This window comes from Flavobacterium cupriresistens, from assembly GCF_020911925.1.
Classification (GTDB): Bacteria; Bacteroidota; Bacteroidia; order Flavobacteriales; family Flavobacteriaceae; genus Flavobacterium; species Flavobacterium cupriresistens.
The window spans coordinates 863,918-921,588 of the sequence record NZ_CP087134.1 but is presented as its reverse complement, the minus strand read 5'-3'; the positions used below and the strand labels follow the sequence as shown (position 1 = coordinate 921,588).

Annotated in this window: 52 protein-coding genes (2 of these 52 running past the window's edge); 25 read left to right on the top strand and 27 right to left on the bottom strand. The window is 35.6% G+C overall.

Annotation, left to right across the window (positions count from 1 at the left end; translation table 11 throughout):
* The 4 genes from LNP23_RS04170 to LNP23_RS04155 all read left to right on the top strand — a co-directional run.
* Positions 1-348, top strand: the 3' end of a protein-coding gene (locus LNP23_RS04170) for a M4 family metallopeptidase (protein ID WP_230003941.1). It extends 2,415 nt beyond the left edge of the window; only the last 348 of its 2,763 coding nucleotides appear in the window; the start codon falls outside the window, past its left edge; its stop codon occupies positions 346-348.
* Between the two features lie 1,309 nt (positions 349-1,657).
* On the top strand, positions 1,658-4,426 hold the full coding sequence (locus tag LNP23_RS04165; RefSeq protein WP_230003939.1) for a M4 family metallopeptidase: 2,769 nt from the start codon (positions 1,658-1,660) through the stop codon (positions 4,424-4,426).
* An 86-nt stretch (positions 4,427-4,512) separates the two neighbouring features.
* Positions 4,513-5,595, top strand: a complete 1,083-nt coding sequence (gene dinB / locus LNP23_RS04160; protein WP_230003937.1) for a DNA polymerase IV — start codon at positions 4,513-4,515, stop codon at positions 5,593-5,595.
* Between the two features lie 96 nt (positions 5,596-5,691).
* Positions 5,692-6,201, top strand: coding sequence for a PAS domain-containing protein (locus LNP23_RS04155; protein WP_230003936.1), 510 nt, complete (start codon positions 5,692-5,694; stop codon positions 6,199-6,201).
* A 179-nt stretch (positions 6,202-6,380) separates the two neighbouring features.
* Here LNP23_RS04155 and LNP23_RS04150 read toward each other — a convergent pair whose 3' ends face one another.
* The 10 genes from LNP23_RS04150 to LNP23_RS04105 form a co-directional block, all read right to left on the bottom strand.
* Positions 6,381-7,985, bottom strand: a complete 1,605-nt coding sequence (locus LNP23_RS04150) for a fumarate hydratase (protein ID WP_230003934.1) — start codon at positions 7,983-7,985, stop codon at positions 6,381-6,383.
* A 70-nt stretch (positions 7,986-8,055) separates the two neighbouring features.
* Positions 8,056-8,790: a hypothetical protein gene (locus LNP23_RS04145; RefSeq protein WP_230003932.1), complete on the bottom strand. Its 735-nt coding sequence runs from the start codon at positions 8,788-8,790 to the stop codon at positions 8,056-8,058.
* A 4-nt stretch (positions 8,791-8,794) separates the two neighbouring features.
* Positions 8,795-9,256, bottom strand: coding sequence for an IS200/IS605 family transposase (tnpA, locus tag LNP23_RS04140; RefSeq protein WP_230003930.1), 462 nt, complete (start codon positions 9,254-9,256; stop codon positions 8,795-8,797).
* 752 nt (positions 9,257-10,008) lie between these two features.
* Entirely contained in the window at positions 10,009-11,448 is a 1,440-nt protein-coding gene (locus LNP23_RS04135) for a nucleoside recognition domain-containing protein (protein ID WP_047776957.1), read from the bottom strand.
* A gap of 111 nt (positions 11,449-11,559) precedes the next feature.
* Positions 11,560-12,633: a winged helix DNA-binding domain-containing protein gene (locus tag LNP23_RS04130; RefSeq protein WP_230003928.1), complete on the bottom strand. Its 1,074-nt coding sequence runs from the start codon at positions 12,631-12,633 to the stop codon at positions 11,560-11,562.
* 555 nt (positions 12,634-13,188) lie between these two features.
* The gene (locus tag LNP23_RS04125) at positions 13,189-13,902 is read right to left on the bottom strand and encodes a 3'-5' exonuclease (protein WP_047776965.1); all 714 of its coding nucleotides are present in this window, start codon (positions 13,900-13,902) and stop codon (positions 13,189-13,191) included.
* Positions 13,903-13,990: 88 nt separating this feature from the next.
* The gene (locus tag LNP23_RS04120; RefSeq protein WP_230003926.1) at positions 13,991-14,464 is read right to left on the bottom strand and encodes a methylated-DNA--[protein]-cysteine S-methyltransferase; all 474 of its coding nucleotides are present in this window, start codon (positions 14,462-14,464) and stop codon (positions 13,991-13,993) included.
* A 633-nt stretch (positions 14,465-15,097) separates the two neighbouring features.
* The gene (locus tag LNP23_RS04115) at positions 15,098-15,913 is read right to left on the bottom strand and encodes an SDR family oxidoreductase (protein WP_230003925.1); all 816 of its coding nucleotides are present in this window, start codon (positions 15,911-15,913) and stop codon (positions 15,098-15,100) included.
* 17 nt (positions 15,914-15,930) lie between these two features.
* The gene (locus LNP23_RS04110; RefSeq protein ID WP_230003923.1) at positions 15,931-16,380 is read right to left on the bottom strand and encodes a GNAT family N-acetyltransferase; all 450 of its coding nucleotides are present in this window, start codon (positions 16,378-16,380) and stop codon (positions 15,931-15,933) included.
* Positions 16,365-17,267 (bottom strand): LysR family transcriptional regulator, encoded by a 903-nt coding sequence (locus LNP23_RS04105; RefSeq protein WP_230003921.1) that lies wholly within the window; start codon positions 17,265-17,267, stop codon positions 16,365-16,367. The genes LNP23_RS04110 and LNP23_RS04105 overlap by 16 nt, the downstream gene beginning before the upstream one ends.
* A 146-nt stretch (positions 17,268-17,413) precedes the next feature.
* Here LNP23_RS04105 and LNP23_RS04100 point away from each other — a divergent pair, with 146 nt between their 5' ends.
* Positions 17,414-17,809, top strand: coding sequence for a rhodanese-like domain-containing protein (locus tag LNP23_RS04100; protein WP_230003919.1), 396 nt, complete (start codon positions 17,414-17,416; stop codon positions 17,807-17,809).
* A gap of 57 nt (positions 17,810-17,866) precedes the next feature.
* On the opposite strand, the gene LNP23_RS04095 is transcribed toward LNP23_RS04100, so the two are convergent.
* Genes LNP23_RS04095 through LNP23_RS04080 form a run of 4 tightly spaced genes read right to left on the bottom strand, consistent with a single transcriptional unit; the run spans position 17,867 to position 22,579 of the window.
* Positions 17,867-18,286 carry an SRPBCC family protein gene (locus tag LNP23_RS04095; protein WP_230003917.1) on the bottom strand — a complete coding sequence of 140 codons (420 nt, stop codon included), beginning with the start codon at positions 18,284-18,286 and terminating at the stop codon, positions 17,867-17,869.
* Positions 18,287-18,298: 12 nt separating this feature from the next.
* Positions 18,299-20,695 carry a M28 family peptidase gene (locus tag LNP23_RS04090; protein WP_230003915.1) on the bottom strand — a complete coding sequence of 799 codons (2,397 nt, stop codon included), beginning with the start codon at positions 20,693-20,695 and terminating at the stop codon, positions 18,299-18,301.
* Positions 20,696-20,705: 10 nt separating this feature from the next.
* Positions 20,706-21,053: a hypothetical protein gene (locus LNP23_RS04085; RefSeq protein WP_047776981.1), complete on the bottom strand. Its 348-nt coding sequence runs from the start codon at positions 21,051-21,053 to the stop codon at positions 20,706-20,708.
* Entirely contained in the window at positions 21,050-22,579 is a 1,530-nt protein-coding gene (locus LNP23_RS04080) for a carbon-nitrogen hydrolase family protein (protein ID WP_230003913.1), read from the bottom strand. The genes LNP23_RS04085 and LNP23_RS04080 overlap by 4 nt, the downstream gene beginning before the upstream one ends.
* A gap of 174 nt (positions 22,580-22,753) precedes the next feature.
* Here LNP23_RS04080 and LNP23_RS04075 point away from each other — a divergent pair, with 174 nt between their 5' ends.
* Positions 22,754-23,077, top strand: coding sequence for a single-stranded DNA-binding protein (locus LNP23_RS04075; protein WP_047776984.1), 324 nt, complete (start codon positions 22,754-22,756; stop codon positions 23,075-23,077).
* A 57-nt stretch (positions 23,078-23,134) separates the two neighbouring features.
* Here the strand turns inward: LNP23_RS04075 and LNP23_RS04070 are convergent, their stop codons facing one another.
* From LNP23_RS04070 to metG, 10 genes are all read right to left on the bottom strand, one after another.
* Positions 23,135-23,827 (bottom strand): DUF2461 domain-containing protein, encoded by a 693-nt coding sequence (locus tag LNP23_RS04070; RefSeq protein WP_047776986.1) that lies wholly within the window; start codon positions 23,825-23,827, stop codon positions 23,135-23,137.
* Positions 23,828-24,462: 635 nt separating this feature from the next.
* On the bottom strand, positions 24,463-24,981 hold the full coding sequence (locus tag LNP23_RS04065; protein ID WP_047776987.1) for a ferritin: 519 nt from the start codon (positions 24,979-24,981) through the stop codon (positions 24,463-24,465).
* Positions 24,982-25,160: 179 nt separating this feature from the next.
* Entirely contained in the window at positions 25,161-26,513 is a 1,353-nt protein-coding gene (locus tag LNP23_RS04060; protein ID WP_230003911.1) for a hypothetical protein, read from the bottom strand.
* 45 nt (positions 26,514-26,558) lie between these two features.
* Positions 26,559-27,188 carry a chloramphenicol acetyltransferase gene (locus LNP23_RS04055; protein ID WP_230003909.1) on the bottom strand — a complete coding sequence of 210 codons (630 nt, stop codon included), beginning with the start codon at positions 27,186-27,188 and terminating at the stop codon, positions 26,559-26,561.
* Positions 27,188-27,895 carry an HAD family hydrolase gene (locus LNP23_RS04050; protein ID WP_047776990.1) on the bottom strand — a complete coding sequence of 236 codons (708 nt, stop codon included), beginning with the start codon at positions 27,893-27,895 and terminating at the stop codon, positions 27,188-27,190. Before LNP23_RS04050 ends, LNP23_RS04055 begins: the two co-directional genes overlap by 1 nt.
* 610 nt (positions 27,896-28,505) lie before the next feature.
* The gene (locus LNP23_RS04045) at positions 28,506-29,390 is read right to left on the bottom strand and encodes a DMT family transporter (protein WP_230003908.1); all 885 of its coding nucleotides are present in this window, start codon (positions 29,388-29,390) and stop codon (positions 28,506-28,508) included.
* 32 nt (positions 29,391-29,422) lie between these two features.
* Complete coding sequence (locus tag LNP23_RS04040) at positions 29,423-30,898, bottom strand: hypothetical protein (RefSeq protein WP_230003906.1); 1,476 nt, start codon at positions 30,896-30,898, stop codon at positions 29,423-29,425.
* Positions 30,899-31,065: 167 nt separating this feature from the next.
* The gene (locus tag LNP23_RS04035) at positions 31,066-32,520 is read right to left on the bottom strand and encodes a hypothetical protein (protein ID WP_230003904.1); all 1,455 of its coding nucleotides are present in this window, start codon (positions 32,518-32,520) and stop codon (positions 31,066-31,068) included.
* 973 nt (positions 32,521-33,493) lie between these two features.
* Positions 33,494-33,769 (bottom strand): hypothetical protein, encoded by a 276-nt coding sequence (locus LNP23_RS04030; protein ID WP_230003903.1) that lies wholly within the window; start codon positions 33,767-33,769, stop codon positions 33,494-33,496.
* Between the two features lie 237 nt (positions 33,770-34,006).
* The gene (metG, locus tag LNP23_RS04025) at positions 34,007-36,061 is read right to left on the bottom strand and encodes a methionine--tRNA ligase (protein ID WP_230003901.1); all 2,055 of its coding nucleotides are present in this window, start codon (positions 36,059-36,061) and stop codon (positions 34,007-34,009) included.
* A 471-nt stretch (positions 36,062-36,532) separates the two neighbouring features.
* Here metG and LNP23_RS04020 point away from each other — a divergent pair, with 471 nt between their 5' ends.
* The 3 genes from LNP23_RS04020 to LNP23_RS04010 all read left to right on the top strand — a co-directional run bounded on the left by LNP23_RS04020 (position 36,533) and on the right by LNP23_RS04010 (position 39,196).
* Positions 36,533-36,733: a hypothetical protein gene (locus LNP23_RS04020; protein WP_230005174.1), complete on the top strand. Its 201-nt coding sequence runs from the start codon at positions 36,533-36,535 to the stop codon at positions 36,731-36,733.
* Between the two features lie 140 nt (positions 36,734-36,873).
* Positions 36,874-37,101: a CDGSH iron-sulfur domain-containing protein gene (locus LNP23_RS04015; RefSeq protein ID WP_047777006.1), complete on the top strand. Its 228-nt coding sequence runs from the start codon at positions 36,874-36,876 to the stop codon at positions 37,099-37,101.
* Positions 37,102-37,639: 538 nt separating this feature from the next.
* Positions 37,640-39,196, top strand: coding sequence for a patatin-like phospholipase family protein (locus tag LNP23_RS04010; protein WP_230003899.1), 1,557 nt, complete (start codon positions 37,640-37,642; stop codon positions 39,194-39,196).
* A gap of 50 nt (positions 39,197-39,246) precedes the next feature.
* On the opposite strand, the gene LNP23_RS04005 is transcribed toward LNP23_RS04010, so the two are convergent.
* Positions 39,247-40,149 carry a PhzF family phenazine biosynthesis protein gene (locus LNP23_RS04005; RefSeq protein ID WP_230003897.1) on the bottom strand — a complete coding sequence of 301 codons (903 nt, stop codon included), beginning with the start codon at positions 40,147-40,149 and terminating at the stop codon, positions 39,247-39,249.
* Between the two features lie 404 nt (positions 40,150-40,553).
* Here LNP23_RS04005 and LNP23_RS04000 point away from each other — a divergent pair, with 404 nt between their 5' ends.
* From LNP23_RS04000 to LNP23_RS03960, 9 genes are all read left to right on the top strand, one after another.
* Positions 40,554-41,051 carry a hypothetical protein gene (locus LNP23_RS04000; protein ID WP_230003895.1) on the top strand — a complete coding sequence of 166 codons (498 nt, stop codon included), beginning with the start codon at positions 40,554-40,556 and terminating at the stop codon, positions 41,049-41,051.
* Positions 41,052-41,177: 126 nt separating this feature from the next.
* Positions 41,178-41,717 (top strand): DMP19 family protein, encoded by a 540-nt coding sequence (locus LNP23_RS03995; protein WP_047777012.1) that lies wholly within the window; start codon positions 41,178-41,180, stop codon positions 41,715-41,717.
* Positions 41,718-42,375: 658 nt separating this feature from the next.
* A complete protein-coding gene (gene serS / locus LNP23_RS03990) occupies positions 42,376-43,647 on the top strand; it encodes a serine--tRNA ligase (protein WP_230003893.1) in 1,272 nt (423 codons plus the stop codon).
* 90 nt (positions 43,648-43,737) lie between these two features.
* A complete protein-coding gene (locus LNP23_RS03985) occupies positions 43,738-45,519 on the top strand; it encodes a tetratricopeptide repeat protein (RefSeq protein WP_230003891.1) in 1,782 nt (593 codons plus the stop codon).
* Positions 45,520-45,586: 67 nt separating this feature from the next.
* Positions 45,587-45,898, top strand: a complete 312-nt coding sequence (locus tag LNP23_RS03980) for a DUF4286 family protein (protein WP_230003889.1) — start codon at positions 45,587-45,589, stop codon at positions 45,896-45,898.
* Between the two features lie 377 nt (positions 45,899-46,275).
* The gene (rsmA, locus tag LNP23_RS03975) at positions 46,276-47,061 is read left to right on the top strand and encodes a 16S rRNA (adenine(1518)-N(6)/adenine(1519)-N(6))-dimethyltransferase RsmA (protein ID WP_047777019.1); all 786 of its coding nucleotides are present in this window, start codon (positions 46,276-46,278) and stop codon (positions 47,059-47,061) included.
* The gene (gene mgtE / locus LNP23_RS03970) at positions 47,045-48,394 is read left to right on the top strand and encodes a magnesium transporter (RefSeq protein ID WP_047777021.1); all 1,350 of its coding nucleotides are present in this window, start codon (positions 47,045-47,047) and stop codon (positions 48,392-48,394) included. Before rsmA ends, mgtE begins: the two co-directional genes overlap by 17 nt.
* A gap of 115 nt (positions 48,395-48,509) precedes the next feature.
* Positions 48,510-49,286 (top strand): pyrroline-5-carboxylate reductase, encoded by a 777-nt coding sequence (gene proC, locus LNP23_RS03965; protein ID WP_047777022.1) that lies wholly within the window; start codon positions 48,510-48,512, stop codon positions 49,284-49,286.
* A gap of 224 nt (positions 49,287-49,510) precedes the next feature.
* Positions 49,511-50,686 carry a WD40 repeat domain-containing protein gene (locus tag LNP23_RS03960; protein WP_230003887.1) on the top strand — a complete coding sequence of 392 codons (1,176 nt, stop codon included), beginning with the start codon at positions 49,511-49,513 and terminating at the stop codon, positions 50,684-50,686.
* 68 nt (positions 50,687-50,754) lie between these two features.
* On the opposite strand, the gene nhaA is transcribed toward LNP23_RS03960, so the two are convergent.
* The gene (gene nhaA, locus LNP23_RS03955; RefSeq protein WP_230003886.1) at positions 50,755-51,918 is read right to left on the bottom strand and encodes a Na+/H+ antiporter NhaA; all 1,164 of its coding nucleotides are present in this window, start codon (positions 51,916-51,918) and stop codon (positions 50,755-50,757) included.
* A gap of 197 nt (positions 51,919-52,115) precedes the next feature.
* Between nhaA and LNP23_RS03950 the strand changes: the two genes are divergently transcribed.
* The 6 genes from LNP23_RS03950 to LNP23_RS03925 all read left to right on the top strand — a co-directional run bounded on the left by LNP23_RS03950 (position 52,116) and on the right by LNP23_RS03925 (position 55,449).
* Positions 52,116-53,066, top strand: coding sequence for a 2-hydroxyacid dehydrogenase (locus LNP23_RS03950; RefSeq protein WP_230003884.1), 951 nt, complete (start codon positions 52,116-52,118; stop codon positions 53,064-53,066).
* A gap of 190 nt (positions 53,067-53,256) precedes the next feature.
* Complete coding sequence (locus LNP23_RS03945) at positions 53,257-53,640, top strand: DUF805 domain-containing protein (protein WP_230003882.1); 384 nt, start codon at positions 53,257-53,259, stop codon at positions 53,638-53,640.
* Between the two features lie 22 nt (positions 53,641-53,662).
* Entirely contained in the window at positions 53,663-53,941 is a 279-nt protein-coding gene (locus LNP23_RS03940; protein WP_047777029.1) for a TM2 domain-containing protein, read from the top strand.
* Between the two features lie 144 nt (positions 53,942-54,085).
* Positions 54,086-54,511, top strand: coding sequence for a DUF805 domain-containing protein (locus LNP23_RS03935; protein WP_230003880.1), 426 nt, complete (start codon positions 54,086-54,088; stop codon positions 54,509-54,511).
* Positions 54,512-54,534: 23 nt separating this feature from the next.
* A complete protein-coding gene (locus tag LNP23_RS03930; RefSeq protein WP_047777032.1) occupies positions 54,535-54,810 on the top strand; it encodes a TM2 domain-containing protein in 276 nt (91 codons plus the stop codon).
* A gap of 231 nt (positions 54,811-55,041) precedes the next feature.
* Positions 55,042-55,449 carry a DUF805 domain-containing protein gene (locus LNP23_RS03925; protein WP_230003878.1) on the top strand — a complete coding sequence of 136 codons (408 nt, stop codon included), beginning with the start codon at positions 55,042-55,044 and terminating at the stop codon, positions 55,447-55,449.
* A 69-nt stretch (positions 55,450-55,518) separates the two neighbouring features.
* Here LNP23_RS03925 and LNP23_RS03920 read toward each other — a convergent pair whose 3' ends face one another.
* Positions 55,519-57,321, bottom strand: a complete 1,803-nt coding sequence (locus LNP23_RS03920) for a GNAT family N-acyltransferase (protein ID WP_047777035.1) — start codon at positions 57,319-57,321, stop codon at positions 55,519-55,521.
* Between the two features lie 119 nt (positions 57,322-57,440).
* On the opposite strand from LNP23_RS03920, the gene LNP23_RS03915 reads away from it, so the two are divergent.
* On the top strand, positions 57,441-57,671 hold the 5' portion of the coding sequence (locus tag LNP23_RS03915) for an exodeoxyribonuclease III (protein ID WP_047777036.1). Its footprint extends 531 nt past the window's final position; only the first 231 of its 762 coding nucleotides appear in the window; its start codon is at positions 57,441-57,443; its stop codon lies off the right edge, out of view.

Here is a 57,671-nt window from a genome sequence, read left to right as displayed (position 1 = left end):
AATGGTATTCCAACTGCTTGTGAATCTTTTTCTAATGGACAAGTGGAAGATTATTCCGTAAACATTACAGATTCAGGATCTTTTTTTATTAATGAATTGGTTGGAGAAGTAAATGCACCAGGCTCCGAATTTGATTTATATCCGAATCCTACTGATAAGGAACTAAATGTTTCTTCAATAGCGAAAAGCGGAGTTACTTTTAAAATTACAAATGCTTTAGGGCAACAGATTGGCTCAGGTCAATTGTCTAATAATCCTATTGATGTAAGTAAATTAAATGCCGGGATCTATACTATCGAATTCAACAGCGGTCAAAAAAGAGTTACTAAAAAATTCATCAAGAAATAAGTTCTGTTTTTTTAAGTGGATTTAAACCCATCTGGTAATGAATTGCCCTCAAGAAGTTAAACGCTATTTTGGGGGCATTTTTTATGAAAAAAAACCGATTGAATCTATTTAATTATTTGTAAAACCTTTGGAATTCATGAAGATTGGAAGCGTTATGTTAGATTGCCTCCTGCTTTATATCAATACCATTAAGATAAGCATTGTCAAAAAAAGTCTCACGCAGATTTTAGCAGATTGAAATAGAAAAAATCCGTAGAATCTGCAGAATCTGCGTGAAAAAATACCATTAAGATAAGCATTGTCAAAAAAAGTCTCACGCAGATTTTAGCAGATTGAAATAAAAAAAATCAGCAGCATCCGCAGAATCTGTGTGAAAGAACATAATTAAGTTAAGCATTTTCAAAAAAAGTCTCACGCAGATTTTAGCAGATTGAAATAAAAAAAATCCGCAGCATCCGCAGAATCTGTGTGAAAGGACATGATTAAGTTAAGCATTGTCAAAAAAAAGTCTCACGCAGATTTTAGCAGATTGAAAAAAATCCGCTGAATCTGTAGAATCTGCGTGAAAGAATATCATTTAAGTTAAGCATTGTCAAAAAAAGTCTCACGCAGGTTTTAGCGGAACGAAAGAAAAAAATCCGCTGAATCTGCAAAATCTGCGTGAAAGAATATCATTTAAGTTAGGTATTGTCAAAAAAGTCTCACGCAGATTTTAGCAGATTAAAATAAAAAAAATCCGCAGCATCCGCGAAATCCGCGTGAAAGAATACCTTAACTTAAATGATATTGTGCCAAAGCAGGAGTCTATTCATAATAATACTTTTACAAATCGTTTAATTTCTAGAGATTGGAGGACAAGCAACTTCAATTAAGTATTATAAACCTCCTCCCAAAATAACAAGATCAACTGGTCTAAGTCAGATTAGTTTCAGCACAAAGTTTTAGGATTTGTTTTACAAAATAAGAAGTCGGGGTCAAATCCCGGCTTTTTCATTTCAAAAAATCATTCGAAAAAGGTTTCTTTTGGCATTCTTACATTGAAACAGCTAAAAAAGCATGCTATTTTTTATAAATTGTTAGTTTTCAATTGAATATGTCATTATTCTGTAAGGTGTTGTTAATACTGGGATTCTTTGTTAATTTTAGGTGTTTTTACTTAGGAAAATGTTGCATTTTATCGATAAAAGGTAAAATTTGGCGTTTAATTAACAAAATTTATATATTTTTATCAAATAAATAAAGTATTTACTTACATGTTTTATTTATGAATATTTAACCAAATTTAACTAACCAAAATTAAAATTTGCTTATGAAAAGTATTTTACCCAAAATTGTGGCAACAACCGTTGTTGCGTTTTCATTTTCATTCTCTGCAGTAGCTCAGGAGACAGACAAAAGAATCAGTCAGAAAAGTTTATCTGAAAACGGAGAGCCTAGCTTAATTACTTTCAACGAGAAATCAACCTATAAAGGTTCTGATTATGAGAAAGTGTTTAAAGAGCAATTGGCATTAAAAGACAACCAGTCTTTTGCAAAAGTTAAAAGCGAATCGGATCGCGAAGGTTTCACACATGAAAAATTTCAGTTGTACGAACAAGGAATTAAAGTAGAATTTGCGAATTATACTTTACACTCTAAAAATGGAAAACTGGAGTCTATGAATGGTGAGTTTTACAAAATTGTAAATGCGAAAATTAAACCATCACTTTCTGCACAAGAGGCTTTTAATAGAGCAGTTGCGCATACCGGAGCAAAAAAGTATTTATGGGATTCTCCACAAGATGCTGCTGCAATGGATTATAAAAAACCAAAAGGAGAGTTGGTTTTCTTGCCGGATATGGAAAATCAGGGCGTAGAAAGAATTACAGACAAAGTTCGTCTGGCTTATAAATTCGACATCTATGCTACAAACCCGCTAAGTCGTGGTGATTTGTATATCGATGCTGTAACAGGACAGGCTTTGTTTTATAATGCTACCATAAAACACCTTGGTGAGAATAGCCACGGAAAATCAAAAGCTGCTGTTAAAGACAATAGTTCAAATTCAAAAATGGCGATTGTTTCTGCTAATGCAGCAACACGTTATAGCGGAACACAGACTATTGAGACAACCTTAAGCGGATCTTCTTACATCTTGCTTGACGGAACACGCGGAGGTGGAATTCAAACTTACAACTCTTCAAGAACGGCAACGTATCCTACAACCAATTTTACTGATGCGGACAATAATTGGACAGCTGCCGAATACAATAATACAAACAAAGACAATGGAGCATTGGATGCGCATTGGGGAGCAGAAATGACTTATGATTACTGGTCTACTGTTCACGGAAGAAATAGTTTTGATAATGCCGGAGCAAAAATTAAAAGTTATGTGCATTATAACTTAATTGCAGCGGGTTATCCGGACAATAATAATGCATTCTGGAACGGAAGTGTTATGACCTATGGTGATGGTTCCGGAACAGGAGGATTTGATATTTTGACTGCCATGGATGTTGCAGGTCACGAAATTGGTCATGCCGTTTGTACTTACACAGCTAATTTGGCTTACCAAAAAGAATCCGGAGCGATGAACGAAGGGTTTTCTGATATCTGGGGAGCTTGTATCGAGTATCGTGCAGCACCAACAAAAGGGACTTGGTTGGTTGGAGAAGATATCGAAAGAAGATCAGGACATGCGGCTTTACGTTCTATGAGTGATCCAAATTCAGAAGGACAACCGGACACTTATGGAGGAACCTATTGGAAAAACGTAAATTGTACGCCAACAAACAGTAATGATTATTGTGGTGTTCATACCAATTCAGGAGTATTAAACCACTGGTTTTATATTCTTTCTGTAGGTAAATCAGGAACAAATGATATCGGAAGTGTTTATAACGTTACCGGAATAACAATTGATAAGGCGGCAAAAATTGCGTACCGTTTAGAAAGTGTTTATTTAACAGCCAATTCTACTTTTGCAAATGCAAGAACTTCCGGAATTCAATCGGCTATTGATTTATACGGAGCAGGTTCTGCAGAGGTTATTGCAACAACAAATGCGTTTTATGCAGTTGGGGTTGGAGCAGCTTATGTAGGATCCGGTGATACAACGCCTCCTTCAGCACCAGCTTCTTTGGCAGCTTCAGGAACAACAGGAACTACAACAAATTTAACCTGGACAGCTTCTACAGATAATGTTGCCGTTACAGGATACGATGTTTATCAAGGCACTACGCTAAAAGGAACTGCTACTACAACAAATTATACCGTAACCGGACTTACAGCGCTAACAGCTTATACCTTTTCTGTAAAAGCTAAAGATGCTGCAGGAAATGTTTCTGCGGCCAGTAATACGGTAAATGTTACTACATTGGCTGCCGGTGTAACGTATTGTGCTTCTAAAGGAAATAGTACTGCAGACGAAAAAATTGGTAAAGTAGTATTTGGAACCATTAATAATACTTCTACAGGAACAGCAGGTTATGAAAACTTTACTGCGATTTCTTCTAACGCAGCTCAGGGAACTGCTTATACAATCACAATCACACCATCATGGACTGCTACGGTTTATACCGAAGGTTATGCAGTGTTTATTGATTACAATCAGGATGGTGATTTCTCTGATGCAGGAGAAACGGTATGGACAAAAGCGACTTCTAAAACAACTCCGGTTACAGGAACAATTACAATTCCTGCAACGGCAACTTTAGGAACAACAAGACTGAGAGTTTCTATGAAATACAACGGAATTCCAACTTCTTGTGAGGCTTTTTCTTATGGACAAGTAGAAGATTATTCGGTAAACATTACAGCTTCAGGACCTGTTGCTATTACTGAATTGGTTGCAGATGCAAGTGCCGTAAGTTCTGAATTTGCTATCTATCCAAATCCTGCTGATAAGGAACTAAATGTTTCTTCTTTAGGGAAAACCGGATCTACTTTTAAAATTATAAATACTTTAGGACAACAAGTTGGCTCAGGTCAATTATCCGATAATCCGATTGATGTAAGTAAATTAAATGCCGGCATCTATGTTATCGAATTGAACAGCGGTCAAAAAAGAGTTACTAAAAAATTCATCAAGAAATAATTTCTGTTTTTTAAGGTGATTAAAAGCTTCGCAATTGCGAAGCTTTTTTTGTGTTTGAAAGCGATAAAACTGCTTAAATTTGTAGCATGTCTGAAACGCCAGTATATCGAAAAATTATCCATATTGATATGGATGCTTTTTATGCATCGGTAGAGCAAATGGATAACCCTGCTTTGCGCGGGAAACCCGTTGCTGTTGGCGGATCAGAGAATAGAGGAGTAGTCTCGGCGGCAAGTTATGAAGCCCGAAAGTTTGGTGTTCGAAGTGCCATAAGTGGTGTTCTGGCCAAAAAATATTGTCCCGATATTATTTTTGTCCGACCCCGTTTTGACCGTTACAAAGAGATTTCGAATAAAATTCATGAGATTTTTCATGAATATACCGATTTGGTTGAACCGCTTTCGCTTGATGAAGCCTATCTTGATGTAACCCAAAATAAAAAAGGAAATCCAAGTGCCGGTTTACTGGCTCAGGAAATCCGATTAAGAATTTTTAATGAAGTGGGTATTACAGCTTCTGCAGGGATTTCAGTCAATAAGTTTGTGGCTAAAATTGCCAGCGATTATAATAAACCAAATGGACAGAAAACCGTAAATCCCGATGAGATTCTCGCTTTTTTGGAAGTATTACCGATTCGTAAGTTTTATGGAGTTGGAAAAGTAACTACAGAAAAAATGTATCAATTGGGTATTTTTACCGGAATGGAGCTTAAGAGTAAATCATTGGAGTTTTTGGAAAAACATTTCGGAAAATCCGGTGCCTTCTATTACAAAGTCGTTCGTGGCATTCACAATAGTGAAGTAAAACCACATCGTGTGACAAAATCGGTAGCGGCTGAACACACTTTTGATGTGAATTTATCTTCGGAAATTTTTATGTTGGAACAGCTTGACCGAATTGCGACTTCCTTAGAAAGACGCTTAAAGAAATACAATATTTCGGGTAAAACGGTGACGCTCAAAATCAAATACAGTGATTTTACCCAACAGACCAGAAGCAAAACACTACCTTATTTTATTGCCGATAAAAGCCTGATTTTAGAAACGGTCGAAGAGTTATTGTATCAGGAAAAGATGAAGGATTCCGTTAGACTACTCGGAATTTCTTTGAATAATCTCAATACAGAAGAGAAGAAAGCAGTTGTAGTTCAATTGAAATTCGCATTTTGATTGTTTAAAGTAATATTAAATAACCAGCATGTTTGTTTTGTGATGAATTTTCTCGTTATCTTTATAAAGAAATAGTTTGTTCTTAAATTATTTACAATGAAAAAAGCCAAGTTAGAAGAAATTTCCAATCATACTTCAGTCCCTATTTTAGCATGGGATTTTCACTATGAGTATTTAAATGAGCTGAAGGTCGCTTTTGCTGATTTGAAGAAAGTAAAAGAAATCTCCGTTCAATTTGGGTGGAATGAAGAAAAGCTGAACATAACGGAGCGTATAAAGGAAGAAGTAGTTCTGATAACCGATCCGAATCTAAAAATCATCTTCGCATCAAGTGGAATAAAAAGAATGACAGGATACACAGAAAGTGAGGTTCTCGGCAATACGCCAAAGATGTTTCAGGGGGCAGCAACTTCTAAAACAGATTTGAAAGAAATAAAAAAAGCAATCGAATTGCAAATCCCGTTTGAGAAAACCATCAAAAACTATAAAAAAGATGGCAGAACCTATAAATGTAAAATATCGGCCTCTCCCGTTTTCAACCTAAAAGGAAAACTATCGCATTTTATAGCTTTTGAGAAAGAAGATGTAATGCCTAATCGGACTTAACTTTTCTTTCCATAAAAGTGTCGTCCATTAACGTCTAGCTTTTTTAGCAGTTCCTTTAGAATTATTTTACAGTTTTAAAGAATGAATTTAAAAAACAAAAGGCACAGTTTTAAGCTGTGCCTTTTAATGTATTTGTAGGATAAAAACGCTTGAGAACCTTGCGGTTAAGCAGTTAGGTATTATAGATTTTCAAAGAAATCATTTCCCTTATCATCTGTAATAATAAAAGCAGGGAAATCTTTAACTGTAATTTTACGAACCGCTTCCATTCCTAATTCTTCAAAATCCACAACTTCTACTTTAAGAATATTATCCTGTGCCAAAATTGCTGCAGGACCACCGATAGAACCTAAATAGAATCCACCATATTTGTTACAAGCTGTTGTAACTTGTTTAGATCGGTTTCCTTTTGCCAGCATAATCATGCTTCCGCCATGTTTTTGAAATTCATCTACATAAACATCCATACGACCCGCTGTAGTTGGTCCAAAACTTCCTGAAGCCATTCCTTCCGGAGTTTTTGCAGGACCGGCATAATAAACCGGATGGTTTTTGAAATATTCCGGCATTGGTTTTCCGGCTTCCAATAACTCCATAATTTTAGCATGTGCGATGTCACGGGCAACAATTACAGTTCCGTTCAGTTTTAAACGGGTTTTAATTGGGTACTGAGTCAGTTTTGCTAAAATATCGGCCATAGGCATATCCAGATCAATTTCAACCGGAGCTTCTAAATGTGGAGCTGTTTCCGGTAAAAATTGCTTTGGATTTACTTCTAATTGCTCAACGTAGATTCCGTCTTTAGTAATTTTTCCTTTGATATTTCTGTCAGCAGAACAAGAAACACCTAATCCAACCGGACAAGAAGCGGCGTGACGTGGCAAACGAATTACACGAACATCGTGTGTGAAATATTTACCTCCAAACTGAGCGCCAATTGCACTTTCCTGGCAAATTTTCTGTACACGTTCTTCCCATTCTAAATCACGGAAAGCCTGACCGGCCATGTTTCCGGAAGTCGGTAAGTGATCGTAGTACCCTGCAGATGCCTTTTTAACGGCACCTAAGTTCGCTTCTGCCGAAGTTCCACCTATTACCAAAGCTAAATGGTACGGAGGACAAGCCGAAGTTCCTAAATCCTTTATTTTTTCACGGATGAATTCATCCATTGCTTTATCATTTAAAAGCGATTTTGTTTTTTGGTACAAAAAGGTTTTGTTGGCAGATCCGCCTCCTTTTGCCATAAACAAAAACTCGTAAGAAGCGCCTTTTTTAGAATAGATATCAATTTGTGCCGGAAGATTTGATCCTGAGTTCTTTTCTTCAAACATCGAAATCGGAACAATCTGAGAATAACGCAAGTTGCGTTTTTGGTAAGTGTTGAAAATTCCTCTACTCAACCATTCTGCATCATCCACTCCGGTGAAAATACTTTCTCCTTTTTTGGCCATTACAATTGCTGTTCCTGTATCCTGACAGCTAGGCAACTGGCCTTCGGCTGCAACAGAAGCATTTTGTAATAAGTTGTAAGCCACAAAACGATCATTGTCTGTAGCCTCGGGATCATCTAAGATGTTGCGAAGTTTTTGTAAGTGCGTCGTTCTTAGCATAAACGAAACATCTGTTAAGGCTTCTTCAGCTAATAATTCTAATCCTTTTGGATCAACAGTCAGGATTTCACGTTCCCCAAATTGTTCCACTTTTACAAAATCGGAAGTGATTTTGCGGTATTGCGTCTCATCCTTCAAAATAGGATAAGGGTCTTGGTATATAAAATCAATCATTGCTTTGTTTTTTTACAAAGTTAGAAATTATTTACCTTAGAAAGATTTTGAATAAGGGCTCTGAAAGAGTTTATTGTTGTTTGTGGAATTCGTCAAAAGACCTCTTTTTTTCAAAGTAAGGCTTGTCTTCAACAGAAAGCATTTTTTTGGTCCAGAGCTTATTTTTTAACTGAAAAACGATTGAATCATAATGTTTTTCATAGCCCATTTCCTCGTTTTCATCATCCGGTTCAAATGCAACTCTTTTGCAATAAAAGAAATCGGGGTTTGATTTCCCACTCGGATTTGTGAGTTCGACCGAACTTCCCCAACCGCTATCAGACATTGTTATCCATTCGTGTACAAGTTCTAAGTTATTGTTGTTTAGCTGGTAAAGATAGTTGTCATGGGCATATCCACAGGCTGGATATCCATAGCTAATTTGTATAAAAGAACTGTTTTTGGTATCAGAAGCAGACAATCCGTAAGAGGCACTCCATTCAGATCCTTCCGTAGTCCCTTTAATCGTTAATTTTGAAGAGGCTGTTTTGATTTTGTTTCGATAAAAATCAAGTTGATAGTTTCCTGTTATAACACTGTCCTTGTCTATTTTTTGGTTTAAAAGGTGTGCCAGAATATAACTGTTTTTTGTTGTTCCCGCAGTTTCATAAAATGAAATAGTATCTGTTTTTAGGAATTTTTCTTTTGCAATTGTGACTTCTTCAGTTTTGTTTTCCTGATTAGCAACAGATGGGATATCTGCTATGTTTTTTTCTTTTTGACAGCTTATAAAAAAAGCTAATATAAATAAGTATTGAATTTTCATGGTCTTACTTTAGTCCTTCAAAGATATATTTTTCGTCGTATTGAATTTTAAATTTATTCAAATATGCTAAGTATTCTTTATTGAAAGTTTGTTTTTTATGATGTTCTTTTTGATTTTGGACATATTTGTAAACAGAATCAATTTGGGATTGACTATAGGAAAATGCACCATATCCTTTTTGCCATTCAAATCTTGACTTTGTCAGTTTATGATCATTGATATATTTTGAAGATTTTGCTTTTACAACTTTCATCAGTTCAGAAATAGAAGTAGTTGGGTTTAATCCAAAGAAGCAGTGAATGTGATCTTCAACACCATTAATTATAATTGTTTTACATCCTGATTCATTTATAAGATTCCCAATTACACTGAATAGTTTTGGTCTCCATTCTTCTTCCATTACAGCTCTTCTGTATTTTACTGCGAAGACTACCTGTATATAGATTTGATGATAAGTATTTGCCATTTGAAGCGATATTATATGAGCCGTTCCTACGGAACTTTATGATAGGTTACGTGTAACAAGGGATTAAAATCCCTTGTTACAAAATAAATCATTCCTGCGGAATTTATGGATATTTAAAAGTTAATTTTGTAAAATTTAACGTGTTAAATTTTTGTTATGTTGAAATCCTGATAGAATAATTGGAGACCATTCTGATCTCTTTGTAGTGTAAATCGATATTTTAATACGGTTTCAAAAAAACGCACAGCAAATTAAAGAGCCATCGGCTCGTCTGATATTGTAGATCGATATTTTAATGTGGTTTCAAAAGAATGCATAACCAATTCGAGAGCCATTCGGCTCGGCCCATATTGTCTATCCACATTTTGATTTGGTTAAAGAACGTATCACAAATCAAGAGCCATTCGGCTCGCCGAAAAATGTCTATCCACATTTTAACTTGGTTAAAAAAGCGTATCACAAATCAAGAGCCATCGGCTCGCCTTGTCTTGTAGATTAATGTTTTAATGCGATTTAAAAAAAAAACATAACCAATTCAAGAGCCATTCGGCTCGGCCCATATTGTTTATCCGTATTTCGATTTGGTTAAAAAAGCATATCACAAATCAAGAGCCATCGGCTCGACTTGTTTTGTAGATCAATGTTTTAATGTGGTTTAAAAATATCCATAACCAATTCAAGAGCCATTCGGCTCGTCACATTTGGTACAATCGCATTTTAATCCGGTTAATTTATATTGATTTATATTGATTTTAGAAAAACCAGCTCGCCACAAAAATAGCGGTAATCACACAGATTACATCCACCAAAAGCATAGTGCCCAGAGCATAACGGGTGTTTTTAATGTTTACAGAACCAAAGTAAACGGCTATTACATAAAAAGTACTTTCTGCGCTGCATTGAAAAATACTGCTTAGTCTTCCTGTTAACGAATCGGCACCAAAAGTATTCATCGAGTCAATTAAGAAACCTCTTGATCCTGCAGAACTAAAAGGACGCAACATGGCTACCGGCAATGCATCTGTAATTTGTTTGTTTACTCCCATATTCGAAAAGATAAAAGCAATACTATCACTGATGATTTCAAATAAACCACTGTTTCTGAATAAAGAAATGGCAACCAACATCCCTAAAACATAAGGAAAAATAGTTACTCCGGTTTTAACACCATTATTGGCTCCAACTACAAAAGCATCAAAAACCGTCGTACTGGCTTCGGTAAATTTTTTCTCATGAAGGAATGAAAAAATCAAAGTAAAAGCGATAATTCCAACCAATATTAATCCCGAAAGATTAGAGGTAAAGTAGTTTTTTCCAATTAAATCCAAGTGGTTTACATACATCAACAAACCGACAATGGCCGCAATTAGTACCATTAAACCAATAAGCAGGGAAGCGCTTTTGAAATTGATTTTCTGTTTGATTCCAACAATTAGAAAAGCAGCAATAGTACCAATAAACGAAGTAATAATACACGGCAGCATTACATCGGCAGGATTACTGGCGTTGGCCGCAGCACGATAACCAATAATCGAAGTTGCGATTAAGGTAAGACCCGAAGCATGCAGACACATAAACATAATCTGAGCATCACTGGCTTTGTCTTTGTCGGGGTTAATTTCCTGTAAACTTTCCATGGCTTTTAAACCAAACGGAGTGGCCGCAGAATCTAATCCTAAAAAGTTGGCCGCAAAGTTTAAGGTCATATAAGAGATAGACGGGTGATTTTTAGGAATACTCGGGAATACTTTTACGAAAACCGGACTCAAGGCTTTTGCCAGTTTTCCGGATGCTCCCGAAATAATTAAAAGTTCCATCAACCCGCAGAAAAAGGCTAAATAAGCCATAAGCGGTAAAACCAAATCAAGTAGTGTACTTTTGCAGGTAGGCAATAAACCATCTGATTTTTGGACACCACTGAAAATTTTTACGGTTTTGTTTTTATAAACATAAGTGGTATCGGCATTAAGCGTATCACGATTGATGATTAGCGTTTGATCCGGTGCTTTTTTGATGCTGTCTTTGATAAAAGCAGGAAGTTGCTCAATGTATTTTTCTGAAATCAGGATCGGATCGTCTTTTTTTCCATTCAAAACATAATCAATAGTATACGTATTGGCAGTAAACAAGCTGATTACAATAAAGACAATTGAAGAAATAAAAATAGCCAACCAAAATCTACTTAATACCATAATTTTGTTTTTTTTGTAAATGTAATTATTTAGCCATAATAAGCGCAAAGATTTTGCTAGCGAAAACAGAAGTATTTAAAGAAAACCGAATGATTTTGCTGCAATTTTAGCTTATTCAATACTGATTTTCGATTCTAAATAGTTTTCAAAGGGTTTAATAGCTTCGAAAACAAGGTTTTTTTTATCAGGATTGATGGTTTCAAAAAAGCTGGTTTCTATTTTTGTATGTTCCTTTTTTGCTGTGCGTTTCCAGGTTCCGATTACTTTTTCATTCTCAATAATTATCGGCCAGAAGATACCATTGTTGGTGAAAGCGTTTGGCTGATGCTCTTTGGCAATTGTAATTTCTCTGGTTTTATACGAGATTAGAATTTCGTCAAAAGAAGGGAGGAAATGAATTTTTTTAGGAATGGAAGTTTCCTTAGACAGGCCTTTCTTAAACCAGTATTTTGTACCATCAACCTCGATCGTGTCAAGTTCTGACTCAACTGAAAGAACTGCAAGTTTGGCTACAGTAGCAGGAAACCCCGACCACCAGATAAAATCGGGTAATGTTGCGGGGCCATGACTTTCAAAATAGCGTTTGGCAAGTCGGGCTAAGCCTTCTTCTTTAGTCAGTTTGGTTTTTGTTTTTGGAACTTTTTCTTCCAGTAAAGAATAGGTTATTTGTCTGCCTTTCATGTTTCCGTTGCAGACAACACCGTCTAACTCGGCATAGCCCATGATCAGTGTACTTGAAAAATTTTGATCCGTTTCTTTCTTAAAACCCAGCTCGCGTATGATTTCTTCGCGAGTAAGACTTTTATGATTGGATAAAATCTTTTCGATTGAGTTGTTGATTTTTTTGAGCTTCTTTTCGTCCAAATCATATTTTTTAGCAGCCGAAAGAATAATTTTTTTCACCTGAGGCCCGGAAATGTCAAGCATCCAATGAATGTCAGTTGCCGAAACAAAATGCCAGGTAGGGCGTAAAATATGGGTGCGGATGATTTGACCTGAATTAATAGCCTCTTCGATCATTTTCTCTGAAGCGTCACATCGGGAGCCAATTGCCCATTTGGCCATGGTATAATCTTGTGCCTGCATGGCACCTAAATGATGTACAATTTCCTGGGGTTCATGAAAGGTGGTTTTCAGGATTTTCTGGGAGGCCATTCTGAGAAGTGCTATTTCCGGATGTGTCATATTTTAAACCATTTAGTGCTGTTTTGGTAAATCATTTACTGTTGTCTGGGGAACCATATAAGTGATGTAAGTTCATTTAAAATCTGTGTGAAAATATAGCTGTGAGAATTTATCTCGCAAAGTCGCAGAGGTGCAAAGTTTTTAGTTTTGTTACTCTGAATCTTTGCAATTTAGTAAGAAAACTTAAAAGTGTTATTCCCCATGTGCCCTATTTAAAACATGTAAGCGATGTAAGTTCATTTAAATCTGCTTAATCTGCCAAATCTGCGTGAAATCTAATTGTGTTGATTTATCTCGCGAAGTCGCAGAGGCGCAAAGTTTTTAGTTTTGTTGTTCTGAATCTTTGCAAATTATTAAAAAAAATTAAAAGTGTTATTTCCCCATGTGCCCTATTTAAACCATATAAGTGATGTAAGTTCATTTAAATCTGCTTAATCTGCCAAATCTGCGTGAAATCTAATTGTGTTGATTTATCTCGTGAAGTCACACAGTTTTTATTGCTAATCTTTAACCTTTGTAACTTTGCATCTCAGCAACTTTGCCTCTTCAAAAAAACTATACATGAATAATCTCATCTTCAATCAATAAATCTTCCCTACGCAAACGCAGAAAAATCTGTGCAACGGCTATTGTGTCCTTTTCGCAATAGGTTACAATACGGTCAATATCTTTCTCTACATAAAAAACATGAGCAACCTGACTTCCGTCGATATCGCCTTTTGGTGATGGAATGCCAAGAATTTTGGTCAGTAATTTTAGAGACGTAAAATGTTTATAATCGCCAAATTTCCATAACTCCAAGGTATCGAGATGGGCAATTTCCCAAGGTTTTTTGCCGAATAAGTTAAGTTTGTTTGGAATCGCAATCTGATTGATAATCATGCGTCGTGCAATAAACGGAATATCAAACTCTTTGGCGTTATGTCCGCACAAAATATGCTGCGGTCCGTTGAAATGATTGTTCAGCAGGTTATTGAAGTCGTGGAGTATTTTCTTTTCTTCTCCAAAAAAGGAAGTCACTCTAAAATTTCGAATGTCGCCTTTGATGATAAAATAACCCACCGAAATACAAACGATTTTACCAAACTCTGCCCAAATACCGGCACGATCGTAAAATTCTTCAGGAGAGAAATCGTCTTTTCGCTGATACTGGGTTTTGTGATCCCACAAAGATTGCATTTCAGCATCCAGAGAAGTAAAGTGTTCCTCTTCCGGAACGGTTTCTATATCCAGAAACAAAATGTTGTTAAGGTTTATTTTTTCAATCATTTCTTTTGAGACTTCTTAGAGCATTAGACTTTTGCAAGTTGATTTAGCTTACAAATATGCGTAAAATTCTTACTATTTTGGCAAGTAATTAGAATAAACTTTGCTGTTTAACAGGATTCTCATGTTCTAAAAGCCACTTTTTGCGCCAGATTTCTCCGGCGTAACCGGTAAGAGATCCATCTGTACCGATAACACGGTGACAGGGCACTACAATCCAAAGCGGGTTTTTGCCATTTGCCGATGCAACCGCGCGAATCGCTTTTACATCGCCCAGTTTTTTGGTCTGGTCCATATAACTTACAGTTTTTCCATAGGGAATCTCGAGCAGTGATTTCCAGACTTTTTGCTGAAATTCAGTTCCCTTTGGGTTTAGTTTTAAAGTGAAATCAATTCTTTTGCCTTCAAAATATTCCTGTAATTGCACAACAGCCTCTTGAAGTACTTCAGGTATTTCAACAGAAACCTGTCCCTCTTTTGTTACCGAAATAACCGAGATGCCGTCTTCATCACCAACAATCGTTGTGATCCCGAGAGGAGATTGTATGTATGCTGTTTGTTCCATGTTTCTTTTGGCTGGTCTTTCACAAAGTTCGCAAAGTTTTTTTATTAAACATAACTATTTAAACCATATAAGTGATGTAAGTCCATTTAATACTGTTGCCTTTAGAGAATTGAACACAAAGTTTAAGTGTACTTGTTTTAGACATAGATATTTAAACCATATAAGTGATGTAAGTTCATATAATGCTGTTGTCTTTAGAGAATTGAACACAAAGTTTAAGTGTACTTGTTTTAAACATAGATATTTAAGCCATATAAGTGATGTAAGTTCATATAATGCTGTTGTCTTTAGAGAATTGAACACAAAGTTTAAGTGTACTTGTTTTAGACATAGATATTTAAACCATATAAGTGATGTAAGTTCATTTAATACTGTTGCCTTTAGAGAATTGAACACAAAGTTTAAGTGTACTTGTTTTAGACATAGATATTTAAACTATATAAGTGATGTAAGTCCATATAATGCTGTTGTCTTTAGAGAATCAAACACAAAGGTTAAATGTACTTACTTTAAACAGAAATAGTTTGACCATATAAGCGATATAACTTCATAAAATAATGGTGTTGCGTTCAGAGAATTAAGCGCAAAGTTTAAATGAACTTACATCACTTATATGGTTTAAAAAAAACGCCGCTAATAATTTTCCAGCTTAAAGCTATAATTTAATAAAGTTTCAATTTTTTTACTTGAAATGGTTTTCCGGCTATTTGATTTTTCGGAGCTGAATTTTGGTAAAGCTAAGTTTAAATCAATCGCTTTTTGTGTGTAATATTCCTCACGGGTAGGATGGAAGGGAGCAGCAGCATTGAAAACTTCGTTCCATTTGGCGAGGGTAATTATTTCTTCAATGATTCCAATACAATCCTTTTGATGAATCAGATTGACAGGAGCATCCGGATTTGCCAGGTTTTCTTTTCCTGAAAGAAACTTTACAGGCTGGCGATCTTCGCCAATTAGTCCTCCGAAACGCAGAATCGTAGTCTCAAAATTGGGATTGTTTTGTAAAACTGCTTCTGCTAAAAGCAATTGTTTCCCGCTTTCGGTATCCGGATTTGGATTTGTTTCTTCGGTAATAGTGCTGTTTTCATTTCCGTAAACAGAAGTTGAGCTCACAAAAAGTACTTTTTTTACGCCTGCTTTTTCAATAAACGGAATCAGATTTTTTATTTTTTCTACAAAAACTTTCTTTTCAGAATCCTGATTTTCTGCTCGTAGTTTAGGTGGAATGTCAATAATTAGAACATCACTTTTGTCCAAAAACGGAATTATTGTTTCTGAAATTTGATCCTCTTCAATCGAAACTAAAAACGCATTTATTCCGGTATTTTGCAGAATTGAAAGTTTGCTGTCAGTAGTCGTCGATCCGTTTATCCGATTTCCTTTTGCGATTAATTGCTTCGCCAAAGGCAAACCCAGCCAACCACAGCCTAAAATACTAATTTGTGTCATTTGTAATTTTTATTCGCCTATAAAGGTAATGTAAAACGGACTTTGTCTTTTCCTTTCGCGCCAATTCTGTTGTAGAATTTGATTGCTCTTTCGTTAAATTGTGGTGTTTGCCATTGTATATTGGCACATTCTTTTTCAGCGGCAATTAGCTTAAGTCTGTCGATCAGGAGTTCCCCAATTCCAAAACTTCGTACTTCTTCTTCCAGAAACAAACAGTCCATGTACATAAAATCGGCAGCATCCCAGGTCGAATAGTCAAAGGTATAAGAAGCGTAACCCACGATGGTATCAGTAGTTGCTACTACTAAACAGTTTAGTCTCTGTTTTTCGCTAAATAATGCTTTTTTTAAGGCTTCTTCTTTTCCGGCAATTGAAAAATCAGCTTTCTCGAAAGCGGCATGTTTTTGGCATAAAAGGACTAATTTGGGTAAGTCTGCAAGTTCGCAGTTTCTTATTGAATATTCCATTGAAGATTGATTTCGGTTTGTAAAAAGGTAATAAAATGATGAAAATAGTCCGGATACAATTCCTTTTCTCGAATCGCGATAAAGTGTTTTCTTTTTAAACCGTTTTTGCCAATTTTAACGGCCTTGATCGGACTCGTTTTTAAATGTGGCAATAACGCCCATTTTGCCATAGACATAACCCCCATATCGGCTTTGACCATTTCTAAGGAAGCTTCTGTCAGAGGTAAAGGAGTGATTTTCTTTGGGACGACTTTGGCGGGGCCCAGAATAAATTGATGTATGGTAACCGTTTCCATCGGAAGGGAGTGAATCAGCAAATGTTCGTTTACAAAATCTTCGGCAACAACATATTTTTTGTTGGCCCAAGGATGGTTTTCAGAAACTGCCATGACAACTTCGTCCTGAAAAAGCTCCATGTATTTAATGTTATTGTCTTTTATCTGATCGCTTACTATGGCAATATCAATGGTGTTTTCCAATAACTTTTGTAGTGGTATGTGGGTTGCTTCTGTGACAATTTTTAGCTCAACGTTCGGATATAAAAGATGGAATTGTTTTAGGACGGAAGGCAACCAGTGGTAACTCGAAAAACACTCGGTGCTAATGCGGATTTCACCGTATTCACCAAAAACCATTTGTTTGATTTGAGTCTCCGTTTGCGAAAGCTTGTCGAGAATTTCATTGGCAATCTGATACATTTTTTCACCGGCCTTGGTCAGAACCAGTTTTTTATTGATTCTCGAAAAAACAGGAGTACCCAATTGATACTCGGCTTCTTTAAGTTGATGGCTCAGAGCTGATTGTGTCAGGTGAAGTTTGTCGATTGCTTTGGTAATGCTTCCTTCTTCAACAATCGCTTTTATCAGTCTTAAATGACGTATTTCCATTTTTAGAGAATTTATAGGTAAAGGAACAAAATTTTATGATGCCTTTTTCATGAAAAATAGTAATCAAGTAGATGAATTCTTTTCGTTTTTATGGTGTTTGATGTTCGAGTACTTTTGGAAAAATAATCACTAAAACTATATTTAAAATGGAAGCACAAATTAAACATTATGAAGACAAACTGACTTACGAAATGGATCCGTCTGATTTATTTGAAGCTTTGAATAGCGGTGAAAAAGTAGTTGTAATTGATGCCAGAAAAACATTTGGTTTTGAAGCAGAACACATTCCCACAGCGATTAATATTCCGCATCGTGAAATGACGATCGAAAGCACTAAAGAGCTGGATAAAGAAGTGTTGTACGTAACCTATTGTGATGGTATTGGTTGTAATGCATCGACTAAAGGAGCTTTAAATATGGCAAAATTAGGGTTCAAGGTAAAAGAATTAATCGGCGGTATCGAATGGTGGAAATTTGACGGATATGCCACCGAAGGAAACAATGGAGTAAAAGCAGGATTGAAAATAGAGTGTGCCTGCTAAAGAAAAAGGGCAGATTTTCGAATTGAAATCTGCCCTTTTGCATTTTTAAAATATCGTTTATGATTCGACTACTGCTTTTAGACTTTGCAGAATTGGACTTTCTTCACCTTGAGGTTCTTCTTGGACGGCTCCCTCTCGCTTATCTTCCTGAATAATTTCGAGTTTTACCTTCTGATCTTCTTGAGTTAAAAGATAGGTCATAAGGAAATAGTTTTCAGGTTTGTCTTCTAATCCAGGTCTAGGAAAAAACAGGGAATACTTGATTTTTTTATGGTGAACTAACTCCAGAATAGTTCCCCATTGCTGAAAAACGTGTCCGTCCCATTCATTTCTAAATCGAATTTCGCTACCTATTTTCCAGTCTGTGATTAAATCACTTTCGTATTGCCATTGTTTTACGAGAACAGGCTGTGTTAAAGCAGCCCAAACTTTTTCTATTGGAGCGTTAAAGACTATTGTTGAAATGTTTGTCGCCATAAAACTTCGTGTTTATTTTGGTTGAACAATAGATTTTAAACTGTCTTTTGAAACACTTGTACTGTCTTTTATTGGAGTTGCGGCAACAGGAACATTTACTGGAGCTGTTTCTCTTTTTATTTTCTGTTGCACCAATACGGCATCATTCAGAACAAAAGGGGTTGGCATCATCCAGTCACTTCTTGGTTTGATGTTTAATAACGGATTGGTCATTAAATCAAATGAACTTTCAATCAAATCCATATCAAAAACAGTTAATTTGTTGATGTAGAATTCCAAAACAAGAGGTTCGTTGCCTACAACATAATAACACAATACCTTAACATCATCGCGTTCTAAACGATTTCCTTTTTGTCCGGAAGTCGAAACGCCATTTGCTTTAAAGTTAAAAAACGTCATTTTGGTATTGGCATAAATATCGTAACGATTTACTTTCCTATTAGGTGTAATTTTTATTTTTAAGTACCTGTTGTTTCCAACAACACTGTCTTTTAAGAATGCAATAGTTGGTTTTGGAACTGTAACAATTGGTGCAATCGCACTATAAGTAAAACCAGAACCATATTTGCTGGTAATAGGTAGTGTATTTAAGCCTACTGCTTTATGATCGGTTTGTCCCAGATATGTTTTGGTCCAATCGTCTAAGTTGGTGTCGTAAGTAGTCCAAAGGGCTGAGTTGGTGTTCGCATTATAAACATACAATAAACTATTTGATTTTGCTTTTCCGTGTTCATAACCCGAGTTGATACCAGCGTAAGTGAAAAAGCCGATCGACAGCACAAAAAATAATATCGTCCAAACTCCTTTTTTGAAAAATGCACCAAATAGCGGTAGCAAAAGCCCGAATAACAATACGGTCAGTATAGCGCTTACAAAAAGTATTTTTAATCCCAGACCAACAGGGAACATTATTATAAAAGGAGCAATAATGGCTAATGCGGGGATACTGAATAATAAATTTATACCTAAACTGTAATGTTGTGTGATTACAAAAATTCCAAATAAAAACACTCCAAAGTAAACCGGGATAATTAGAAAACCGGCTCCTGTCAGACTATTGGCTAGAAGAGCATTGATGATTATCCAAAGTAAAAGCGGTGCTACAAAATGGTTCATTGTAGTTTTTGCCTCCGAAAAATGATGGTAGAAAGCAAAACAAATGGCGATACTTAGTGTTACAAAAGCGCCGATATAGGCATGTCCATTGTAGGTAAATCCATTTAATAGGTCATTGTATTGCGGGTAGATTTGTAAAAGTATTTTCCAGCCTAAAAAAGTAACCAATCCGGAGATTATTATAGAACCAAATAACGGAACAAATCCTCTGAAGATTTCTCTAAAGGTGATGACACGTTTTGCTTTTCCAATAAAAATAAAAAGAATTAATAAACCTAAAGCGATGAAAGTCATTGGACCAACCCATGAAAATGGATAGCTAATAAAAAAGCCAAAAGGAACCGTAAAATAAACATTGTCTTCCGTTGCAGTTGTTGCATTTAGATCAATATTTGAAAAATAGTCTAACAAAGGCATTAAATACGTTCCCTGATGCGCCAGCGTATTTTTGCTTAAATGCTGAATGTCATCCTGTTGGGTGTGGTAGTTAAAATGACCATCGATAAAAGCAAAGTTAAATCCCTGTATGTTTCCTTGTTCTCTAAAAACGGTTAGATCGGTGTCGTTTGGAAGCATTTTGTAAATGCTGTACATAAGTGAATTAGAAACCGGGAATTTTGTTTTTGCGTTTGAAAATTCTTTCACCAATGTTTCATTTCCTTTATTGGTTTCCATTAACATATAACTTGGACCTGAAGAGCCTCTGGCTTCAAAATTTAAAACTAAGCCCACCTCTTTTGCCCAAGGATGTTGATTTACGAAAAGAGCGGCGCCATTTAGTCCTAATTCTTCGGCATCTGAAAAGAGAATAATAATATCGTTTTTGTGCGGTTTTTTAGCATATAAAAAGGCACGAACACCTTCAAGAATAGTGGCAACTCCCGAGGCATCATCGCTGGCTCCTTTAGAGAAAGAATGCGGTGCGCTGTCATAGTGAGAAAGCAATAAAAGTGCTTTTGAATTGTTTGTTCCTTTTATGCGGGCAAGAATATTCTTAGATTTTACGAGAAGACCTTTATCGTTAAGGGTGAATCCTTCCTGAACTGACGTTTCCAAACCGATTCGGTTGAGCTCAAGTTTAAGATAATTGGCTACTAATTCATGATTTGTCGAGCCTACATAATGGGGTTTTTGGGCTATGATTTTAACTTGATTTAGTGCGCGTTCGGTCGAGAATTCGGCAAGAGCTTCTTCATTTTTAGAAACCCATTGGGGCATCATTGTGGCGTATATAATGGCCAGAATGGCTATAACGCATAGAAAGGCTAGTATCGAAGTAGGATTTTTTTTCATGTTGAATATACTAAATTTCTTTTTTCACGAGCATATAATAATCATTGTCCAAAGAGCGATATCCCTGGTCGTATAGAAAATAATAAGTGTTCCCCGTTTTGGTCTGCAAAATATTAGTAAAAAAATCAAAATCAAAGCCTTTGTTCAACATTTTATCTTTTCTTGCTTTTGATTTTCCTTCTGTGTTTAACTCGGACAAAATACGGTAATTTTTGCGTAGCTTATTGTTTATATTTCGCATGAAATTAGTGGTGTCCTTATTGATCTTGTTGTTGTAGGCATTTCGGCAACTATCTGAACAAAATTTCTTGTCTTCACGGCCTACAATCTTTTCGGAGCATTCGAGGCATGTCTTCATGGATCCAACTTTTTAATTTCATATAAATCATTTCTTCGGTCTTTTAAGATTCGGACACTTCCGTGCTCATGGAGTTGTTTTAGTAAATTCAAATCAACATCTACAATTAAGGTCATCTCTGTATTTGGAGTTGCTTCGGCTTTTATTCCATTACTTGGAAAAGCAAAATCAGAGGGGGTAAATACAGAAGCTTGCGCATATTGAATATCCATATTGTTCACTTTTGGTAAGTTACCTACACAACCTGCAATTGCAACATAACATTCATTTTCTATAGCCCTTGCTTGCGAACAATGTTTTACACGGGTATAAGCATTTTGTGTGTCTGTGAGGAAGGGAACGAATAAGATATTCATTCCTTCATTGGCCATAATTCTTGAAAGTTCAGGGAACTCCACATCATAGCAGATCAGGATTCCAATTTTGCCACAGTCGGTATCAAAGGTTTTAAACTGAGATCCGCCCTTCATTCCCCAATGTTGTACTTCGTTTGGAGTCACGTGAATTTTGGTATACATTTCTGATGTTCCGTCTCGTTTGCATAAAAAACCAACATTGTATAAATTGCCATTATCTAAATACGGCATGCTACCGGTAATGATATTGATATTGTATGAAATGGCAAATTCCTGAAAACGTTTCCGGATCGGGTCAGAGTAACGAGCCAATTCCCGAATCGCTTCCGCTTCTGATAAATGATTGTAATCGGCCATTAAAGGGGCAATAAAAAGCTCCGGGAATAACGCAAAATCACTTCCATAACCGGAAACAACATCAATAAAAAACTCGGCCTGCTCAAATAAAGCTTCTACATTGTTTAACTGACGCATTTGCCATTGAATTAATCCCAAACGAATAACGCTTTTTTCGAGATTGATAAGTTTCGGACTCTCATCGTAATAAACATTGTTCCATTCTAAAAGCACGGCAAATTCTTTGGATTCTTCGTCGCCTTCTAAATAGTTTTTAATGATGCGCAAAACATGAAAGTCATTGCTAAGCTGAAAGGATAGCACCGGATCATGTAATTCTTTGTGTTTTACTTTGTCGATATAATTTTTTGGAGTGAGTTTTCTGGCGTGTTGTGCATAATTCGGAATTCGTCCTGCAAAAACAATGGCTTTTAGATTCAGTTGCTCGCAAAGTTCTTTTCGGGCATCGTACAAACGACGGCCTAAACGCAAACCGCGGTATTGCGGATGGATGAAAACATCGATACCATATAGGATTTCACCGTTTGGATTGTGAGTAGAAAACGTATAATTGCCGTGAATTTGGTTGTAGTTGTGTCTTTTATCGACCAATGTCTCATCGACGATCAAGGACAAGGCAGATCCTACAACTACTCCGTCGGCCAGAATAATCAATTGACCTTCAGGAAATATAGAAAGTAGTTTTTTAATATCGGCAGATCTCCAGTATGAATTGGCCATTTCGGGATACGATTCTACCATTGAGTTCTTCAATTGTTTGTAATCGTCAAATTCCAAATTTCGCAGTTCAACTTTATTGATTTGTGTTTGCATATCGTAGGGCTTTTCTCAAATATACAAAAATATTTCCATTTGCAAACGGTTACAAATAATTACAACCGAAAGTAAATGGTTGGTTACCGAATAGTTATTGAAAGCTGTAGCATCTTTGGCCTGTTGAATTTAATGTACGAATTCACTTATAATAACATTTAAATAGTATACGCCATGAAAAACAGAGTACAATTAATCGGGAACGTAGGAAACGATCCGGAAATTAAAACATTGGAAAACGGAAAAAAATTAGCGCATTTAAACATTGCAACAAACGAGAAGTACACCAATGAAAAGGGAGAAAAAGTAGAACAAACAGAATGGCATCGTGTGACAGCCTGGGGAAAAACAGCTGAAATTATCGAGAAATATGTCGTAAAAGGAAAAGAAGTTGCGGTAGAAGGAAAGCTGACACATAGAAGTTATGACGATAAAAACGGAGAGAAAAAATACGTCACAGAAGTAGTGGTCAACGAAATCCTGTTTTTAAGTAAATAGTGTTTATCAACGTAATCAAACCCGACAGGGTTTTTAAAAGCTGTCGGGTTTATTTTTTTATAAAATTGAAGCGCCATTTATGTCAGTCGTCAATATTTCACTCATATAATCAAAAAAGGGTCTCATGTTCTTGAAGGTGTCCAGTGCCTGTTCTAAAAAAAGCGGACTCAATACTTCCTGATCTGTAAATCGTTTAATAAGTAAAAACTGTTTGTAACGAAGTAAGTCAATAGCTTCATGATCGATATCAAATCCTTTGGGCTTTGTTTTAAGCTGTTCGCCTTGTAGAGTTCCAAATGTGCGGATAAAAGATTCTGAATGCAGTATCTTTTGCATAGGTTCAGGATCGTGGGCAAATTCACTTCTTACGCGTTTTAAGTCTGCCGCATTTGGTCCCCAAAAACCACCGGCGATAAAGCTATTTCCTTGTTCCAAATGATAATAATAACCACCTCGTCTTTCACTCGTGGCACGGGTATAACTACCACCCCAAAAGCTTTTAAAAGGCGTTTTGTCTTTAGAAAAACGAATATCGCGATAAATTCGGTATACACTTTTTTTTCCGGAAGCGGTTTCTAAAACATCGGTTTTGGAGAGCTCCTGCAGTAAAGCACCTGCAAAAGTTTCGATATGATTTAATTCGTTGAGGTAAGTCGTTTTATTTGCATCAAACCAAGGTTTGTTATTGTTTGCTTTAAGCTCTTGCAAAAAATCAAGACTGGATTTTGGGATAGTAATTTGGTTTTTCATAATGAAACAACGGACTCTTAAGATTTATTTAATCAGGGAACTAATTTACAACTGTTCTTTTATTTTTTCAACGAAAGTGGAAATTAGATGCGATTGAATGCGATTTCAACCGCTAAGTTCGCAAAGATTTCGCCAGGTTCGCAAAGAAAAAGATTTCAAATGAGCTAATAGGACTTATATGGTGAAGTTAACCATGAAGTTCACAAAGATTCCACGAGGAACACAAAGGAAAATCTAAAAGGAGCTACTATCACTTATATGTCGAAAAAAAATTGCTTTGGATAATATGTTTCTTAAACGAATAAAGGACTTTGATTTAAACTAAAAACCCATCAGTAATCTGATGGGTTTTCATATATATTTTAAGCTGTCTTTTTTATTAAGTCAAACATAGGACAACGAGAGCAACGTTTCTTTTCACTCTTTTTAAATTTCTCACAACAGCTGGATTTGCAGTTTTCGAGTTTTTTAATCTTGTCAAGGATTTCCTGATTTTTCTTCTTCTTTTTATCCTTTTTTTTGTCCTTGTCCTTAACCTTATCTTTCTTGCTCACAGTACCTCTCAATTATAAAATCGAGGCAAATATAAAAGAATAAAAGTTATTTTTATATGTTCTAAATAAACTTTAACTTTTTTATTTTGGGTTAATAGCTATTGAACTTGTAACGGTTAATTGCTGAATATCACGGTCAAACAAGTAAAGACCGCCTTTGTCGTCTCCAATTAAATTAATTTTATCTAAAATTGACTTCGCTGTAGCCTCTTCTTCGATTTGTTCCGATACGTACCATTGTAAGAAATTATGTGTAGCATAATCTTTTTCTGAAAAGGTAATATGAACCAATTCATTAATAGACTCTGACACAAAAAGTTCATGGTTGTAAAGCGTTTCAAACATTTCTTTAAAAGTCGAATAACTTGTCTTTGGCTCTTTAAGATCTGTAATTTGTGCATGTCCGCCACGTTCGTTTACATACTTTATCAGTTTAAGCATGTGCGCGCGTTCCTCATCTGATTGTGTGTACATAAATTGAGCAATTCCTTCTAATCCGTGTACCTCTGCCCAACAAGCCATTGAAAGGTAAGTTTGTGAAGACTCGGCTTCAATTCTGATCTGCTTGTTCAGTGCTGCTTCTATATTTTTTGATAACATAATCTTGATTTTTTTGTAAAGTTATATAATTTTAGGCAATTAAGAACCTGATTGCCTTTTGTAGGAATTAATTCAGATTCAGACTAAATACATTGAAATCAGCCTCTTCTAATTTAAATGAAGCTTATTTGTTTTTAATTCCGGTGTAATCAGTTCCATCTAAAGACTTCGTTTTGGTTTCAATTATAGCCGTCTGTAAATTTAAGCATTTTATATTCTTTGGTATCCGTATCATAATAACCCAGAATGAAATAATCTTTAAACTTTATGATACTTTGAAACGAAACTTCATCATGTTTGTCTACAAATAAATTGATTTTATCGGCTGCAAGAGGCTGCTGTTGCTCTGTGGTATACCCCAATTTTTTATCCCAGATACTTTCAAAGTATACAGTTTTGGTTTGAATATCCGGATAAGAAAACCCATCAAAACTCTGATAGCTTGGTTTATTGATCCCTCCAAAAGTGATAAACAGATTCGTTTTGTTTTTAAAAACAGATAACCCGATGTCTAAAGTAGCCAGGTGTTGTAGAAATTTAGCCGTATTTTTTAATTCTTTCGGACTATAGATGTCTCTTTGGATTAACAAAGGAGAATTTTTGAAACGTATTGTGTCATTTTTCGAAACAACAATGCTCTTTAATACTTGTTCGGACTCAAGGTCTTTTATGTCAAACAAAAATTCATCTTCTGTTGTGTTGATCTGGTATAGTTTGTTCTCGTGATAAAAAGAGTTAGAGGATCTGGCCCATTTTTTAGCAGGAGGCTGCAGGAAATTCTTCTCTTTTATGTCCAGACTAGTCAAATTAATGTCGAACAATTGTGTGTTGGTAACATTCTGGTCCAAAGTTAGGATGAGACGCTGCGGCAATAAATACAATTTGGTTTTACTAACGGTTTTAAACAAAGGATTGTATTCACCGGATTCCATTTTTTCAATAGGGTTTTCGGTAAGAATCTGATTGAACGTTCTGGATTGGGTTTTTCGGTCTTTGAAGGTAAAAGGAGAAAAATCAAGTTCCCTTTCTTCCACAGTTCCATTCTTGAAGACGTATAGAATTAGTTTTGGCTCTGTTTTATGTTGGGTTAACAGATTAAATGCATTGTCTTTTTGATATTGGGTAACAATAGGCTGAATCTTTGCAGGAAAATTAAACTTCAAAGCCTTAACTGTTTTGTCTTCAAAATAATATTTGACAATTATAATGTCTTTCAGCTCTTCTGAGTACCAATACAAAGTCGGATTTCCGTCTTCACCAAAGCTGTAGCCAAGCAAAGATCTTTTTTCATAATAGGTCATTGCACCTGCAAATTGATCTCTTAGAAAAAGGGCGCTGTTGTACTTTAAAATCGTAAAATTTCCCTGTGATGCCACAAAGACAAATACTTCGTGCGTTACAGCGTTTTCAAAATTTAAGATCTGATCGTTTTCCCGTATCTTTTTTAATTCCAGCGAATAAGAAGCCAGTATAGTCTGGCTCAATACCATAGATTGGTACATTACGGCTAAAAACAGAATTATTTTTCTCATATTTTTTAGAATAGAATCAATTCAAAATCACGGACTTTATTTTGTTTAGGAATTCATTAACTCCTGAAAAGAGTCAACAAACTGTCCCAGATGTAAACCATCCATTAGGCCATGATGCACATATACAGCCATCGAAATGGTTCTTTTTCCTGTTTCTGCCGTCATCATTTTCCCAAAAGAAACTTTAGGGCAACTGTCGGGATAGGTGAAACTGCGGGCATGGGTAAGCGAGGTAAAATTTAACCACGGTATTGCCGAAAAATGAATGACATTATCGTCTTTAAATTCGCGGGTATAAATTCCGGTTGTATTTTGAACGCGTTTGACTTCTGCTAAAGCATTTTGCTCAAAAATTTTGAAATCAGGATGATACTCCATTAAAGAAAACCCAAAAGTCCCATCTTCGCGACCAATTGTTGCCGAAGCATCAATACGATCGTGAATGTAGATTTTGTCCTCTGAGATTCGATATCTAAAATTCTCAATTGCATTTACGGCAACCAAAGTTTTATGTAAGTAATAGATAAAAAAAGAAGTATTCAGGTCTTTAGCGGATTGATAGGCTTTGGTACAGTCAATCTCAACGGTAGCGCCAAAGAAGGGCTCTTCCATTTGTTTGAAATGAGCGAAATGCTCTTTTCTGTTCCAATTTTCGAGGTCTAAAAGTGTTTTCATTACAATAAGTTGTTAAGCACTTCGGTTATTTTTTCGAAGGAGCTAAAATGTTGGTGTTCTACTTTATGATTGATTTTTTCGTGTTCCCAAGTGGTATGAAAAGGAATATGTACGGCATAACCGCCAATTTCCAGTACAGGCAATACATCTGATTTTAGAGAGTTTCCAATCATCAGAAATTCATGAGACTGAATGTCCAAACGACCTAATAATTTCTCGTAATCAATTTGTTGTTTGTCTGACATTACTTCAATATGGTGAAAATAATGACCTAATCCCGAACGATGCAATTTGCTGTGCTGGTCTTTTAAATCTCCTTTTGTGGCTACTACCAATTTGTATTTGCCATGCAATGCCTCTAGTGTTTCTTCGATTCCGTCCAGAAGTTCAATTGGTTTTTCGAGTAATTCTTTCCCATATTGAATAATTTTCTGAATTACCTCAACCGGAATAGTATTGTTTGAAATGATCATCGCCGCTTCAATCATCGAAAGAATATAACCTTTGATTCCGTAGCCGTATAAAGGTAAGTTTTGAATTTCTATTTTAAACAATTCCTGCGAAATGCCTTGGTGTGAAAGATAATCTTCCATCAAAGCACAGAATTTATGTTCGGTTTCCTGAAAGTAAGGTTCATTAACAAACAAAGTATCATCGGCATCAAAGGCGATTACTTTTAAATTTGGAATTTTGTTTTTATGTAACATATAGGGAGGTGTTTTTTTTGTTTCAGGTTTTTTTTGTTTCAGGTTTTGCGGCCGATTAAAATGATTTTGAATACATCTGCTCGATTAGCTTGATCTGCGTGTTTTTTTGTTTCAGGTTTTTTTTGTTTCAGGTTTTGCGGCCGACTAAAATGATTTTGAATACATCTGCTCGATCAGTTCGATCTGCGTGCTTTTTTTGCCACAGATTAAAATGATTCCAAAGATTTTCAAATAAATCTGCTTAATCAGCTAAATCTGCGTGCTATTTTTTTTGCCACGAATTGACGAATTATTTGTTCAAATCTGTTTGATTCGTTTCATTTATCAGCTATTTTTTTTGCCACAGATTAAAATGATTCCAAAGATTTTCAAATAAATCCGCTTAATCTGCTAAATCTGCGTGCTATTTTTTTGCCACTGATTAAAATGATTTTTTATAATTCAAATTCAAACAAAATCAGTGTTAACCTGCTTAATCAGTAAAATCGGTGTGTGAATTTCCCACCCCAAGTTCGCAAATAGTTTCAATTCAAATAAAAAAAAGAATCCGCGTAAACCCGTTTAATCCGCAAAATCCGAGTGCAATTTTCAGACCGCAATTTCACAAATGTTACTTAGAAAAAACCTTTTTCAACGATATGGTCTTATCATAAAACGTGATTCTGATTCCGAAAAGCAAAATGATTCCGCCAAAAACCATTTGTAAAGTTATTTGTTCTTCCAAAAACAACCAAGCTAATATCGAAGTAATTACAGCCTGACTCAATAAACTTAACGAAACCCTCGTTGCACGCATGTGTTGCGTAGCGTAACTTATCGAAAGCCACGCACACAATTGACAAATCACCGCCTGAAGCACTAGCACAAACCAACCCATATCAGAGAATCCTGTAAAAGGCTGATTCAGCGAATAACAAAGAATTCCCAAATAAATGCTGGAGGCCAACAAGCTGATGGTCATAAAGGATAAAACATCAACATGAGAAAGTACATTTTTGCTGACTAACAGATAAATCGAATAAAGGATTCCGGATAGCACCGCAAACAGAAAAGCCTGATCGAAGTTTAATTCCATGAAAAAACCAAAACCAACCAAAGTTACCATTCCGAATAAGGAGACAGCTGTTCCGATCCAGAAGTTTGTGGCGGGTTTGGTGTTCAAAAAGAAAAAAGAACCAATTCCAACCCAAAGTGGGGACAAGTTGGTTAGTAACGAAGCCTGTGTGGCACTTGAATCCTGAATGGCGATGTTCCAAACGGCAACATCCGAAGAGAATAAAACACCACAAAGTGCTGCCAAAAGAGTAAATCTTAAAGTTGGCATTTTAAAATTTTTACTCAAAAGCACATACGGTAAAAGCAAAATGACCGCAAAAAACATTCGGTAAAAAGCCGAAATTAATCCCGGTGCTAAACGTAATTTTACCAATATCGGGAAAATCGAAATACAAAGTATTCCGCCGATTAAAGCTAATCTTGGTTTTGTTATTTTCATTTTGATTCGGTATTTACTTTTCGGATTTAAAGTTACTCTGAAAAACTAAAAATCTGATATTTTTTATTTTCCTTATTATAATTTCCTAAATACAAAGAGGTATTGAATTTGAAAAGAATCAGATCCTTATACAAGTCTTTACTGAAAATAGAGGTTCTTGTCGTAATTTCTTCGTTTTCTTCCAGAAAGGCTCTTGCTTTTTCAAAGGCGGAAGTTTTAATTGTATCTTCCAGATGATTAAAATTAGCATCAAACAAACAAGTGGTGTAAACTACGTTTTTATCTTTATAAGAAATCAAATTTTCGAGGGTATAGCCTGGACTAATTGAAAAATACACACCAGAGGAGAAACCTCCTGCACCGATACCCATCCCTGTTCCATTTGGAGATGAATGAACGATATCTTGAGAACTTCCTATGACAGTATAGTATAAACCATTTAAACTATAACAGGATATACTTGGACGTGAGTTGTTGATTTTACGGATAAACTGTTTAGGTTTTTCAAGGACTCGTTTTTTGCTAAGACTACCTACTTCCTGAAAAACAGCGGTGTTTTTAAAGGAGATTTCCTCCTCGCGTAAGGTTTTATATTTGTTAATTATTGTACCCTCCAGATCGCTAATTGTAAAAAGTAAAACGTCAGGATTTGTCTTTATCTGAAGAATTTTGTCATCGATTAAAAATGAATTTGACTTAAATAGAACAGATTCATATTCCCCTCGTGTTACGACCGGTTTTTTAATTGATTTTAAATTGGCTGTAAAATCATTTAAATTAATTCTTAAAATATCTGTAAAATGGGGATTGTTGTCTATTGTAAAAATAATTTCATCCTTTTTATAAGTGTACAGTTTAAATTGTTCTCTGCTCAATGCCAAAGAAGGCGGGCTGTCGTTACTGATGGTTTGTACAGAAAAATCCCAGGATTCTTCTGTCAGAACGGTGTGTAAATTTGCAGGAGCGGCTGATTTATTTTTAAATTCGAAGTTTGATAAATCGACAATTCGGGTGTTTAAAACGCCATTATCAAAGATGTAAAATTTTAAATTACCGGACTTTTTAAGAATTGTAATTAAATAGAAAACATTATTAATGGTTAATTCTTTAAAGACTTTCTCTTTGTCAAATTCTAATTCGAAAGTAGTTGCTCCTGTTTCTTTTTTAGTGAAATTAAAAAATTGAGAGATGATTCTTTTTCTGTCTTTAGAACCCCAGAAAAGTAAATAATTATCGTCTTTTTGACTGTAACCAAGTATGTCTGTATAGCTTTTTTCTAATCTTGGATGTGACAATGAATCATTAATAGTAAATGTACTATCAAGTTTAACAGAAGTAACTTTTTCGTTATCATTCAAAAACAACACGACTTCTTTTTTGGTTTCGTTTACGACTTGAAGATAATCTCTCTTTCGCTCTAGTTTTAAATTGAATTCTTTTACCAGATCTTGTGAAAAAGAGTTAATAGTATTGAAGAACAGGCAAATAAATAATAATTTTTTAATCATGGGTTTAATCTGAATTTTTTGGCGAAGATCTTGTTTTTTAATGAAATTTGAGGAGGTTGAAGAGGTGTTTTTTGATAATTATTGAAGTCCTGAGATTGTGCCTTTAATAAATTTAAAAAGAGAACGGTTAAAAATAAAAATTCCCGATTTTATCGGGAATTATATTTCTAGTCTACAAATTTTCTAATGATGTATTCTTTTGTTTTGGTATCGTAGTAACCAAAATAATAGGCATCTGTTTTAAATAGTGTCTGAGATGAAACATCATTGTCTTTGTCGAGAAAAGTTCTGATTTTATCAAATGCCAATGGTTGCAAATCTCCTTTCACGTGTTTTCCTTCTTTATCGAAAAGACCTTCCATTTTAACCACTTTTCGGTTAGAATAAGCGTTAAAACTCTCCATAGTAGGATTAAATGCGAAGGATCCGATTAAAGAACCAATAAATCCAAATTGGTTCATTACAGATTGTCCGCCTGATTGCTGAGATCCGGCAGAAACACCTCCGAAAGTTATTAAAGTAGTATCTCCAAGGCGATAACACGCAAGAGCTGAATTTAGATTAGTTGTTTTTCTAATAAATTGAGAAGAAGTTTCGAGCGTTTTTTTGCCACCAAAGAACTCATTGCCTTCCTGAGAAATCTCTGAATTTTTAAACTCAATTGGTTTATCTTCCGTAGCAGTATATTGCTGTAGCAGATTGCCGTCTAAATCGTTTATAGTAAAATGAAGGATATCAGACGAAGATTTTGTCTGGTATATTTTATGGTCAAAATAGAAAGAATTTGAGTTGATGTAGATCGAAAATCCTGAACTGCTTATATCAGAAATAGGTGGAGATTTAATAATTTTTTCAACGGCAGAATATTTCTCCAGATCAATTACAATGACTTGTGTGAAATTTACATTCAGGTCAATTGTTATAACGAGTTGGTTTTTGCTAAAATAACACTTTCTCTTTTTCGAACTATCGTTTAACGAAACAGGGTTTTCAGTATTGATGTTCTGTAATGAAAAAGGGGCTTCGGCAGGTAGTAAATTTTGTTCCAACACACCATATAAGTCAGACTTTACATACTTGCTTTTGAAAAAATGAAATCCTTCCAGATCAATAACTTTTTCGATATAATTGCCTTGTTTGTCAAAGATGTGAAGTTTTAGACTATTACTGTTTTTTAGTACAGTCAGAATATAAAAGTTGTCATTTTCGCTGAACTTTTGCAAAACTTTTTCGTTTTTTAATGCTAAAGTATATTCTTTGGTAGTGATTTTGCGACTAGTGAAATTATACAACTGAGCAAAGATATTTTTATAGTCATCAGAAGACCAAAAGAGTCTCGTATTGTTGCTGCTTCTATTGTAGCCAATCATAAAGTCGTATTTTTTTGCATCAGGTTTTGCTGTAGAAATACTATCTGTGATTTGCATTTTTTCATTAAGCTGAATAGCTTTTACATTTGTCTTGTCACTTAGAAACAAAGTAACTTCTCTGGTATCATTGTTTACAGACGGAAAAATATTGAGATTCTTTTTTAAAGTAAGCGGAGTTGAACTCACGATGTCCTGAGAAAAAGAAGTCATGCTGTTTAATGTCAAACAGATGAATAGTATTTTTTTGATCATGATATAGTTTTTTGCAAATATCTTGATTTTCTGATAAAAAAAGGGTTATGTTGAATGTTAATTATTTGATATACTGTTAAATATGCGAATCTGTTAAGTAAGTTCCATACGCTTTCTTGCGAAATTAAAAGGTTTGTAAAAATATCATTTTGAATAACCTCCTGCTTTATCTAAATGTCATTAAGTTAAGGATTGCTTAAAAAAAGCCTCACGCAGATTTTAGCAGAATCAAATAAAAAAATCCGCAAAATCTGCGTGAAAAAGCTCTTAACTTAATGACATTGTGCTCTAGCTGGAGGAATGTAGTTAAGATTAAACATTAAATGGCTTTAGCCAAAATATATCCTGCTTCTTTTGGCTAAAGCCAATTGCTCATCTCTCAATCAATGTACCTCCAGCTAAAGCAGGAGGCTATTCAAATAGCAACAAATGGAAAAAGAACAATTAACTAGCAACGTTTGTGCAATCGAGAATAATAGGTACACGAAACGCTCGCTTTAGATGTGCAAAAATACTCATATGAGTAGATTTCCCGTGTTTCCGTAGGGCCATCATGACGAGGGAGTGTTTATGTTAAATTTAAACGAACGAAACCCTCGCTTTAGATGTGACAAAATACCCATATGGGCAGATTTCCCTTGTTTCCGTAGGGACATCATGGCGAGGGAGCTGTTTATGTTAATTTTAAACGTAAGTTTAATGGTTATTTCCTGTAATTCTGTCATTTCGACGAAGGAGAAATCACACCAGAAATTCCACATAGAAAATCGCCAATCTTTGTCGAGTTACGCGTGTGATTTCTCCTTCGTCGAAATGACAAAACGAGTTTTTTTTTAATAAACTAAATTTTTACATCCAATTTTTTAGTTCTCCACAGTTTTTGAAATTGATCCTTTTTTTAGACAATTAATTATTGGTGTAAAAAATAAAACGCGCGAATCTATTGGTAGTTTCACGCGTTTTGCTTTAGTCGCTAGGCATTCATAATTTGATTACAAGCCTGCTCAATTTGTTGCTCCGAAAATGGTTCCAACGCTTTTGCTAACATGCGACTGGTTTTTAGACAGCCTTTCATCTTAGCTCTTAGCTCGAGGTTATTACCCATTTCGGTTTCCAGAATCATGTCGAAGATTTCGGCTAGGTATTCTGGTTGATCTTTAAATTCTCCTTCGAACCAAAGTTCTGAAAGGAAATTTGCTACGGATAGCATCACATCCTGATGCGATGTGTTTTGATTTTCTTTAGTCATAATCGAAAAATTTAAAACGTACGAAACCCTCGCTTTAGGTGTGACTAAATATCTCGAAAGATAGATTTAGGGCAGTTTCCTGCTCCCGCACCATGGCAAGGGTTCGCTTATGTTAACTTTTAATAAAAATTATTGAAAGTTTTGTAAGATATTTAGTCGATACAAAAGTATTAATAAATATCGATTTGACTGTTTAATAAGTGGGAAATTTCTTTAATTATTTATATCTGTAGAGGCCTAATTTACCGTTTCACCATTCGGAGCATCAGCATCCGGATTAATGAAAACCAATTTGCCTTCTGCATTTGTAGTCATTAGAATCATTCCCTGACTTTCTACACCACGTAAAGCTCTTGGTGCTAAATTGGCCAGAACAGAAACACGTTTTCCGATAATTTCTTCAGGAGTAAAGCTTTCTGCAATTCCCGAAACAATCGTACGAACGTCAATTCCGGTGTCAACTTTTAATACTAATAGTTTGTTTGCTTTTGGCATTTTTTCAGCTTCAAGGATAGTTCCTACGCGAATGTCCATTTTAGCGAAATCTTCAAACTGAATTAAATCTTTTTGTGGCTCAGCCTTTTTGTTCTCAGCGATATTAGCCGTTTTGGTAGCTTCCAATTTATCTATTTGTTTTTGTATTTCTTCGTCTTCTATTTTAGCGAAAAGCAATTCAGCTTCACCAATTTTATGTCCTGTTGGGAATAAATTCGAATCATTAAATTCCAAATTCCAATTTAGGTCTTTGATGTTTAGGATTTTAGAAAGTTTTGTAGCTGTGAAAGGTAAAAATGGTTCTGCCAAAATGCTTAGCGCTGCTGCGATTTGCAAGGCCACATACATTTGAGTTTTTACACGCTCCGGATTGTCTTTTATTACTTTCCAAGGCTCTTCATCTGCCAGATATTTATTTCCTAAACGAGCCACATTCATCAATTCACCTAAAGCTTCACGGAATCTGTAACGCTCAACTGAGCTTGAAATCACGGCTGGGTAGGCTTTTAATTCTGCTAAAGTTGCTTCGTCAATTTCTGTAAATTCATTTGGCGTCGGAATAAATCCGTCGTAGTATTTGTTCGTTAAAACAACCACACGATTAATGAAGTTTCCGAAAATAGCAACTAATTCATTATTGTTTCTTGCCTGAAAATCTTTCCAGGTAAAATCATTATCCTTTGTTTCCGGAGCGTTAGAAGTCAATGCATATCGCAAAACGTCTTGTTTCTCCGGGAATTCTTCTAAATATTCGTGTAACCAAACCGCCCAGTTTTTAGAAGTCGAAAGTTTATTTCCTTCCAAATTCAAAAACTCATTTGCAGGTACATTGTCCGGTAAAATATAACTTCCTTCTGCTTTTAACATCGCAGGGAAAATGATACAGTGAAAAACGATATTGTCTTTTCCGATAAAGTGCACCAATTTTGTGTCTTCATCCTTCCAATACGGTTCCCAGTCTTTTCCTTCACGTGCCGCCCATTCTTTGGTCGACGAAATGTATCCGATAGGAGCGTCAAACCAAACGTATAGTTTTTTGCCTTCAGCACCTTCAACCGGAACATCAATTCCCCAGTCTAAGTCACGCGTTACTGCACGAGGTTCTAATCCACCATCTACCCAGGATTTAACCTGTCCGTAAACATTCGGTTTCCAGTCGTTTTTATGTCCAACCAAAATCCATTCCTGCAAGAATTCAGTATATCGATCTAAAGGTAAAAACCAGTGTTTTGTTGATTTTAGAATCGGAGTTTCTCCGGTAATGGTCGATTTAGGATTGATTAAATCGGTTGCATTTAGCGTAGAGCCACATTTTTCGCATTGATCGCCGTAGGCTTCTTCGTTACCACATTTTGGGCACGTTCCAACTACAAAACGATCTGCCAAAAACTGATTGGCTTTTGCATCATACAATTGTTCTGTAACTTCTTCAATAAAATCGCCTTTATCATACAACGTTCTAAAGAATTCCGAAGCGGTATCATGATGAATTTTAGCAGAAGTTCTGGAATAATTGTCAAACGAAATTCCGAAATCAGCAAATGATTTTCTGATAATTCCGTCGTATTTATCAATAACTTCCTGCGGTGTAATTCCTTCTTTTTTTGCTTTCATCGAAATGGCAACACCATGTTCATCACTTCCGCAAATAAAAGCAACATCTTTTCCTTGTAAGCGTAAATATCTTGAATAAATATCTGCAGGCACGTAAACCCCCGCCAAATGCCCAATGTGAATAGGTCCGTTGGTATAAGGCAATGCAGCTGTAATAGTATATCTCTTTGGATTCTGTATCATAACTCAATTTTATTGGGTGCAAAAATAAGCAATAGAATCGAGATTTTAGTATGTCACTGAGATTCGGTATGAAAAGACAGAATTTTAGAGAGGAGATGTTTGGTGTTTTTTTAAGCGTTTTGAATTAATCTCGCAAAGTCGCGGAGTCGCAAAGTTTTTTTGGTTTTGTGTTTCTTTTAAAAAAAGGGGGTGAAGTTTTGTTTTTTGAATTAATCTCGCAAAGTCGCGGAGTCGCAAAGTTTTTTTTTGGTTTGGGGGTAAAGTTTGGAGTCTTTTTCTTTGCGTCTCTGCGACTTTGCGAGATTTTAGCTATCAGTGAGATTCGTTGTAAAAACATAGACCTTTGCAGAGAAGATGTTTTGTAAGTCTAAGGAAAGCCGAACAGTCAGGCTAAGCGAAGTCGAATTGTCAGGCTGAGCGAAGTCGAAGCCCCGATTTCTCCCCAACTCACAAACCCCAAAAACCGTATATTTGCAAACGCAATTACTAAGAGTAGAAATCATGGCAAAAGGACCCGAAAAAAACACCAAAAACAAGGCTTTACATACCAAATTGCTAAATCGGAAAAAGGCTAAACTTCAGGAAGAAAAAAGAGAAAGAGCCTTGCGATTGAAAGAGCTGGTAGCAAAAATGAATCAGAAAAAGAAAGATGACGAGGCTAATAACCAATAAATTCTATTGTTTTTAAGTTGAAAAACGTTCGTTTAAATAGACTTAATTTAAACTAGCCTCTTTGAACTAAAAAACCTGCTGTTCTTGCAAATCCTTCGCAATATATTTTGCAATCTTTGTTGAAAAAACAAAGCAATTTTATGAGCAAGACTAAATTAATCATCAATAAAAACGGATCTATTAAGATAGAAGGTGATTTCGAAATAATGGACCCGGAAGGAACCGTATACGGATTACAAGGAAGAGCTGCATTAGGTCTTTGTCGTTGTGGATTATCAGCAAACAAACCTTTTTGCGACGGTGGACACCGTAATAATTTCGAACACGATTCAATTGCATTCGATTTACCACCAATGAAAACGAATTAAGAATTTGATTTTTAGTTTATTTAAAATATAGAAAAACCGCATTACTGATGCGGTTTTTTTTATGTCTTTGTTTTTTGAAAGAGCAATAAAAGCTGCTGATTTACATGGCATTTCAATCGATTATAAAAAGCTTACATAATATTATAAATTGATTACTAATGGTTGTAAAGCATAAGTTTAATTAAAGTATTGGTTTTTTATTTGTTATGCGCCATTCTTTGTCGGGATGATTTGGCTGATTATAAGGATTATGAAAATTACTTTTATTCCTACAATAATTGTTTCTTTGTAATTCGGGCGATTTGTCTTGGTACCGACACGATTGATACCGCATTAAAAGGAAGACATTATTTTTTATATCAGGGAAAGGAATATTATCTTCGAATTATCGTTCATATTGTTTTATGTTTGAAGGTGATAAAAGTTCAAAACAACGTTTTTCATGCTGTTTTGGTAGCATTATTTATTGTTTGCGCACTTTCGTTTATTTTCAGATTATTTGATAGGGACTAGTAGACCAATTTATTTGTAATAAGATATGGTACAAAAAAGAGTTAAAATATTATTTTTTATTCTTGTTTTTCTAAACAAAGGAATAGCTCAAAACAAGATAAATCTTTTTTCAGAAATCAACTACAATTCAATTCCCTCGGTAGCTTTAAAGGAATACAAATCGGTTCAGGATCGTGACAGCAGATTTCAAAATCCCAAGATTGCTTTAGGGGTTGGAATTTCAGGAGGTGGGTCCAGAGCACAGTTTTTTAGTATGGGGGTGCTTTTGGGGCTGGAGGAAATAGAAGAAAGCAATTCACAGCGTAACTTTTTAAGTGAAATAGATTATTTTTCAACCGTTTCAGGAGGCTGTTATTCAGCCGGATATTATTTAACCATATTGAAAAATAAATTGCATCATGACAACTGTAGTTTTAATGAGTTCTATTTTTCTAAAGCAGACGCTTACAAATCAGATATAAATAAATCGGCCAATGTTTTCTCGCTTCTCAATAATAGCAGAAACGAAAAAGGGGAAAAAGTATCCATGTCACAGCGTTTAGATTTGGAGGTGTTGCAGTTTGACAGTTCTAATCCCGAAAACCCGGAGAAATTTAAAACTCAAATGCTTTTGTCTGATTTTTTTATTCCAAAAGAAAGCAAGCAGAATCCCGAGTTGCCAATGCTGGTTGCCAACGGAACGGCTTATAATAATGGGGAGCGTTTTCCTTTTATGCCGCATATTATTCGAGGTTTAAAAATAAATTCTTCACTGGCTCCCAATAAAGCAACGATTTCACTTAATGAAAATAACATCAACGATGGTTATGATTTTCCATTGACGTATGCCATTACAGCAAGTTCTGCCTTCCCGGGCGTGCTTCCCAAAACAAAATTCGGGATCAAAGGTCAGGACAAAATACTATGTGTGATCGATGGCGGGGCTTCCGATAACATGGGATATCAAACCCTAATAGAATTACTTCATGACGATGTCAAAGTAGAAGATAAGAACAAAAAAGCCCTTTTTATAGATTGTTTGGGACAGGGAAAGAAAGAGCCCTTTATAAATGATGTAAAAATCAGATTGATTTCCTTGTTAGAGACCGCTTCCTTATATACCGTTCAGACGCGATACATCACTTTTGAAAATGATGTTGAAAATGTGCTGGAGAAGTATAAAATACCAATTAGCAATTACCAGGTGATTGGTTTTACAACATTACGGGATTATTTATCAAATTTGAAGAAAGATCAGGACTATGAAGATTTGGTCATAGAACTAAAAAACACGGATGACACAGCCAGTAACTGGTTGAAACTACAAACGGATTTTAAAACGCAATTAGTTGCAAAGTTTGGGACTGATCGTTTTGCAAAAGACAAAAATGGCGAAGTAATTCTATCCAGTCTAGGAAAAGATATGTTTAAAGATTTTGGAGCGAGTGAAGTTTTAATGTTATATGAATATGCCTCCCATGTGGAAACAAAGTTGAAGACAAAAAATGAAGAAAAAGAGATGTTGTTATTGGCCGGACGTTTTGCGGTTTTTATAAAAACTAACGAATTAAAGGAATTACTGGTGGAGCATAAAGGATTTTAGAAAGGACTAAAAGCCGCATAATAATGCGACTTTTTAGTAGAAATAAGTAGTTAGATGTACAGTTCACCCCGCATTGTAATAACAGAAGAACCTCCAACCAAAATATCATTTTTACGTTCCATAACCTCAATCACCGAAGCCTGGTTTAGTTTGACACCTTGCAGGATTTTATATTCTTTATTAGGTGCTGCGTATCTGTTTTTTGTTAAAAAACCAATTAAAGGCCCAGCCGCAGTACCTGTAGCGGGATCTTCTTCAATTCCGATAATAGGATTAAAAAACCGTGCTTCAACAATATGATCCTCAGATGGATCAGAAATGGAGAAACAGTAGAATCCTTCAAATTGATATTCTTTTGAGATTTCTATTAAAAGTTTACTGTCTGGAGTACACTCATTAAGTAATTTACTATTTCTCAACGGAACCATTGTATGTGCAACCTCTGTCTCAACAACGGTCGGAACTAACATGTCGATTTCTAAATCTTTTATTTTTAAACCAAGCGCAATGGCAATTTTATAAGTCGGTATCTGTTGTTTAATAACGGCAGATTTTTGGTGCATCTGCACAATAGGGTAGTGTGTTTCGGGATCAAATTTTACCGTTATAGGTATCGGAGCATTTTTCATAATCACAAAACGATTGTGCTCTTCTTGTTCTTCAAATATGGGGATTTTTTTTAATAATGCACCACAAACCGCACCAAGCAGATTGTGTCCGGCACCATCAATTTCAAAACCAATCGGCGTAAACGAACGTACATTGAGCGCTTTTTGTTCTGCAGAATAATAAACAAATGAAGTTTCAGAATAGCCAAATTCTTTCGCAATATTTTGATAGACTTCTAATTCTAAATTACCATCGGTAAAAACAACAGACAATGGATTGCCTTTATAACTTGTATTAGAGAATACATCTAAAACATAATATTCTAAAGCGATCTTTGCTCTCATTGATTTTCTTTTTAAATAGATTTTTCTTGATTTTATAAAATGCTACAAGTTAGCAATTGTTCTTATTGCCCATAAAAATAGTGTAAATAAGGTAAAGTTAAGTAGTACTTTGTTTACTTTTTGGTTTTCAAACTTCATAACAAAAAATAAGAGGTTTGTAAAAGTGTCATTTCGAGCGAAGTCGAGAAATCACTCCTGAAATTCGACGAAGTAATAAGTAGTATAGATTGAGTAAGCTAAGGCTTCTGCTTGTTATAAAGGGCAAGATTTTGAAAACCAAAGGGCTAAAAGAACTATTGACAGAGTATTAAGGATTTTAGCTTTTATTTTTATCTCGTAGTGGCTTTAAGAGTAGGAAATATCTATATATTTGCGATCTTAAAAAAAAATAAATAAAGCCATTTATGATGAAAAATCTAAAGAAAATTGTGTTTTTTGCTATCGCTGTTTTTGCGTTTGTTCTATCGTCTTCTTGTAGTAGTGATGACGCTCCAAAAGAGAATCCGGATGAAATCCAAACAAAAGGAGAATTTATCAAATTCAAATACAAAGGAACTTCTTATTCTTTTGAACCTGGAGTATCGAGTTCATTAAATTTGCTTATAAAGGGAAGTCAAGGAATAGACAATACCTACAAAAGTATTGGTTTATGGATGCCTTTGATTGTAACAAAAGGTAGTCACCCGATTGTTCTTGATTTGTCAAAGCTTGAAACAACTTATCAGGTAGATTTTGCCTTTATGCCAGAATTTAGTAATGTAAATGCAACATCAGGGACAATGAATATTACGCTTGTAAATAGCGAAAGAATTGAAGGAACATTTAATTTTTCTGCAACTAAAAACGGAGCAGCGGTTGAAGTTACAGAAGGTAGCTTTAGCGTGAAAGCACTAAGGTTTTAAAAATAAAAATTGTCATAAAAAGCAGCAGTAAGCAAAAGTTTACTGCTGTTTTTTTTTAATCGTAATTTCAGTTTCTCCATTATTTTACCCGAAATTTGCATCAAACTCATTAAAACAAAACTCAAAATGGAATTCGGCAGAATCATTATATCAGAAACCGCAGCAAACAGTGCAAGCCCTCAGGACATTATCAACTCAAATATATCGGTAATTAATCTGATGCGCGAGGAAAAAATCGACGACGATTTGATTCACGAAGATGCGCTGATGAGTTATTATTTAGATTATTATACATCACAATATACCGAAGGCAATTTTGCACAATTCGTTTACAACTCCGGTTGGAACAAAGAATTGAATGAATTGATCGAAGAAGGGCTCGCTTTAATTGGTGCTGAAAAGCATTTAGAATTATTTCAAACACAGGCTAAAAGAGTTCGATTATTAAGCAGTGTCAAAATTGGTAAGTTTTTAAAAGGAAAACTGGAAGGTGTAAATCCAACAAGAGATTTATTAAACAATGATACCTTTTTCGAATTAGAAGAAAATCTGGTTACCCTTAATGCAGAATTTCTAAAATCACATCCCGATACAGAAGTGCTTTCGGTAGATGAAATGTTTGCGGTTTTAGAGGAATTTGTGGGGCATGAGATTAAGAGAGCTTAGTTTTTTTGTTCCGCAGAGATTCGCAAAGAAAAAGTACAGAGAGACATAGAGTTTAATTTTTTTGTTTCGCAGAGATTCGCAAAGAAAAAACACAAAGACACACAGAGTTTAATCCAAATCTTTGCGAGTCTCTGCGTCAACTTCGTGCAACTTTTTAGTATTAAGAGAGTTTAGTTTTTTGTTCCGCAGAGATTCACAAAGAAAAAACACAAAGAGACACAGAGTTTAATCCAAATCTTTGCGAATCTCTGTGTTAACTCTGTGCAACTCTGCGAAATTCTCTTTCTAGATTATTTAGGCTCATGAGATTAAGAGAGTTTAGTTTTTTGTTCCACAGAGATTCGCAAAGAAAAAAACACAGAGATACACAGAGTTTAATATAAATCTTTGCGAATCTCTGTGTTAACTCTGTGCAACTCTGTGGAATTCTTTTTTTGGAGAATTGTGGCTAACGGAGTCCTATATAAATCTTAGCAAATCTCTGTGTCAGCTTCGCGCAACTCCGTGGAATTAACCTGAATTTTGGTAAATCTCCACATTAGTTTTACGAAACTCCGTGAAATTCTCTTTTACACACAACTTTGTCCTTAATCTTAACAAACATTTCCTTAAATTTGCTTCCTTTATATAAAAATAAAATAGTTACAAAAATCAAGCTATGTTACAAATCGCATTTATTAGAGAAAATCAGGAGAAAGTAATCAAGGCTTTAGCAAAACGAAATATCGATGCTAAAAGCGTTGTTGAAGAAGTGGTGCAATTAGATGAAAACCGTCGTGCTGCGCAGGCAGAATTAGACAATGTTTTATCTGAATCTAATAAATTGTCCAAAGATATCGGTGAACTGATGAAAGCGGGAGAGAAATCGAAAGCCGCAATCTTAAAAGAAAAAACAGTTTCCTTAAAAGAAAAAAGTAAAGAATTAGCCGAAAAAGCAGAAGCTTTGGCGGTCGAATTAACGAACAAATTATACACGTTACCTAATCTTCCCGCAGATATTGTCCCGGAAGGAAAAACACCGGACGACAATCTGAATGTTTTTGAAGAAGGAGAAATTCCGGTTTTGCACGAAGGTGCTCAGCCTCACTGGGATCTAGTGAAAAAGTACGATATCATCGATTTCGAATTGGGTGTAAAAATTACAGGTGCCGGATTTCCGGTTTACAAAGGAAAAGGAGCTCGTTTGCAACGTGCTTTAATCAACTACTTTTTAGATAAAAATACAGCCGCAGGATACAATGAAGTTCAGGTACCTCATTTGGTAAACGAAGCTTCAGGATACGGAACAGGACAATTGCCGGACAAAGAAGGACAAATGTATCACTCAACGATTGATGATTTGTATTTGATTCCAACAGCTGAGGTTCCCGTGACCAATTTGTTCCGCGATGTTCTTTTAAGCGAAAGTGAATTACCGGTTTTACATACGGCATACACACCATGTTTCCGTCGTGAAGCAGGTTCTTACGGAGCACATGTTCGTGGGTTAAACCGTTTGCACCAATTTGATAAAGTAGAAATCGTTCGAATCGAGCATCCGGACAATTCATATAAAGCGCTTGACGGAATGGTGGAGCATGTAAAAAATATTTTGCAGGAATTGAAATTACCCTACAGAGTTTTACGTCTTTGTGGTGGCGATATGGGTTTTACTTCAGCGTTGACGTATGATTTTGAGGTGTTTTCTACGGCACAAGATCGTTGGTTAGAAATCAGTTCAGTATCTAACTTCGAAACTTTTCAGGCCAATCGCTTGAAATTACGTTTCAAAGACAAAGACGGTAAAAACCAATTGGCACATACACTTAACGGAAGTTCATTGGCGTTACCTAGAGTTTTGGCCGGAATTTTAGAAAACTACCAAACTCCGGAAGGAATCGTAATCCCGGAAGTATTACGTCCTTACTGCGGATTTGACATTATAGATTAACTTTTATAGTTACAATACAAACCTAACAGGCTTTTAAAACCTGTTAGGTTTAATTTAGTAACGGCAACTACAACTCAAAAAAACTGAAATATGAAAAACATCTTTATCTATATCGTTTTGTTGTGGTCCACCCTTACATTTGCACAAAATGAGCAACTCGCTCAATATTACTACGATAAAGGCGATTTTGAAAAAGCTAAAGTCAGTTACGAACAGCTTTTAAGTGGTTCACCATCCAACAGTCAGTATTTTTTAAGAACTGTAGATTGCTATCAGCAATTGCAGCAATTTGATATTGCTCAAAAAGCGATTCAGGAAAGATACAACCGATACAAACAAGGTATTTTTTTAGTAGAATTAGGATATAATTTTCAACTTCAGAAAAACGAATCCAAAGCCAAAGACTATTACGAGCAAGCAATTGAAAAAATCCGAACAAACCCAAATGATGTTTACGGAATCGGAAATTCATTCGAGAAAAAAGTATTGTTGGAATATGCTTTAAAAGCGTATCAAACGGCAATGGAAATACAGCCGAATTACAATTTTAATTTTCAAATCGGAATGTTGTACGGTCAGTTAGGAAAGACCGATTTGATGATAGACCTTTTGTTAACCGAATCCTACCAGAATCCTCAAAATGCCAATTTAATTCAGACACAATTGTCCCGTTTTATGAATGGCGAGGCAGATAATACAAGTTTTAAAGATGCAATGAGAAAGGCATTAATCCTGAGAACACAAAAAGATCAGGACGTGTTCTGGAATCATTATCTGAGTTGGTTTTATGTGCAACAGAAAGAATTCGGAAAGGCTTTTATTCAGGAGAAAGCCATTTATAAAAGAGAACCGGAATCGTTGATGAGTATTGTGAATCTGAGTCAGTTTGCATTGAATGAAGACGACACCGAAACGGCTTCAGAAATTCTAAATTTTATTCTTTTAAATACCAGAGATTTAGATTTGTTGATTCAGACAAACGCACGTCTGATGCAGATTAAAATTGCAAAAGCACAAGAAAAAGACTACCCTGCAATTGATGCAGAACTGCAACAATTGCTTACAACCTATGAAATCACTCCTTTTACCTTATCTTTGCAAATAATTCAGGCACATTTTCTGGCTTTCAATTTAAAAAAACCGGAAGAGGGCAAGGCAATTATTAAAAAGGCATTAGAGCTTAATCTGAACGATTATCAACAGGCTGATGCTAAAATGGAGTTGGGAGATATCTTGCTTTTGGAAGAAAAATTCAATCAAGCCTTGATTTATTATTCGCAAATTCAATTGGATTTAAAGAATGATGTTATGTCACATGAGGCAAGTTTGAAAGCTGCTAAAACAAGTTATTACAAAACCGATTTTGAATGGGCTTTAAAACAGTTTAAAGAACTTAAATCGGCCAATACACAATTGATTGCCAATGATGCTCTTGAATATTTTTTGCTGATAAACGATAATACCGTTGCCGATTCGACACAAACGGCATTGAAACAGTTTGCTAAAGGCGATTTTCTGCTATATCAAAATAAAAAACAGGAAGCTATAGGCCAGTTTCAGGGGATTTTGAAAACCTTTAAAGGGCAGGAAATTGAAGCTGTTACGATGTTGCGTTTAGGTAAAATTTATGAAAGTCTGGCAGATTATAGTGCAGCTTTAAGTCAATATCAGCAAATTATTGACCATCACAGCGACGGAATTTATGTAGACGAGGCGTTGTACTTCTCCGCAGAAATTTACAACGATGAATTGAAAGACACAGAAAAGGCAAAGCCTTTATATGAAAAGATAATTTTTAACCATCAGGACAGTATTTACTTTGTTGATGCGAGAAAAAAATACCGCCAATTGCGGGGAGATACCAATTTGTAAAATTCCAAAAAAAGGAAATTCCAAATTCCAAACTCTGAGAATAATAAGAATTAAAAGAAGAGACAGAATGATTATTTACAACGTTACCACAAACATACACGAAAGCGTTCATGACCAATGGTTAAAATGGATGCAGGAAAAACATATACCGGAAATTTTAGGGACAGGGAAATTTTCTTCCGCCAGAATTGTAAAGGTTTTAATTGAAGAGGAAATGGGCGGTGTAACCTACTCTGTTCAATATGTTACGGATAGCAAACAGACTTTAGAGCAGTATTATATGGAAGACGCACCAAGATTTCGTCAGGAGGCTTTAGAGCTTTTCGCAGATAAAATGCTTTCTTTCAGAACAGAACTGGAAGTAGTTTCGGAACATTAGTATTTCAGTCTCAGTCTCCGTTTTCAGTTTCGATCTTTAAGATAGAAGGATTCATTTTTATAAATAGATAAGCTAATGGAAATTCGATTTCAAACCAAAGAAGAAAGCAATAAACAACAGCAAGAGGAATTTTTTAAGCTGTCTAAAGTAGAGAGATTCTATAGCTTTTTGCGTTTAATGGAGAGCGTTAGTCGATTTCCTGTGAAAAATAAGATTGATAAGAATAAAGACAATTTTCTTATTGTAATTAAAAGAGACTAGATATTTGTGAAATATTCAGCAGTTACAAGAAATAAATAAAAAATAAAGAGTTGTGTCTTAGCGCCTTTGTGGCTAAACCAAACCTCTTAGGCCCTTGTGGCAAATAAAATAGAATAATGGAAAAAGTAAAAGCCAAAAAACATTTAGGACAGCATTTCCTGAAAGATGAAAGTATTGCCAAAGCAATTGCAGATACTTTGAGTTTAGAAGGATATGATGAGGTTTTAGAAATAGGACCGGGGATGGGTGTGCTGACTAAATATTTGCTTGATAAACCAATTAATACCCATGTGATCGAGATTGATACAGAATCAGTGGTGTATTTGGGTGAAAATTATCCAAAACTTAAAGATAAAATTATCTCTCAGGATTTCCTGAAATACAATATTAACGAGGTTTACGAGAACAAACAATTCGCTATTATTGGGAATTTCCCGTATAATATTTCGACTCAGATTGTTTTCAGAACCCTGGAGTTCAAACATCAGATTCCGGAGTTTTCGGGGATGTTTCAAAAAGAAGTTGCAGAACGAATCTGCGAGAAAAAAGGATCAAAAGCATACGGAATCTTATCCGTTTTAGCTCAGGCTTTCTATCATACAGAGTATTTGTTTACTGTTGACGAAAATGTTTTTATTCCTCCGCCCAAGGTTAAATCGGGTGTGATGAAAATGACCCGAAAGGAAGATTATAGTCTTCCTTGTGGTGAAAGGTTGTTCTTTACAGTGGTGAAAACTGCTTTTCAGCAAAGACGAAAAACATTACGTAACAGTTTGAAAACATTAAATTTATCAGACCAATTGCGAGAAGACACTATCTTTGATAAACGTCCCGAGCAGCTGAGCGTTGAAGAATTTATTGTTTTGACTCAAAAAATAGAAGCCGATGGAGTTCAAAGTTAGCAAAGAATTAGTCCAACAATTAGAAGAGCACATTGTTAGTAAAAACGACAAAGAACTTGAAGTTTTACTGAATGATATGCACCATGCCGATATCGCCGAAATCTTAGATGAATTAGATTTTGATGAGGCAACTTACATCTTTAAAGTTTTAGATAGTGATAAAACGGCTGAGATTCTTTTAGAGTTGGAAGATGATTTGCGGGAGAATATCTTAAGCCGACTTTCGCCGAAAGAAATTGCAGAAGAGCTTGATGAGCTTGAAACCAATGATGCGGCAGATATTATCGCAGAACTTTCTCAGGAAATTAAAGCCGAAGTAATCTCAGAGTTAAATGACGTTGAACACGCAAAAGACATTGTCGAATTATTGCGTTACGATGAAAACTCTGCCGGTGGTTTGATGGGAAAAGAGTTGGTAAAAGTCAATGAAAATTGGAATGTACTAACTTGCGTGAAAGAAATGCGTATTCAGGCAGAAAACGTATCCAGAGTACATTCTATTTATGTTGTTGATGACGAAAACCGATTGAAAGGAAGGCTTTCGCTAAAAGATTTATTAACAACTTCCACTAAAACTCAAATTAGTGATATTTATATCCGAAAGCTGAATTTTGTAAATGTAGATACCGAAGATGTTGAGGTGGCACGTATCATGCAGAAATACGATCTAGAGGCGATTCCTGTTGTCGACGAATTAGGACGTTTGGTGGGCCGTATTACGATTGATGATATCGTAGACGTGATCAAAGATGAAGCCGACAAAGATTACCAATTAGCGGCCGGTATTACACAAGACGTAGAGTCAAATGACAGCGTTCTTGAACTGACAAAAGCACGTTTACCTTGGCTTCTAATCGGAATGGTGATTGAAATTGTCGCTTCCTTTGTGCTGAAAGGCAACGAAGCAACCTTTCAAAAATATTCTACCTTAATTATTTTCGTGCCTTTACTTTCTGCAACAGCAGGAAATATCGGTGTTCAGGCATCGGCAATCGTTGTTCAGGGTTTGGCGAACGGAACTTTAAAAGAATTTAGCCGCGGTTATTTCAGCAAGGAAATTAGCGTATCGATGATTTCGGGAACGATTATCTCGTTACTTTTATTAGGCTACCATTCGGTGATGTATCAGCAATATTTAGTAGGATTAGCAATTTCAATTTCGATGATCGTGGTAATTTTGTTTGCTGCAACCTTAGGAACTTTAGTGCCGCTTTTTCTACATAAAAATAAAATCGACCCGGCAATTGCAACAGGTCCTTTTATCACCACGACCAATGATGTCTTTGGAATTATGCTCTACTTTGGAGTCGCCAAATTGATTCTTGGATTTTAAATTTTTGCCACAAATTGATGGATTTCAGTGATTTAAAATGAATAAAATCTATGTAATTTGTAAGCGGAAAACAAACTGTTAATCAGCTCAGAAAACAGACCAAAAAACAACCAAAATGAAAGTACACATTATAGGAGGAGGAAACCTTGGTGTTTCTATTGCGCTCGGAATTGCACAATTCTCTAAACACAATCAGGTTACTGTTACAAGGAGAAACACAGCCAGTATTCAGTATTTGTCTGAATACGGAATTACAGTTTCATCCGACAATAAACAAAATATTCAAGAAGCTGATGTGGTGATCTTAACCATTAAACCGTATCAGGTTGATACTGTTTTAGCAGAAATTTTGCCGGTGATCAAAAACCAAACTATCGCTTCTGCTGTGAGTGGATTATCTCTTGAGATGCTTCAAACTAAAACAAATAATGAATTTCCGGTGATCCGAATTATGCCCAATATTGCGGCCCAATTTGGAGAATCCGCTACCTGTATCTCTTTTCCCGAAAAAGACAGAGAAAAAGCATTGCCAATTGTAGATTTGTTTCAGGATTTAGGGACTGCTCCTATAATCGATGAAAAACTGATGGATGCTGCAACTGTTTTGGGAGCTTGCGGTACAGCATATGCTTTGCGTTATATTCGTGCTTCTATGCAGGCAGGAATCGAGATTGGATTTGACTCGAATACCGCTTTAGCCATAGCAGCGCAAACGGTGAAAGGAGCTGCAAAAATGCTTTTAGAGGAAAAGGTACATCCGGAACAATTAATCGATCGGGTTACGACACCACAGGGTTGTACCATTGTGGGACTTAATGAAATGGAACACAACGGATTTAGTTCTTCTTTAATTAAAGGAATCAAAACTTCGCTGAAACAGATAAAAGGATAAAATTCGGGAAGTAAAATTCCAATTTTTTAAATCCCAAATTCCAACTTATGAATGTTGGGATTTGGGATTTTTTCTTTTTTAGCTGATGATAGTTTAAACTTTTCCTTAATCAAATTTCTCAAGAGAACATACGAGTATAATTTTTGTTTTCACAGAAATAAAGTGAATAAAGTCGGTATGATAGCCGAGAAGTACTTTGCATTGATTTATAAATTTTTGCAAGGATGAAAACAAAATTATTTATTTTATTATTTCCAATACTTGGTTTTGGACAAACACAAGTGGGAGTTGATATTGTCGGGGAGCTTAATTCTAATAGTGGCAGAAGTGTTTCGCTTTCCGCAGATGGCAAGACGCTGGCTGTTGGGGCACCCAGCGCTACAGATAACGGAACATCTTCAGGTCAGGTTCGAGTGTATAGGAATACTGCAGAGGGCTGGACGCAGGAAGGTACTGCAATTAATGGAAAAGCGGCTTACGAAACCGTTGGTTCTTTTGTTTCTCTTTCTGCTGATAGTAATACGTTGGCTATTGTAACGAACAATGGTTTGATTCGGGTGTATAAGAAAGAGGATGGAGATTGGAAACAGCAAGGGATTGATGTTAAAGTAGCTTTTTCTAATGGTTGTTTTTACGGTAATGGTCTTTCGCTTTCATCAAATGGTAATGTTTTTGCTGTTGTGGCCAGGGGACAATCAGATGGTGATGCGATACAAGCGAAAGTCTATAAAAATTGGAATGGAAATTGGACACAGATTGGAAATACAATTATTGGAGGAGCAAGCAGCTATTGCAGTACACAAAGTATTTCCCTTTCTGTAGACGGTAGTATCCTTGCTATTGGAGCCAGTGCCGGTAATGCCAATGGTGAAAATTCAGGTCAAGTACAGGTCTACAAGAATAATGATGGGAATTGGATGCAAGTAGGGACTACTTTTAATGGTAAAAAGGGGAGTTATTTTGGCGCAAGTGTTTCCCTCGCTGCGGATGGCGGTACTTTGGCTGTTGGAGCATATGGAGCAAAGTCTAATGGGGAGTACTCAGGACAAGTTAAGGTATATAAATGGAACTCAACGCGCTGGACGGAGTTAACAGCGATTAATGGAGAAGCAAGTGGTTATTATTTCGGTATTAGTGTTTCGCTCTCTGCAGCCGGTAATGTATTGGCGATTGGAGCTACGGGAGGCAATGTCAATGGTGTCAATTCCGGGCAAGTGAAGGTCTACAAAAATAGGGTAGAAGGTTGGACACAGGTTGCCTGTATTAATGGTAACGCCAATGATTATAGCGGTAATAGTGTCTCGCTCTCGGCAGATGGTAGCATTGAGGCTATTGGTGCAACCTCAAGTAATAATGGCTTTAGCGGCAAGGTCAGGGTATTTGGTCCGCTACATCTTTAGACTGGAATTGTTTTGCAATTGTAAGTACTTTATATAGGCCCATTTTTTAATCCAAAATTCCAACAACGTTACGTTGGAATTTTGGATTTCGTTTTTTTCTTTTGATTCAAAGTATATTTCAAATAACAGAAGCCAAATAGTCCGGAAACTACAGAGGCGATTAAAATGGCTATTTTAGAAAAAACAATGGTTTCGGGATCGTGAAAAGCTAAAATGGTAATGAAGATTGACATGGTAAAACCAATTCCTCCAAGCATTCCCGCACCTATGACATGAGCCCATTTGAGGTTTTTGGGTAGTGTACACATACCGGCACTTACTCCGATCAAAGAAAACAAAAAGATTCCAAGAGGTTTTCCAACTACTAATCCTAAAATAATACCGTATGTGTTGGGATGGTTTAAACCTTCGTGCCAGTCCGATTCAATCGGGATACAGGTATTTGCCATAGCGAATAAAGGAAGAATAACAAAAGCGACAGGTTTGTGCAGGAAGTGTTCCAGTTTATGAGAAACAGAATTTTCGTCACCATTCCCAAAAGGAATTACAAAGGCTAGTATAACTCCCGTAATAGTAGCGTGAACACCGGAATTAAGCATAAAATACCACATCAGGACACCACCAATTAAATATGGAATAATATTGTAAACTTTCATTCGATTCAAGACAAATAAAAGAGCCCAAATTCCCAATGCAATGGCAAGATTTACAAAAGCTATCGTTGTGGTGTAGAAAATGGCAATAACAATGATCGCTCCTAAATCGTCGATTACGGCCAATGCGGTTAAAAATACTTTTAGAGAGGCAGGAACGCGGCTTCCCAAAAGCGATAAAATTCCAATTGCAAAAGCAATATCCGTTGCCATTGGTATTCCGGCGCCGTTTTGCGTAGCGGTACCAAAATTTAAAGCAAGGAAAATTGCTGCCGGCACAAGCATACCACCAAAAGCAGCCATAATTGGCAATGAGGCATTTCTGATGCTCGATAGCTCTCCATGATAAATTTCACGTTCTAATTCTAAACCAATCAATAAGAAGAAAATCGTCATCAAGCCGTCGTTAATCCAGTGTGTGATCGAATGTCCTCCCAAATCGTGATCCCAGAAACTAATATAATCAGCTTGCATAGAAGAGTTAGCCAGATAAAGGGACAGTATAGTGACAAAAAGTAAAAGAAGCCCTCCTGATTTTTCGTTTGCAAAAAAGGCTTTAAAAGTTTTGGTTAATTTCATGTGGAATATATTCTAAAGATGCGGAAACAAGAGAAAGGCAAAAAAGCCTGAGATTTCTCGATTATTCAAAGTTAAAAAAAATAAAGCCAATAAAAAAGTCAGAACGTTTTGTTTGGGCGGAAACTATGTTTTTTGGAATTCAAAAATGAAGAATATGCTGTATTTTTGTTTTTCAATTCGTATAATTAAATTTATTTATGAGCACAAAAATTCTACATATCGACAGTAATAACCCTATTCTCTGGAAACAATTAGAAGAAGCTAATTTTGAAAATGAGGCCGATTTTAAATCTACTAAAGAAGAAATAGAAGCTAAAATTCACAATTACAACGGAATCGTAATCCGAAGCCGTTTTAAAATTGATAAAACCTTTTTAGACAAAGCCGTTAATCTGCAATTTATTGCCAGAGTGGGAGCGGGTTTAGAAAGTATTGATTGTGAGTATGCTGAAGCAAAAGGAATTCATCTGATTGCAGCACCTGAGGGAAATCGCAACGCTGTTGCAGAACATTCGTTAGGAGTAATTTTGTCTTTGTTTAATAATTTGAATCAAGCCGATGCAGAAATAAAAAACGGACAATGGAACCGCGAAAGTAACCGTGGTCATGAACTTGACGGCAAAACAGTGGGTATTATTGGGTACGGAAATATGGGGAAAGCTTTTGCAAAGAAACTGCGCGGATTTGAGACAACGGTTCTTTGTTATGATATTTTGGATAATGTTGGTGATGAAAACGCTAAACAGGTTTCTTTGTCGGAGTTGCAAGAAAAAGCTGATGTGTTGAGTTTGCATCTTCCATGGACTCCCGAAACAGATAAAATGGTCAATGCTGATTTTATAAAAGCTTTTGCAAAACCGTTTTGGATTATCAATACCTCTCGTGGGAAAAATATTGTAACGGCCGATTTAGTGGAAGCGATGAAAACGCAAAGGATTTTAGGAGCCGGTTTAGATGTTTTGGAATACGAAAAGTTGTCTTTTGAGACGCTTTTTCAAGATAAAAATACACCCGAGGCTTTCCAATATTTACTGGAAGCTAAAAACGTTTTGCTGACACCTCATATTGCCGGATGGACATTTGAAAGTCATGAGCGTCTGGCTCAGGTAATTGTCGATAAAATAAAAGCGCTTTATTCTGTTTCTTAACCTTTATTTTGGGTTTTAATAACGAGTCTTTTCCTGTAAATATTGTGACGATTATTAGTTTTATTTGTTAATTTTTAATAATATTGTTTTCGATTTTTTGAAGAATCAATCTAAATAGGATTTCTTTAGAATCTGAAGGAGTAACCGAAAATCCTAAAGAGTAGGAATTAACTAACAAACAATATTAATTATGATTGAATGGTACAAAAAAGTGGTTTTTGAAAACTATGCAAATTTTGAAGGAAGAGCAAGAAGAAAAGAGTACTGGATGTTCTTTTTGGCAAACATTATTGTAAGCATTATATTTGGATTTATAGTAGGTTTTATTGCTGCATTAATCTCGCCTAGCATTACCCCTTTAGCAAACGTCTATAGCTTAGCCGTTTTTATTCCATCAATTGCTGTTGCAATCAGAAGAATGCATGATATTGGTAAAAGTGGTTGGTATATTCTAATTCCTATTTATAATATCATATTGTTGGCTACGGAGGGAGATAAAGGTACAAATGAGTATGGTGAAGATCCTAAAGGGTATAGTGATACAATTGATGAAATTGGAAAATCAGAGCTATAATAATCTATAAAAGAACTATAATATGGAAGAGACAAAAACAGAATCTTGGAATACTCCATTAGCTCCAAGACAAGAAAACAAAAAAGTTCTTGCCGGAGTTTTGGGAATAATCTTTGGGTATTTAGGAATTCATAAATTCGTTTTAGGATATACCAAAGAAGGGGTAATTCAACTCGTTTTAAGTATTGTAACCTGTGGTATTGCAGGGATTATTGGTTTCATAGAAGGAATCATTTATCTTACAAAATCAGATGAAGATTTTTATCAGACCTATCAGGTTGGTAAGAAAGGATGGTTCTAAAAACATACAAATCCCATTGTAATAAATGGGATTTGCGCTTTTGTTCAAGAAAGTGTTTTGATAAAAATATACAATTAAATAAGGTTTGAAAGGAGTTAGTAAAAATTCCGGAGAACAGAAATTAACTAATAAACGATATTAATTATGATTGAATGGTACAAAAAAGTGGTTTTTGATAACTATGCAAATTTTACAGGACGTGCACGAAGAAGTGAGTATTGGTATTTTGCACTTGCTAACGGAATAATCTTTACTTTATTAATTGTAATAGGAGTTATAATTGGTAGCGTTCTTGGAGATGCATTAACGGGAGTTATTATAGGATATGTTCTTTTTGGAATTTATAGCTTGCTGACACTTGTTCCTACTTTGGGAGTTGTGGTTAGAAGATTGCATGATGTTGGTAAAAGCGGTTGGTTTTATTTAATTGCTTTTATTCCATTTATCGGAGGAATCTGGATTCTTATTTTGTTCTGTACCGAAGGAAATCATGGACCAAACCAATACGGGTCAGACCCTAAAAATCCGACTGAGGAGATTAATGAAATTGGAAAAGTTGAATTGCAATAATTAAAAGAAAAAACAATATAAAGATGGAAACTACAAAACAAGAATCATGGAATGCTCCACAAGGAGTGAAACAAGAAAATAAAAAAGTGGTTGCAGGAGTTCTTGCAATTTTATTAGGTGGATTAGGAATCCATAAGTTTTATTTAGGTTATACAAAAGAAGGAGTTATTCAGTTGATATTAGGTCTTTTGTGTGGAATTGGTGCCGTAATAGGACTTATAGAAGGAATTCTATATTTAATAAAAACAGACGACGAGTTTTATGAGACTTACCAAGTTGGTCAAAAAGGCTGGTTCTAAATAAGACAAGAACCATTTATTACGATGGTTTTTATACGAATACAATTCATCTCGAAAGAGATGGGTTGTATTTTTTTTATGCAATTTTTGAAGGAATGTCTTTCGTGTTGTTATTGAGAAAGATAGCGGTATAATTTGGTTTTGGAACGAATTATTTCTGTTGAAAGTTAAATCCAAAGGAGGAACTGAAAATCCTTAAGAGTAAGAAAATTATTAAAAAAAAGAATAATCATGATTGAGTGGTACAAGAAGGTAGTTTTTGAAAACTATGCAAATTTTAGTGGAAGAGCGAGAAGAAGCGAATATTGGTACTACTGTTTAGCTAGTACGCTAATATCTATGATTTTAGGAGTGCTTGATTATTTTGCTAACTTAAGCCCTGGAGGTTTGGAATTGGGAGTTTTTAGAGGGTTATACGGTTTAGTAGTTTTTATCCCGGGTTTAGCAGTAATGGTGAGAAGATTACATGACGTTGGTAAAAGTGGGTGGTTTATATTTATTATTTTAATTCCCTTGATAGGTGTAATATGGTTCTTTATCTCACTTTGTACGGAAGGAGATGATGGACAAAATGAGTATGGTGCCGATCCGAAAGATGAGTTTGATGAAATGGACGAGATTGGAAAAGAGTTAGCCTAATCCGTTTTAAGTAAAAAACAAAAAACCCGTTTCAGTTCGAAACGGGTTTTGTTTATTTAGTGTAAAGCGCTAATCTTCTTTTTCAGATAATTTACGCTCTAATTCTATTTGAAACTCTTCAATAACGGGTTTCATAGTGCTTTCCGGAATATCGGCGATTCTGATGTACATTAAGCCGTCTACAGCATTGTTAAACAACGGATCGACGTTAAAAGCTACTACGCGGGCGTTTTGCTTGATGTATTTCTTAATTAAAACAGGTAAACGCAAATTCCCCGGCTCTAGTTCATCAATGATTTTATCAAATTTGTTTAAGTCAGATTCGGCTTCATCAAAAATAAAATCTTTATCAGCATCCTTCAATTTAACCTTATAGGCTTTTTTCGGATGTATGTATTGTGCGATATAAGGATCGTAATAGTTTGATTTCATAAACTCAATCATCAGCGATTTAGAGAAATCAGAAAATTGGTTACTGATACTTACCCCACCCAAAAGATATTTATGCTCAGGATAACGCAAAGTGGTATGAATAATTCCTTTCCACAACAAGAACAAAGGCATCGGTTTTTGTTGGTAATCTTTGATGATAAAAGCGCGACCCATTTCGATCGATTTATGCATCATATCATGTAATTCCGGTTCAAATCGGAAAAGATCATTCAGATAAAAACCTTCAATACCGTATTTTGGATAAATTTCAGAACCCAATCCCATGCGGTAAGCACCGGCGATTCTTTTGGTATCATCATCCCACAAAAACATATGGTGGTAGTATTTGTCGTACTGGTCTAAGTCAATAGACTCATTGGTTCCTTCTCCAACTTCACGGAAAGTAATTTCACGCAAACGACCAATTTCATGCAGCACATTCGGAATTGCTTTCGCTCTGGCAAAAAACACTTCGTAATTCTTGCTTTGCAATAAACGGCAATCGCTGGATCGCAATGCGTTTACTTCAGCAATCATGGCGCTTTCACTTGCGGGTGTCACGATTTTTTTAGGTGCTTTCGGTATTTTTAAACTTGCAGTATCGATTAATTTGCTATCCTTTTCGAAAGGATTAGCAAGCATATAGGTTTTCTTTCTTAAAAATTCGGAATATTCTTCAAACGATTCAATTTCGTTTTGTTCGTTTACAGAAATCGGTTTTCCAATACGTACTTTGATAACGCGATCTTTTTGCGTTAACAGTTCAGATGGTAATTTTGCTGTGCGCAAAGTATCATCGATTTTGGAAAGCCAATAAAATAATTTGCTGTTTTTAGCGTGAAAATAAATGGGAACAACCGGAACTTTTGCTTTTCTAATCAGCTTCAAAGCACCTTCTTCCCAAGGTTTATCTACGACTAATTTTCCATCTTTGTAAGTAGAAACTTCTCCTGCAGGGAAGATTCCCAAAGGCTTTCCGTCACTTAAATGACGTAAAGTTTCTTTAATTCCAACCACACTTGATTTGGCATCCTTATGATTTTCAAAAGGATTTACAGGCATGATGTATTTTTTAAGAGGAACGATTCTGTGTAACAGGAAATTGGCGATAATCTTAAAATTAGGCTCTCTTTCAAGCATTAATTTCAACAACAAAATACCATCAATTCCTCCAAGTGGGTGATTTGAAATGGTAATATAGGCGCCGTCTTTTGGTAAACGCTTTAGATCTTCTTCAGGAATTTCAAATTTAATTTGCAATTCATCAAGAACTCCATTTAAAAACGGAACATCCTCTAAATGTTTATTGTGGTCGTAGATCTTATTGAGGGTTGATATTTTTAGAACCTTCATAAGCATCCAACCCGAAAAAGTACCTAATACTCCGTACTTGTCAACATTTATTGCCTTTGCAACTTCTTTCGCGGTAACTAAACCCATGTACTATTTTTAATTTATTAGAGCAGCGAACAAAGATAACAAAAAACTCTACTTTTTGCTGTTTCAAACGCAAACTTTCCACTTTTTTATTACATTTGAAATCCTAAAATAAAACTGTAATGAAAATCATTTCTTATAATGTAAACGGAATCAGAGCCGCAATTTCAAAAGGATTTATCGATTGGTTGCAACAGGCCAATCCGGATGTTATTTGTCTTCAGGAAATAAAGGCAACACAAGAACAAATTCCGGTAGACGACATAACAGCAGCGGGTTACCCGTATCAGTACTATTATCCTGCGACAAAAAAAGGGTACAGTGGCGTGGCTATATTGTCTAAGATAAAGCCA

Coding starts and splice junctions, on each gene's coding strand:
- LNP23_RS03995 (WP_047777012.1), top strand. CDS start 41,178: ATGGAATTCGGCAGAATCATTATATCAGAAACCGCAGCAAACAGTGCA.
- LNP23_RS04130 (WP_230003928.1), bottom strand. CDS start 12,633: ATGACACATCCGGAAATAGCACTTCTCAGAATGGCCTCCCAGAAAATC.
- LNP23_RS03920 (WP_047777035.1), bottom strand. CDS start 57,321: ATGGGTTTAGTTACCGCGAAAGAAGTTGCAAAGGCAATAAATGTTGAC.
- LNP23_RS03940 (WP_047777029.1), top strand. CDS start 53,663: ATGGAAGAGACAAAAACAGAATCTTGGAATACTCCATTAGCTCCAAGA.
- LNP23_RS04040 (WP_230003906.1), bottom strand. CDS start 30,898: ATGATTAAAAAATTATTATTTATTTGCCTGTTCTTCAATACTATTAAC.
- LNP23_RS04120 (WP_230003926.1), bottom strand. CDS start 14,464: ATGGAACAAACAGCATACATACAATCTCCTCTCGGGATCACAACGATT.
- LNP23_RS03925 (WP_230003878.1), top strand. CDS start 55,042: ATGATTGAGTGGTACAAGAAGGTAGTTTTTGAAAACTATGCAAATTTT.
- LNP23_RS03985 (WP_230003891.1), top strand. CDS start 43,738: ATGAAAAACATCTTTATCTATATCGTTTTGTTGTGGTCCACCCTTACA.
- LNP23_RS04035 (WP_230003904.1), bottom strand. CDS start 32,520: ATGATCAAAAAAATACTATTCATCTGTTTGACATTAAACAGCATGACT.
- LNP23_RS04030 (WP_230003903.1), bottom strand. CDS start 33,769: ATGACTAAAGAAAATCAAAACACATCGCATCAGGATGTGATGCTATCC.
- mgtE (WP_047777021.1), top strand. CDS start 47,045: ATGGAGTTCAAAGTTAGCAAAGAATTAGTCCAACAATTAGAAGAGCAC.
- dinB (WP_230003937.1), top strand. CDS start 4,513: ATGTCTGAAACGCCAGTATATCGAAAAATTATCCATATTGATATGGAT.
- LNP23_RS03945 (WP_230003882.1), top strand. CDS start 53,257: ATGATTGAATGGTACAAAAAAGTGGTTTTTGAAAACTATGCAAATTTT.
- LNP23_RS04070 (WP_047776986.1), bottom strand. CDS start 23,827: ATGAAAAACCAAATTACTATCCCAAAATCCAGTCTTGATTTTTTGCAA.
- LNP23_RS04125 (WP_047776965.1), bottom strand. CDS start 13,902: ATGATTGAAAAAATAAACCTTAACAACATTTTGTTTCTGGATATAGAA.
- rsmA (WP_047777019.1), top strand. CDS start 46,276: ATGGAAAAAGTAAAAGCCAAAAAACATTTAGGACAGCATTTCCTGAAA.
- LNP23_RS03935 (WP_230003880.1), top strand. CDS start 54,086: ATGATTGAATGGTACAAAAAAGTGGTTTTTGATAACTATGCAAATTTT.
- LNP23_RS04155 (WP_230003936.1), top strand. CDS start 5,692: ATGAAAAAAGCCAAGTTAGAAGAAATTTCCAATCATACTTCAGTCCCT.
- LNP23_RS04100 (WP_230003919.1), top strand. CDS start 17,414: ATGGAAGCACAAATTAAACATTATGAAGACAAACTGACTTACGAAATG.
- LNP23_RS04145 (WP_230003932.1), bottom strand. CDS start 8,790: ATGAAAATTCAATACTTATTTATATTAGCTTTTTTTATAAGCTGTCAA.
- LNP23_RS04085 (WP_047776981.1), bottom strand. CDS start 21,053: ATGAAGACATGCCTCGAATGCTCCGAAAAGATTGTAGGCCGTGAAGAC.
- tnpA (WP_230003930.1), bottom strand. CDS start 9,256: ATGGCAAATACTTATCATCAAATCTATATACAGGTAGTCTTCGCAGTA.
- LNP23_RS04150 (WP_230003934.1), bottom strand. CDS start 7,985: ATGATTGATTTTATATACCAAGACCCTTATCCTATTTTGAAGGATGAG.
- LNP23_RS04105 (WP_230003921.1), bottom strand. CDS start 17,267: ATGGAAATACGTCATTTAAGACTGATAAAAGCGATTGTTGAAGAAGGA.
- LNP23_RS04115 (WP_230003925.1), bottom strand. CDS start 15,913: ATGACACAAATTAGTATTTTAGGCTGTGGTTGGCTGGGTTTGCCTTTG.
- LNP23_RS04055 (WP_230003909.1), bottom strand. CDS start 27,188: ATGAAAACACTTTTAGACCTCGAAAATTGGAACAGAAAAGAGCATTTC.
- LNP23_RS04065 (WP_047776987.1), bottom strand. CDS start 24,981: ATGTTATCAAAAAATATAGAAGCAGCACTGAACAAGCAGATCAGAATT.
- LNP23_RS03960 (WP_230003887.1), top strand. CDS start 49,511: ATGAAAACAAAATTATTTATTTTATTATTTCCAATACTTGGTTTTGGA.
- nhaA (WP_230003886.1), bottom strand. CDS start 51,918: ATGAAATTAACCAAAACTTTTAAAGCCTTTTTTGCAAACGAAAAATCA.
- LNP23_RS04135 (WP_047776957.1), bottom strand. CDS start 11,448: ATGGTATTAAGTAGATTTTGGTTGGCTATTTTTATTTCTTCAATTGTC.
- LNP23_RS04165 (WP_230003939.1), top strand. CDS start 1,658: ATGAAAAGTATTTTACCCAAAATTGTGGCAACAACCGTTGTTGCGTTT.
- LNP23_RS04075 (WP_047776984.1), top strand. CDS start 22,754: ATGAAAAACAGAGTACAATTAATCGGGAACGTAGGAAACGATCCGGAA.
- LNP23_RS04095 (WP_230003917.1), bottom strand. CDS start 18,286: ATGGCGACAAACATTTCAACAATAGTCTTTAACGCTCCAATAGAAAAA.
- LNP23_RS04060 (WP_230003911.1), bottom strand. CDS start 26,513: ATGAGAAAAATAATTCTGTTTTTAGCCGTAATGTACCAATCTATGGTA.
- LNP23_RS04080 (WP_230003913.1), bottom strand. CDS start 22,579: ATGCAAACACAAATCAATAAAGTTGAACTGCGAAATTTGGAATTTGAC.
- LNP23_RS03950 (WP_230003884.1), top strand. CDS start 52,116: ATGAGCACAAAAATTCTACATATCGACAGTAATAACCCTATTCTCTGG.
- LNP23_RS04005 (WP_230003897.1), bottom strand. CDS start 40,149: ATGAGAGCAAAGATCGCTTTAGAATATTATGTTTTAGATGTATTCTCT.
- serS (WP_230003893.1), top strand. CDS start 42,376: ATGTTACAAATCGCATTTATTAGAGAAAATCAGGAGAAAGTAATCAAG.
- LNP23_RS04000 (WP_230003895.1), top strand. CDS start 40,554: ATGATGAAAAATCTAAAGAAAATTGTGTTTTTTGCTATCGCTGTTTTT.
- LNP23_RS04015 (WP_047777006.1), top strand. CDS start 36,874: ATGAGCAAGACTAAATTAATCATCAATAAAAACGGATCTATTAAGATA.
- LNP23_RS03980 (WP_230003889.1), top strand. CDS start 45,587: ATGATTATTTACAACGTTACCACAAACATACACGAAAGCGTTCATGAC.
- LNP23_RS04010 (WP_230003899.1), top strand. CDS start 37,640: ATGGTACAAAAAAGAGTTAAAATATTATTTTTTATTCTTGTTTTTCTA.
- LNP23_RS04110 (WP_230003923.1), bottom strand. CDS start 16,380: ATGGAATATTCAATAAGAAACTGCGAACTTGCAGACTTACCCAAATTA.
- LNP23_RS03930 (WP_047777032.1), top strand. CDS start 54,535: ATGGAAACTACAAAACAAGAATCATGGAATGCTCCACAAGGAGTGAAA.
- metG (WP_230003901.1), bottom strand. CDS start 36,061: ATGATACAGAATCCAAAGAGATATACTATTACAGCTGCATTGCCTTAT.
- proC (WP_047777022.1), top strand. CDS start 48,510: ATGAAAGTACACATTATAGGAGGAGGAAACCTTGGTGTTTCTATTGCG.
- LNP23_RS04090 (WP_230003915.1), bottom strand. CDS start 20,695: ATGAAAAAAAATCCTACTTCGATACTAGCCTTTCTATGCGTTATAGCC.
- LNP23_RS04045 (WP_230003908.1), bottom strand. CDS start 29,390: ATGAAAATAACAAAACCAAGATTAGCTTTAATCGGCGGAATACTTTGT.
- LNP23_RS04050 (WP_047776990.1), bottom strand. CDS start 27,895: ATGTTACATAAAAACAAAATTCCAAATTTAAAAGTAATCGCCTTTGAT.